The 57671-nt window shown below is 68.0% G+C and carries 49 protein-coding genes (2 of these 49 cut by a window edge); 31 read left to right on the top strand and 18 right to left on the bottom strand.

Annotation, left to right across the window (positions count from 1 at the left end; translation table 11 throughout):
- The 8 genes from DK368_RS12815 to DK368_RS12780 form a co-directional block, all read left to right on the top strand.
- Nucleotides 1–192: the 3' portion of a Na+/H+ antiporter subunit C gene (locus tag DK368_RS12815; protein ID WP_114394350.1), read on the top strand. 219 nt of this gene lie to the left of the window's left edge; the window shows 192 of its 411 coding nt (coding positions 220–411); the start codon falls outside the window, past its left edge; it ends in the stop codon at nucleotides 190–192.
- Nucleotides 189–1724: a Na+/H+ antiporter subunit D gene (locus DK368_RS12810; RefSeq protein WP_114394349.1), complete on the top strand. Its 1536-nt coding sequence runs from the start codon at nucleotides 189–191 to the stop codon at nucleotides 1722–1724. The genes DK368_RS12815 and DK368_RS12810 overlap by 4 nt, the downstream gene beginning before the upstream one ends.
- Entirely contained in the window at nucleotides 1721–2194 is a 474-nt protein-coding gene (locus tag DK368_RS12805) for a Na+/H+ antiporter subunit E (RefSeq protein ID WP_114394348.1), read from the top strand. Before DK368_RS12810 ends, DK368_RS12805 begins: the two co-directional genes overlap by 4 nt.
- Complete coding sequence (locus DK368_RS12800) at nucleotides 2191–2484, top strand: MrpF/PhaF family protein (protein WP_114394347.1); 294 nt, start codon at nucleotides 2191–2193, stop codon at nucleotides 2482–2484. The genes DK368_RS12805 and DK368_RS12800 overlap by 4 nt, the downstream gene beginning before the upstream one ends.
- Nucleotides 2477–2872 carry a monovalent cation/H(+) antiporter subunit G gene (gene mnhG / locus DK368_RS12795; protein ID WP_114394346.1) on the top strand — a complete coding sequence of 132 codons (396 nt, stop codon included), beginning with the start codon at nucleotides 2477–2479 and terminating at the stop codon, nucleotides 2870–2872. Before DK368_RS12800 ends, mnhG begins: the two co-directional genes overlap by 8 nt.
- Nucleotides 2873–3036: 164 nt before the next feature.
- Nucleotides 3037–4746, top strand: coding sequence for a long-chain-fatty-acid--CoA ligase (locus tag DK368_RS12790; RefSeq protein WP_114394345.1), 1710 nt, complete (start codon nucleotides 3037–3039; stop codon nucleotides 4744–4746).
- Nucleotides 4747–4892: 146 nt separating this feature from the next.
- Nucleotides 4893–5810: a ribokinase gene (locus tag DK368_RS12785; protein ID WP_114394344.1), complete on the top strand. Its 918-nt coding sequence runs from the start codon at nucleotides 4893–4895 to the stop codon at nucleotides 5808–5810.
- 186 nt (nucleotides 5811–5996) lie between these two features.
- The gene (locus DK368_RS12780; protein WP_114394343.1) at nucleotides 5997–7589 is read left to right on the top strand and encodes a peptide MFS transporter; all 1593 of its coding nucleotides are present in this window, start codon (nucleotides 5997–5999) and stop codon (nucleotides 7587–7589) included.
- Nucleotides 7590–7678: 89 nt separating this feature from the next.
- On the opposite strand, the gene DK368_RS12775 is transcribed toward DK368_RS12780, so the two are convergent.
- Nucleotides 7679–9292: a sensor histidine kinase gene (locus DK368_RS12775; protein WP_162306020.1), complete on the bottom strand. Its 1614-nt coding sequence runs from the start codon at nucleotides 9290–9292 to the stop codon at nucleotides 7679–7681.
- 283 nt (nucleotides 9293–9575) lie between these two features.
- Between DK368_RS12775 and DK368_RS12770 the strand changes: the two genes are divergently transcribed.
- The gene (locus tag DK368_RS12770) at nucleotides 9576–10421 is read left to right on the top strand and encodes a tetratricopeptide repeat protein (protein ID WP_114394341.1); all 846 of its coding nucleotides are present in this window, start codon (nucleotides 9576–9578) and stop codon (nucleotides 10419–10421) included.
- A gap of 53 nt (nucleotides 10422–10474) precedes the next feature.
- Here the strand turns inward: DK368_RS12770 and DK368_RS12765 are convergent, their stop codons facing one another.
- Nucleotides 10475–10831: a response regulator gene (locus DK368_RS12765; RefSeq protein WP_240002484.1), complete on the bottom strand. Its 357-nt coding sequence runs from the start codon at nucleotides 10829–10831 to the stop codon at nucleotides 10475–10477.
- A gap of 401 nt (nucleotides 10832–11232) precedes the next feature.
- On the opposite strand from DK368_RS12765, the gene DK368_RS12760 reads away from it, so the two are divergent.
- The 8 genes from DK368_RS12760 (at nucleotide 11233) to DK368_RS12725 (ending at nucleotide 19409) form a co-directional block, all read left to right on the top strand.
- Nucleotides 11233–11682 (top strand): MerR family transcriptional regulator, encoded by a 450-nt coding sequence (locus DK368_RS12760; protein WP_420818900.1) that lies wholly within the window; start codon nucleotides 11233–11235, stop codon nucleotides 11680–11682.
- 104 nt (nucleotides 11683–11786) lie between these two features.
- Nucleotides 11787–12926 carry a thiolase family protein gene (locus DK368_RS12755; protein ID WP_114394338.1) on the top strand — a complete coding sequence of 380 codons (1140 nt, stop codon included), beginning with the start codon at nucleotides 11787–11789 and terminating at the stop codon, nucleotides 12924–12926.
- Between the two features lie 30 nt (nucleotides 12927–12956).
- Nucleotides 12957–15302, top strand: coding sequence for a 3-hydroxyacyl-CoA dehydrogenase/enoyl-CoA hydratase family protein (locus DK368_RS12750; RefSeq protein WP_114394337.1), 2346 nt, complete (start codon nucleotides 12957–12959; stop codon nucleotides 15300–15302).
- Between the two features lie 142 nt (nucleotides 15303–15444).
- A complete protein-coding gene (locus DK368_RS12745; protein WP_114394336.1) occupies nucleotides 15445–15654 on the top strand; it encodes an addiction module protein in 210 nt (69 codons plus the stop codon).
- Entirely contained in the window at nucleotides 15651–15944 is a 294-nt protein-coding gene (locus DK368_RS12740; protein ID WP_114394335.1) for a type II toxin-antitoxin system RelE/ParE family toxin, read from the top strand. Before DK368_RS12745 ends, DK368_RS12740 begins: the two co-directional genes overlap by 4 nt.
- Before the next feature lie 197 nt (nucleotides 15945–16141).
- Nucleotides 16142–17935, top strand: coding sequence for an acyl-CoA dehydrogenase C-terminal domain-containing protein (locus DK368_RS12735; protein ID WP_114394334.1), 1794 nt, complete (start codon nucleotides 16142–16144; stop codon nucleotides 17933–17935).
- 270 nt (nucleotides 17936–18205) lie between these two features.
- Nucleotides 18206–18745 (top strand): thioesterase family protein, encoded by a 540-nt coding sequence (locus DK368_RS12730; protein WP_114394333.1) that lies wholly within the window; start codon nucleotides 18206–18208, stop codon nucleotides 18743–18745.
- 127 nt (nucleotides 18746–18872) lie between these two features.
- Entirely contained in the window at nucleotides 18873–19409 is a 537-nt protein-coding gene (locus DK368_RS12725) for a cell wall hydrolase (RefSeq protein ID WP_114394332.1), read from the top strand.
- 91 nt (nucleotides 19410–19500) lie between these two features.
- Here DK368_RS12725 and DK368_RS12720 read toward each other — a convergent pair whose 3' ends face one another.
- The 8 genes from DK368_RS12720 to DK368_RS12685 all read right to left on the bottom strand — a co-directional run bounded on the left by DK368_RS12720 (nucleotide 19501) and on the right by DK368_RS12685 (nucleotide 27936).
- Nucleotides 19501–20193 (bottom strand): glutathione binding-like protein, encoded by a 693-nt coding sequence (locus DK368_RS12720; RefSeq protein ID WP_114394331.1) that lies wholly within the window; start codon nucleotides 20191–20193, stop codon nucleotides 19501–19503.
- 104 nt (nucleotides 20194–20297) lie between these two features.
- Nucleotides 20298–21080 carry a ZIP family metal transporter gene (locus DK368_RS12715; RefSeq protein WP_240002479.1) on the bottom strand — a complete coding sequence of 261 codons (783 nt, stop codon included), beginning with the start codon at nucleotides 21078–21080 and terminating at the stop codon, nucleotides 20298–20300.
- A 79-nt stretch (nucleotides 21081–21159) separates the two neighbouring features.
- A complete protein-coding gene (locus DK368_RS12710; protein WP_114394330.1) occupies nucleotides 21160–21717 on the bottom strand; it encodes a universal stress protein in 558 nt (185 codons plus the stop codon).
- A 19-nt stretch (nucleotides 21718–21736) separates the two neighbouring features.
- The gene (locus DK368_RS12705) at nucleotides 21737–22171 is read right to left on the bottom strand and encodes a CBS domain-containing protein (protein WP_114394329.1); all 435 of its coding nucleotides are present in this window, start codon (nucleotides 22169–22171) and stop codon (nucleotides 21737–21739) included.
- Nucleotides 22172–22422: 251 nt separating this feature from the next.
- The gene (locus DK368_RS12700; protein ID WP_114394328.1) at nucleotides 22423–22932 is read right to left on the bottom strand and encodes a hypothetical protein; all 510 of its coding nucleotides are present in this window, start codon (nucleotides 22930–22932) and stop codon (nucleotides 22423–22425) included.
- Between the two features lie 165 nt (nucleotides 22933–23097).
- Nucleotides 23098–26619, bottom strand: coding sequence for a chromosome segregation protein SMC (gene smc, locus DK368_RS12695; protein WP_114394327.1), 3522 nt, complete (start codon nucleotides 26617–26619; stop codon nucleotides 23098–23100).
- A 121-nt stretch (nucleotides 26620–26740) separates the two neighbouring features.
- Nucleotides 26741–27415, bottom strand: a complete 675-nt coding sequence (locus DK368_RS12690) for a thioredoxin domain-containing protein (RefSeq protein ID WP_114394326.1) — start codon at nucleotides 27413–27415, stop codon at nucleotides 26741–26743.
- Between the two features lie 62 nt (nucleotides 27416–27477).
- Complete coding sequence (locus DK368_RS12685; RefSeq protein ID WP_114394325.1) at nucleotides 27478–27936, bottom strand: DUF721 domain-containing protein; 459 nt, start codon at nucleotides 27934–27936, stop codon at nucleotides 27478–27480.
- A gap of 97 nt (nucleotides 27937–28033) precedes the next feature.
- Here DK368_RS12685 and mutY point away from each other — a divergent pair, with 97 nt between their 5' ends.
- The 3 genes from mutY (at nucleotide 28034) to DK368_RS12670 (ending at nucleotide 30132) form a co-directional block, all read left to right on the top strand.
- Nucleotides 28034–29071, top strand: a complete 1038-nt coding sequence (mutY, locus tag DK368_RS12680) for an A/G-specific adenine glycosylase (protein ID WP_240002478.1) — start codon at nucleotides 28034–28036, stop codon at nucleotides 29069–29071.
- A gap of 66 nt (nucleotides 29072–29137) precedes the next feature.
- The gene (locus tag DK368_RS12675) at nucleotides 29138–29785 is read left to right on the top strand and encodes a DUF1194 domain-containing protein (protein WP_155524571.1); all 648 of its coding nucleotides are present in this window, start codon (nucleotides 29138–29140) and stop codon (nucleotides 29783–29785) included.
- 140 nt (nucleotides 29786–29925) lie between these two features.
- Nucleotides 29926–30132 (top strand): hypothetical protein, encoded by a 207-nt coding sequence (locus tag DK368_RS12670; RefSeq protein WP_114394322.1) that lies wholly within the window; start codon nucleotides 29926–29928, stop codon nucleotides 30130–30132.
- 19 nt (nucleotides 30133–30151) lie between these two features.
- On the opposite strand, the gene glgB is transcribed toward DK368_RS12670, so the two are convergent.
- Nucleotides 30152–32359 carry a 1,4-alpha-glucan branching protein GlgB gene (glgB, locus tag DK368_RS12665; RefSeq protein WP_114394321.1) on the bottom strand — a complete coding sequence of 736 codons (2208 nt, stop codon included), beginning with the start codon at nucleotides 32357–32359 and terminating at the stop codon, nucleotides 30152–30154.
- A 118-nt stretch (nucleotides 32360–32477) separates the two neighbouring features.
- Nucleotides 32478–35819 (bottom strand): maltose alpha-D-glucosyltransferase, encoded by a 3342-nt coding sequence (gene treS, locus DK368_RS12660; RefSeq protein ID WP_114394320.1) that lies wholly within the window; start codon nucleotides 35817–35819, stop codon nucleotides 32478–32480.
- A 161-nt stretch (nucleotides 35820–35980) separates the two neighbouring features.
- Here treS and DK368_RS12655 point away from each other — a divergent pair, with 161 nt between their 5' ends.
- Entirely contained in the window at nucleotides 35981–36985 is a 1005-nt protein-coding gene (locus DK368_RS12655; RefSeq protein WP_193552289.1) for a glycosyl transferase, read from the top strand.
- On the opposite strand, the gene DK368_RS12650 is transcribed toward DK368_RS12655, so the two are convergent.
- The 3 genes from DK368_RS12650 to DK368_RS12640 all read right to left on the bottom strand — a co-directional run bounded on the left by DK368_RS12650 (nucleotide 36908) and on the right by DK368_RS12640 (nucleotide 42688).
- Nucleotides 36908–37561, bottom strand: coding sequence for an outer membrane protein (locus tag DK368_RS12650; RefSeq protein WP_114394319.1), 654 nt, complete (start codon nucleotides 37559–37561; stop codon nucleotides 36908–36910). The genes DK368_RS12655 and DK368_RS12650 overlap by 78 nt on opposite strands.
- Before the next feature lie 265 nt (nucleotides 37562–37826).
- Nucleotides 37827–41210: a maltotransferase domain-containing protein gene (locus DK368_RS12645; RefSeq protein WP_114394318.1), complete on the bottom strand. Its 3384-nt coding sequence runs from the start codon at nucleotides 41208–41210 to the stop codon at nucleotides 37827–37829.
- 149 nt (nucleotides 41211–41359) lie between these two features.
- Nucleotides 41360–42688 carry a hypothetical protein gene (locus DK368_RS12640; protein WP_155524570.1) on the bottom strand — a complete coding sequence of 443 codons (1329 nt, stop codon included), beginning with the start codon at nucleotides 42686–42688 and terminating at the stop codon, nucleotides 41360–41362.
- A 543-nt stretch (nucleotides 42689–43231) separates the two neighbouring features.
- On the opposite strand from DK368_RS12640, the gene DK368_RS12635 reads away from it, so the two are divergent.
- Nucleotides 43232–43702: a hypothetical protein gene (locus tag DK368_RS12635; protein ID WP_114394316.1), complete on the top strand. Its 471-nt coding sequence runs from the start codon at nucleotides 43232–43234 to the stop codon at nucleotides 43700–43702.
- Between the two features lie 30 nt (nucleotides 43703–43732).
- Here DK368_RS12635 and DK368_RS12630 read toward each other — a convergent pair whose 3' ends face one another.
- On the bottom strand, nucleotides 43733–44875 hold the full coding sequence (locus tag DK368_RS12630; RefSeq protein WP_114394315.1) for a trans-sulfuration enzyme family protein: 1143 nt from the start codon (nucleotides 44873–44875) through the stop codon (nucleotides 43733–43735).
- A 380-nt stretch (nucleotides 44876–45255) separates the two neighbouring features.
- Here DK368_RS12630 and DK368_RS12625 point away from each other — a divergent pair, with 380 nt between their 5' ends.
- From DK368_RS12625 to DK368_RS12590, 9 genes are all read left to right on the top strand, one after another.
- Nucleotides 45256–46371, top strand: a complete 1116-nt coding sequence (locus tag DK368_RS12625; protein ID WP_114394314.1) for an NAD-dependent epimerase/dehydratase family protein — start codon at nucleotides 45256–45258, stop codon at nucleotides 46369–46371.
- Entirely contained in the window at nucleotides 46368–47486 is a 1119-nt protein-coding gene (locus DK368_RS12620; protein WP_114394313.1) for an NAD-dependent epimerase/dehydratase family protein, read from the top strand. Before DK368_RS12625 ends, DK368_RS12620 begins: the two co-directional genes overlap by 4 nt.
- Nucleotides 47487–47493: 7 nt before the next feature.
- Nucleotides 47494–48630, top strand: a complete 1137-nt coding sequence (locus DK368_RS12615; protein ID WP_205028208.1) for a glycosyltransferase family 4 protein — start codon at nucleotides 47494–47496, stop codon at nucleotides 48628–48630.
- Nucleotides 48631–48663: 33 nt separating this feature from the next.
- Nucleotides 48664–49788 (top strand): CgeB family protein, encoded by a 1125-nt coding sequence (locus tag DK368_RS12610; protein WP_114394312.1) that lies wholly within the window; start codon nucleotides 48664–48666, stop codon nucleotides 49786–49788.
- A gap of 2 nt (nucleotides 49789–49790) precedes the next feature.
- The gene (locus DK368_RS12605) at nucleotides 49791–50894 is read left to right on the top strand and encodes a glycosyltransferase family protein (protein WP_114394311.1); all 1104 of its coding nucleotides are present in this window, start codon (nucleotides 49791–49793) and stop codon (nucleotides 50892–50894) included.
- Entirely contained in the window at nucleotides 50891–52024 is a 1134-nt protein-coding gene (locus DK368_RS12600; RefSeq protein ID WP_114394310.1) for a CgeB family protein, read from the top strand. The genes DK368_RS12605 and DK368_RS12600 overlap by 4 nt, the downstream gene beginning before the upstream one ends.
- Before the next feature lie 95 nt (nucleotides 52025–52119).
- On the top strand, nucleotides 52120–52833 hold the full coding sequence (locus DK368_RS12595; RefSeq protein WP_114394309.1) for a protein tyrosine phosphatase family protein: 714 nt from the start codon (nucleotides 52120–52122) through the stop codon (nucleotides 52831–52833).
- Between the two features lie 282 nt (nucleotides 52834–53115).
- Nucleotides 53116–53244 (top strand): hypothetical protein, encoded by a 129-nt coding sequence (locus tag DK368_RS22300; protein WP_275668519.1) that lies wholly within the window; start codon nucleotides 53116–53118, stop codon nucleotides 53242–53244.
- Between the two features lie 46 nt (nucleotides 53245–53290).
- Nucleotides 53291–54043 carry a hypothetical protein gene (locus DK368_RS12590; RefSeq protein ID WP_155524569.1) on the top strand — a complete coding sequence of 251 codons (753 nt, stop codon included), beginning with the start codon at nucleotides 53291–53293 and terminating at the stop codon, nucleotides 54041–54043.
- 3 nt (nucleotides 54044–54046) lie between these two features.
- Here the strand turns inward: DK368_RS12590 and egtB are convergent, their stop codons facing one another.
- Both egtB and DK368_RS12580 read right to left on the bottom strand, forming a co-directional pair.
- Nucleotides 54047–55375: an ergothioneine biosynthesis protein EgtB gene (gene egtB, locus DK368_RS12585; protein ID WP_240002477.1), complete on the bottom strand. Its 1329-nt coding sequence runs from the start codon at nucleotides 55373–55375 to the stop codon at nucleotides 54047–54049.
- Nucleotides 55376–55645: 270 nt separating this feature from the next.
- Nucleotides 55646–57671: the 3' portion of a glycosyltransferase gene (locus tag DK368_RS12580; protein WP_193552288.1), read on the bottom strand. Its footprint extends 587 nt past the window's final position; only the last 2026 of its 2613 coding nucleotides appear in the window; its start codon lies off the right edge, out of view — the gene reads right to left on this strand; the stop codon is at nucleotides 55646–55648.

Raw genomic sequence — 57671 nt, 5'->3', positions numbered from 1 at the left:
CAGGCCCTGATCCTGACGGCCATCGTCATCGGCTTCGGGCTTTTGGCCTTTTCGCTGGTGCTGGTCTATCGCGGCCATCAGGAGATCGGCACGCTGGACGGTGACGCCCTGCGTCTGGCCGAGCCGCCGGAGACGCCGGCCGCCGGCGGCGGGGCGACGGCCATCCCGACGCAGGACAGGAGTGCCGCATGAACTGGCTGGTCGCCGCCCCCATCCTGATCCCCATGGCCACGGCGGCCCTGACCGGGCTGGCCTGGCGCAGCGTGCCGCTGCAACGTGCCCTGACCCTGGCCGGCATGACGGCGCTGCTGCTGGCCGCCATCGCCCTGCTGCTGCAGGTGCAGCACGGGCGCATCCTGGTCATGCAGATGGGCGGCTGGGCCGCCCCCTTCGGCATTACCCTGGTGGCCGACATGCTGACGGCCATCATGGTCCTGGTCTCGGCCCTGATGGCGCTGGCTGTCGCCGTCTACAGCCTGGGCGACATCGACCCGGTGCGCGCCCGCACCGGTTTCCATCCTGTGTTCTGCGCCCTGATGGTGGGGGTGGGCGGCGCCTTCGTCACCGGCGACCTGTTCAACATGTATGTGTGGTTCGAGGTCATGCTGATCGGCAGCTTCGTGCTGCTGGCCCTGGGCGGGCGCAAGGAGCAGCTGGACGGGGCCATCAAATATGCCTGCCTGAACCTGGTGGCCACGGCGGCGCTGCTGCTGGCCGTGGCCCTGCTCTATGGCGTCACCGGCACGCTGAACATGGCCGAGCTGGCGCTGCGGGTGCGGATGGTGCCGAACCAGGGCATCGTCACCACCATCGCCGTGCTGTTCATCGTGGCCTTCGGCATGAAGGCGGCGGTGTTCCCGCTGTTCTTCTGGCTGCCGGCCGCCTATCACACGCCGGCGGTGGCGGTGCAGGCCATCTTCGCCGGCCTGCTGACCAAGGTCGGCGTCTATGCGCTGCTGCGCACCTTCACCCTGATCTTCACCGGCGATACCGGCTGGACCCATGGCGGCATCCTGATGTGGATCGCCGGGCTGACCATGCTGGCGGGCGTGCTGGGATCGCTGGCGGTGCGCGACCTGCGCCGGGCCTGGTCCTGGCAGGTGGTGGCGCATATCGGCTACATGATCATGGGTCTGGCGCTCTATACGCCGCTGGCCGTGGCCGGCGTGGTCTTCTATCTGGTGCATGACATCGTGGTGAAGACCAACCTGTTCCTGGGCGCCGGCGTGGTCCGCCGCCTGGGCGGCAGCGCCGACTATGCCGGCCTGGGCGGGCTGTTCAAGGCGGCGCCGCTGCTGGCCGTGCTGCTGTTCGTGCCCATGGCCAGCCTGGCGGGCTTCCCGCCGCTGTCGGGCTTCTGGTCCAAGCTGGTGCTGGTCCAGGCCGGGCTGGAGCAGCAATCCTGGGCCATTGTCGCCGTGGCGCTGGTCACGGGCCTGCTGACCATGGCGCTGGTGGGCCGGGTCTGGGCCGAGGTGGTGTGGAAGCCCCATCCCGACGGCGATATCGCCGGCACCGCGGCCCTGCCCGCGGGCCAGCGTCTGGCGCTGGTGGCGCCGCTGGTGCTGCTGTCGGGCATCACCGTGGCCATCGGCCTCTATGCCCAGCCGGTCATGGATCTGTCGAGCCGGGCCGCCGCTGACCTGCTGTCGCCGGAGCCCTATATCCGCGCCATCCTGGGCGAGCCGCCGCCGCCGCCGGTGCTGGTGGGGGAACTGCCATGAGCCTGTTCGTCACCAACCTGCTGCTGGCCCTGGCCTGGGTCGCCGTGAACGGGGATTTCAGCCTGGGCGGCTTCGTGGCCGGTTTCATCCTGGCGCATCTGATCCTGTTCCTGGCCCGGCCGCTTTATCCCGGCCAGCGCTATTTCCACACGCTGTGGGGCGCGCTGGGCTTCCTGCTGTGGTTCCTGAAAGAGGTCTGGGTCAGCAGCGTGCGCGTGGCCAAGGGTGTGCTGGGCATCGGGCCGAAGCCCACGCCCGCTGTCGTCGCCATTCCGCTGGACGCACGCACCGACCTGGAGATCACGCTGCTGGCCTGCTGCATCACGCTGACGCCGGGCACGCTGAGCCTGGATGTCTCCCCCGACCGGCGCACGCTCTATATCCATTCCATGTTCACCGAGGATGTGGAGGCGCTGCGGCGGGAGACCAAGGAGACCATGGAACGGCGCATCCTGGAGTTCCTGCGATGATCCCCTTCCTGCAGATCTGCATCGAGATCGCCCTGGGCGTGCTGCTGCTGGCGCTGGTGCTGGCATCGGTGCGCATCCTGCGCGGCCCCAGCCTGCCGGACCGCATCATCGCCGTCGATCTGTTCGGCACGCTGTGCGTGGCCGCCATCGCCCTGCTGGCGCTCTATACCGACCAGCCCGTCTTCATCGACGCCGCCATCGCCCTGGCCCTGGTCGCCTTCTTCGGAACCGTGGCCTATGCCCGCTTCGTCGAGCGCCGCACCGTGGAGGAGACCAATGCCGATGACTGACCTGCTTCAGATCCTGGCGGGGCTGCTGGTGCTGGGCGGCGCCTGCTTCTGTTTCGTGGCCGCGCTGGGCATCGTGCGGCTGCCCGATCCGATCATGCGCATGCACGCCTCCAGCAAGGCAGGCACCGTGGGCTGCGGCCTGATTCTGCTGTCGGTCGCCCTGCATTTCCCCGAGGGCGGGGTGATGGCGCGGGCGCTGGCGGCCATCGCCTTCCTGCTGATCAGCACGCCGGTGGCGGCGCACATGATCGGCCGGGCCGCCTATGCGTGTGGCGTCGAACTGTGCGCCGGCACCATCGCCGACGAGTTGAAGGACACCAAGGACAATCCCCGCCGGCTTCTGCTGGGGCAGGCGGGGCCTGGGGTAGAGCGGACAGGCGGCCCCTGACCCGTGCCCGGTTCCGGCCTTTCGGGCGGCACACGGTTCCGTCTTGCGCGCAAAAAACCAGCACGCATCAAGAAACACTTGTGAACGCGCCTGTCCTGCCGATATAGGTCAAGGATAACGGGAGTCCGCTGGACGGCAACCCGACGACTTTGGGAGGAACGACCATGGCCGAAGCGGCGACGCTTTCGCAGCAGCAGAGCAGCGTCCAGATCTGGGAACGGAGCTATCCTGCCGGGGTCGACTGGCATGCGCCGATCCCGCAAAGCTCCATGGTCGAGTTCTTCGACACGGTCACGGCGAAGTTCGCCAGCCTTCCCTGCATCGATTTCCTGGACAAGGTCTACAGCTACCGCCAGACGGCGGATCTGGTGGACCGCTTCGCCCGCGGCCTGCAGGCCATGGGTCTGAAGAAGGGGCAGAAGGTCGGCCTGTTCCTGCCGAACACGCCCTATTCCATCATCTGCTATTTCGGCATCCTGAAGGCCGGCGGCACGGTGGTGAACTTCAACCCGCTCTATGCCGAGCGGGAGATCCAGCACATGATCAACGACGCCGAGGCGGAGATCATGGTGACGCTGGACCTGAAGGTCACCTATGACAAGCTGGCCAAGATGTTCGGGCAGAGCCGGCTGAAGACCATCATCGTCTGTCCGATGGCGGCCATCCTGCCCTTCCCGAAGAACCTGCTGTTCCCCTTCGTCAAGAAGGCCGATATCGCCGCCATCCCCGGTGACGACCGGCATGTCTGGTTCAAGAGCGTGACCGGCCATGGCAACCGTCCGGCCCCGGTCGCCATCGACCCGCAGCAGGACGTGGCCGTGCTGCAATATACCGGCGGCACCACGGGCGTGCCCAAGGGCGCCATGCTGACCCACGCCAACCTGACGGCCAATATGCGTCAGGCCGCGCTGTGGTTCCCCGAGCATCTGGAGGGCAAGGAGCGCATGCTGGGCGTGCTGCCCCTGTTCCATGTCTTCGCCATGACCTGCGTGATGAACCTGACCCTGCTGATGGGCGGGCTGATCATCCTGTTGCCGCGCTTCGACCTGGATCAGGTGCTGCAGACCATCGACAAGAAGAAGCCCAGCTTCTTTCCGGCGGTGCCGACCATCTACACCGCCATCAACAATCACAAGGACCGGAACAAGTACGACCTGTCCTCCATCAAGCTGTGCAATTCCGGCGGCGCCCCGCTGCCGGTCGAGGTCAAGGCCGAGTTCGAGAAGCTGACGGGCTGCAAGCTGGTGGAAGGCTACGGTCTGTCGGAAAGCGCACCGATCGCCACCATCAACCCGCCGCTCAACAGCCGGGCCGGCTCCATCGGCCTGCCGGTGCCGGGCACCGATATCCGCATCATCAGCCTGGAGGACCGCAAGACCCCGGTGCAGATGGGCGAGCGCGGCGAGCTGTGCATTGTCGGCCCGCAGGTGATGAAGGGCTATTGGAACAAGCCCGACGCCACGGCCGAGACCCTGGCCGACGGCATGCTGCACACCGGCGATGTGGGCTACATGGATGCGGACGGCTTCATCTATATCGTCGACCGCATCAAGGACATGATCCTGGCCGGCGGCTACAACGTCTATCCCCGCAATGTCGAGGAGGCGCTGTACCAGCATGAGGCCGTGGCCGAATGCATCGTGCTGGGCGTGCCCGACCCGTACCGCGGCCAGACGGTGAAGGCCTATATCAAGACCCGCGACGGGCAGCCGCTGACCACGGAGGAGCTGAAGGCATTCCTGGCCGACAAGCTGTCGCCGATCGAGCAGCCCAAGCTCTATGAGTTCCGCGACGAATTGCCCAAGACCATGATCGGCAAGCTGTCGCGCAAGGCCCTGCTGGACGAGATGGACGCCGGCAAGAAGTCGGCGTGAGCCGGCCTGGAACGCTCTGGCGGACGGGGATGGGGCCGGCGGCATGACCGCCGGCCCTTCGTCTGTCCGCCGGCCGGTCCCATTCGCCCCTTCCGTCGGCTTCCCCATTGCGTTAGGAAGCGCAAAAGCGTTTCCAGGGGGAGCCCATGGCCAAGGTCGTCATCGCCGGCAGCATCAATATCGATATCCTGTCCACCATGACGCGCGCGCCGCGCGCCGGTGAGACGGTCAATGGCGATACCGTCGCCTTCATGCCCGGCGGCAAGGGGCTGAACCAGGCGGTGGCGGCGGCGCAGCAGGGGCTGCCCGTGGCCTTTGTCGGCCGTGTCGGCCAGGATGCCTTCGGCGATCAGGTCATCGCCTTCTTCCGGGAGAAGGGCATCGACACCGGCGCCATCATTCGCACCGGCACGGCGCCCACGGCCAATGCCATCATCCTGGTCGACGGCACGGCGGAGAACTACATCGTGGTCATCCCGGCCGCCAACGCCGAGACCTGCCCGGCGGATGCCGAGCGGCTGGAGATCGCGGCCGGCGACGTGGTGGTCAGCCAGTTCGAGATCCCCCGCACCACCATTGCCGCCGTGTTCAGACGGGCCCGGCAGGCCGGTGCCCGCACCATCCTCAATGCCGCCCCGGCCCTGGACGATGCGCCGGAGTCGCTGTGGGCCGACACCGACATCCTGGTGGTCAACGAGACCGAACTCAGCCATTTCGCCGGAGTCCCCGTCAGCGGTGACGCGCCGGTGGCCGAGGTGGGCGATGTGGCCCGCCGGCTGATCCAGCGGCCGGGCCAGACGGTCATCGCCACGCTGGGCGTGCGCGGGGCCGTGGCGGTGACGGCCGAGGGCGAGATCCTGGTGCCCGGCCGCGCCGTCAAGGCGGTGGACACCACCGGGGCCGGCGACTGTTTCGTCGGCAGCCTGTCGGCGCGGCTGGCTGCCGGAGACGATCTGGCTGCGGCCATGCGCTATGCCAATGTCGCCGCCAGCATCAGCGTGACCCGCGTCGGCACCGGCACGGCCATGCCGACGGCGGACGAGGTGCGTGCCGTTCTCGGCTAAAGTTCGGTGCAATAATCGGGCGGAATGGCGGCTCGTCCCTTGCGTTTTATTGCGAGGGCCGGGCGTCGCGCCTGCGCTTCTTCCAGAAGCGCGCATAAAAATGTCGCATTCGTATCGGTCCGTGCTTTCGCGGTGTGGGTCCCCATGATATAGGCCCGGCTTTCGCCACCCCAACCGCAGGCGACAATGGCTCTGATCTCCTCCGATCCCGAGCGCGGTTTCTTTGGCCATCCGCGCGGCCTTGCCCCCCTCTTTTTCGCCGAGATGTGGGAGCGTTTCAGCTTCTACGGCATGCGGGCGCTGCTGACCCTCTATCTGGTCAAGCATTTCCTCTATTCCGACGAACAGGCCGGCTTCATCTATGCCAGCTATGCCTCGCTGAACTACGCCATGCCGGTCATCGGCGGCCTGATCGCCGACCGGTTCCTGGGCAACCGCAAGGCGGTGATGCTGGGCGCCATCCTTCTGGTGTGCGGCCATATCGGCATGGCCTTCGAAGGCAGCCCGGCCCAGATCGTCGACGGCGTCATCGTGCGCCAGTCGCCCTATGACCAGATCATGTTCCTGTCGCTGGCCTTCATCATCGTCGGCGTCGGCTTCCTGAAGTCGAACATCTCGACCATGGTCGGCAAGCTCTACAGCGACAAGAATGATCCGCGCCGCGATCCCGGTTACACCATTTTCTACATGGGCGTTAACCTGGGCTCGTTCTTCTCGACCATCGCCTGCGGCTATCTGGGCGAGACCTATGGCTGGGCCTATGGTTTCGGTCTGGCCGGCATCGGCATGATCGCCGGCCTGTTCGCGTTTTCGCGCGGAACCAAATGGTACCGCAATGCCGAGCCGCCCAATCCTGCGCTGCTGAAGCAGCGCACGGCCATCGGCCTGCCGCGCGAATGGCTGATCTATCTGGGCGCCGTGGCCGCCGTCGGCGTCAACTGGCAGCTGGTGCAGCTGCATGCCGTGGTCGGCAGCCTGCTGCTGGTCATCGTGGCGACGGCACTGGCCGGTGTGCTGTGGTTCAGCTTCACCCAGTGCAGCAAGATCGAGCGCGACCGCATGTTCGTCGTGCTGGTGCTGACGGCGTTGTCGGTGGTGTTCTGGACCCTGTTCGAGCAGGCCGGCACCTCGCTGACCCTGTTCGCCGACCGCAACTCCGACCGCTCGCTGTTCGGGCTGATCATCCCGGCGTCGGTGGTGCAGGTGTTCAACCCCATGTTCATCGTGCTGCTGGGGCCGGTGTTCTCCTGGGGGTGGGTCAAGCTGGCGCAGAAGGGGCTGGAGCCGCCGACGCCGCTGAAGTTCGCCCTGGCCATCCTCCAGGTGGGCCTGGGTTTCGGCGCGCTGGTGTTCGGTGCGTCGCTGGCGGGTGAGGATGCGCAGACCGGCCTGTTCTGGCTGGCGCTGGGCTATCTGCTGCACACCACCGGCGAGCTGTGCCTGTCCCCGGTGGGCCTGTCCATGATCTCCCGCCTGTCGGTGGCGCGGGTCACCGCGATGATGATGGGCGTGTGGTTCCTGGCCTCGGCCGGTGCCCACTTCCTGGCCGGCATCGTCGCCGCCATGGCCAGCACCAGTTCGGAGCCGGGCCGGGTCATGTCCGCCCAGGAAAGCCTGCCGGTCTATAGCGGCGTCTTCTACGACCTGTTCATCGCCGCCACCATCATCGCCGTGCTGGTGGCCGTGATCAGCCCGTTCCTGACCCGGAAGATGCATATGGGCAAGGAGGCCAATCTCGGCGCCGAGCCGGAACGCAAGGTCCAGGCGTCGGCCGAGTGAGCTGATCCCCCAGGGATGTCAGCAGGGCAGGGGCCGCCGGGTGATCCGGCGGCCCCTGTCGTTTGTATCGGGTTCGTTTGTATCGGCCGTCAGGCGCCGGGCGGCAGGGGGGACAGGGGCGGGATCTGCATATGGAAGCAGGTGCCGTGGCCCGCGGGCGGGGGGGTGAAGCCGGAATCGGCATAGAGCTGGCGGGTCAGGGCCTGGATCAGCTTCATGCCGATGCTGCCGTCGCGCTGGGTGTCGGCCGGCATCCCGCGGCCGTCATCGCAGATCTCGACCCGATGGCCGGTCCGATCCTGGCTGACGGCGATGGTCACGCTGCCACCGTCCCCCGGCCGGAAGGCATGTTTCATGGCGTTGCTCAGCACTTCGGTCACGATCAGGGCCACGGGCACCGCCCGCTCCAGATCGATGCTGCTGGGGTTGAGGCGGAACTGCAGCTTGATGCCCCGCTCCCCGGCAGCGTAGGTGTCCGCCAGTCCCTGGGCAAGCCGGGTCAGATAGCTGGGCAGATCGACCTCGGCGGCCTGATTGCTGCCGTAGAGCGTCTCATGCACCAGGCCGATGGCGCGCAGCCGCTCCGCCGTCTCCTCGAATGCGGCCCGCACCGCCGGGTCGGAGAATTTTGCCGATTGCAGCTGGACCAGGCTGGAGGTGACCTGGAGGTTGTTCTTGACCCGGTGATGCACCTCGCGGAACAGCACCTCCTTGTCGGCCAGGGCGCGGTTCAGCGCGTCACGCGTGCGCGCTTCGGTGGCGCTGGCCCGCAGCAGCAGGAAGACCAGCGGGACAAGGCTGCCGAAAGCCGGCAGGGCGATGGCGCCGCTCCACCACAGGCTGCCATACCAGCTGGCCAGGGCCGTGGTCACGGGCAGCGAGGTCACGGCCACCACAGGCCAGCGCTCCAGCCGGCGGAAGGAGGTGATCTCCTCGCGCCCGTCGAAGATCGACGCGGCGCGGAAGGTGCCCGTCGACTGTGTGGCGTAGGCGCTGAAGATGGGGGATGCGGCCATGGTCCGGTCCACGTCCGGCGGAGCCAGATTGGAGCGTGCGATGATGCCGCCCGCGGGCCCGAGCAGGGAAAACACCGTGTCGCGCCCCTGGTTGAGCCCGATGCCGGCGGTGGAGAAGAAACGCTGGCGGAAGGAGACCTGGACGGCCCCATCGAAACGGCCGTCGGGTGCGATCAGGCGCCGGCTGTAGGTATAGAGCACTTCGCCGGTGATGCGGCTGAACAGAGCCTCGCCCACATGCTGTTCCGCCCCGTGGAGATGGGCCTGGAACCAGGCCCGGTCGGCCAGCGATGTGGCCGGCACATCCCGGCGGTCGGAGATGGACACCGGCATGCCCGTGCGGTCCACCACCATCAGGTAGTCGCCCGCCATGTTGGCCGACAGCCGGGCCAGCAGCTGATGCAGGACCGGCGGGCGGATGCCGGAGACACCGCCCGCCGCCAGGATCTCGTCAGCGATGCGGGCGGCGACCTGGTCGCCATTCTCGAAGGTGCGGATGGCGAATTGCTCCAGCACCAGGGTCAGATCGCGGGTCGTCGCTTCGGCCCGGGCGATGGCGCGCCGGTATTCGAGGGACAGGAAGATCCCCAGCAGGCCGGCGATCAGCAGCAGGGTGGTCGCCAGCAGCAGCAGCAGCAGCAGCCTGATCCGGCGGGCGCCGGCGGTGGCAGGGGTCCGATCCGACACAGCAGGCCTCGTCTGGCGGGCGGCGGGACTGCCGCCGGTTGCAGGGCCGGTCCATTGATTAGCCGTCCCGGCGGTGTGGCGCCAGCCCGAATCCGGGCGGAGGGCGGATGATTCCGCGGCGGGCAGCTTTTTCCTCCCGGTCCCCGCGCGGCGGGCAGAATCTGCCAGCACATCCTCTGGGAAGCCGCGGCGTGCCGACCTCCGGCCTTTGGCACGGCGGTTGCTGAGGCAGAGCAGTGTGATCGGGAACCATCCGGGTTCCACCTGTCCAGGGAGTGTTGCCATGTCGCCGGGTCCGGACTGTCTCTACCTGTGCCGCCACCAGTTGGCGGCCGGATTGCTGGCCGATGCCGAGAGCGGTTGCCGGTCGGTGATGGCGGACGAGCCGGACAATGCCGAGGCGGTGCATCTGCTGTCGCTGGTGGCCTTGCGCTCGCACCGGCTGGACGAGGCGGCGGCGCTGGCGGCGCGCGCCGTGGCCCTGGACCGGGAGCGGGCCGAGTTCCATAACGCCCGCGGCATCATCCTGTATCACCGCCGACGGTTCCAGCCAGCCGTGGCGGCCTTCCGGCGCGCGCTGCGCCTGGATGCGACCGCGCCCGTCTGCCACAACAATCTGGGCAATGCCCTGCTGGCGCTGGGCCGTTCCGGCCCGGCGGAGGCCGCCTTCCGCCGGGCCGTGGCCCTGTGGCCGGGCTATGCCGAGGCCCATGCCAACCTTGCCGCGGTCCTGCGCGCGCGGGGCGAGGCGGAAGAGGCGGAGTTCTGCCTGCGCCATGCTCTGGCCCTGCGGCCGGACGGGTTGGACATCGCCTATGAACTGGCGGGCCTGCTGCTGCTGCGGGAGCATTTCGACGAGGCAGCGGCCCTGTTCGCCCGGGTTCTGGCCGGCGACCGCAGCCGGGCTGAGGCGGCCATCGGTCTGGCCCAGTCCTTCCTGGGGCAGGGACGTCACGAGGATGCCCGCCATCTGCTGCGGGGTGTGCTGGCGCGGATGCCGGGCCATGTGGCGGTGACCCTGGCGCTGATGCAGGTGACGGGCGAGGCAGAGCGGATATCCGTGCCATCGATGCTGCCCCCCGGCCCGGCGGCCCGCCTGCCCGGTGATCCGTTCCATGTCATGGGGTGAGCATGATGGGCCGGACGGCACGGGTGGAGGTCACGGGCTGAGCGACCGCCGGCTCAGGCCACCCGGCGATCCAGCATCTCGTCCAGCTTCTGGGCCAGGATGCGGGGGCTGATCGGCTTGGTGAAGAATCGGATCAGGGGGTCGCCCAGACCAACCGGCCCAGCATCCCCCTGATAGCCGGTGACCACCAGGATCGGCAGCGCCGCGTTCCGCTCCCGCAGCCGCGGAATCAGGGTGCGGCCGTCCATGCGCGGCATGCGCAGATCGGTGACGACGGCATCGGCAGGATCGAGGGCGTCAAGGGCCAGCGCTTCCACCCCGTCACGGGTCAGGGAGACCCGGTATCCCGCCTGACTGAGCGCCGCTTCGAACATCATGCCCACAAGCGCCTCATCCTCGACAATGATCACATGCAACGCGGGAGCTCCGGACTGCGGGGGGACGGTCCTTCGGCCGTCCGGACAGTGCGGCGGAGATGGCAACGGGTCCCGAACGGGCGAGGGTGCGGGGCCGGCAGTCCCGTCCGCCGCGGGAGTGCTGCCTTATCCTAGGGAAAGTCCCGGCGGCTTTCCATCTTGCCCGTTTAGGGTTTTGGTCAGGGGAGATGTCCCCGTCTCGTCCAATCGATCTAGACGGGGAAGGTGGCGCCGGTGGCGGGGTGGTCGATCAGGCCGATAGACAGCCGCGCCCTGGTGAAAAATCTCTTGACGTTTACGTAAGGGGAAGTCAGTGTCGGCTAACGTCAGCGCCGACCTCCGGTTCCTTGGCTCCGCCGTCCGGTACGGGCTGCATGCGGGAGGGAAGGGCGGCCGTGCGGGAGGATGATCGCGCCATGCTGGATGGGGGCGGTAAGGCACAGGCCGGTGGCGGCCGCACCTACGGCATCGGCGAACTGGCCGAGGAATTCGGCCTGACCCTGCGCACGCTGCGTTTCTATGAGGATGAGGGGCTGATCGCCCCGGCCCGGCTGGGCACGGTGCGCGTCTATTCCCACCGCGACCGGGCGCGGCTGAAGCTGATCTGCCGCGGCAAGCGGCTGGGCTTTTCCATCGGCGAGATCAAGGATTTCCTGGATCTGTACGACAGCGACGAGGCGCAGGTGGAGCAGATGCGCTTCCTGCATACCCGTGCCCGCGACCGCATCGTGCAGCTGGAACAGCAACTGCGCGATGTGCAGCAGACCTTGAAGGAACTGCGCGAGATCGACGACCTTATCCTGGCCCATCTGCGCCAACAGGGCGCCGAGGCCGGCCAGGGCTGAGCGGGTGGCGACACCCGCGCCGGACCCAAGATCATAAACATCCTGCCGAATGCACCGGGGTCCACCCGGACGGGCAGGCAACCTAGGCGAGGAGATCCCTGTCGATGAAGAACGTCGTCATTGCCGGCTATACCCGGTCCCCGTTCCACCTGGCCAACAAGGGCGAGCTGACCAGGGTCCGTCCGGACGATCTGGCCGCCGCCGTGGTGAAGAGCCTGCTTGAGAAGACGGGCGTCGACGGGGCCGAGATCGAGGACCTGATCGTCGGCTGCGCCTTCCCCGAGGGCGAGCAGGGCTTCAACGTGGCCAAGCTGATCGGCATGATCGCCGGCCTGCCGAAGTCCGTGGCCGGCACCACCGTCAACCGCTTCTGCGGCAGCTCGATGCAGGCCATCCACATGGCCGCCGGCGCCATCCGCATGAATGCCGGCGAAGCCTTCATCGCCGCCGGCATCGAGAGCATGACCCGCGTGCCGATGATGGGCTTCAACCCCATGCCGAACCCGGCGCTGGCCCAGGTCGAACCCGGCGCCTACATGTCCATGGGCATCACCGCCGAGAACCTGTCGAAGAAGTTCGGCATCTCCCGCGCCGAGCAGGAGGCCTATGCCGCCCTGTCCCACCGCAAGGCCGCCCAGGCCCAGGCCGAGGGCCGGTTCGAGGCCGAGATCACCCCGATCACCGTGCCGGGCGGCAAGGTCGTGTCCAAGGACGGCTGCATCCGCCCCGACACCACGGCCGAGACCCTGTCGACGCTGAAGCCGGCCTTCGATGCCACCGGCACCGTCACTGCCGGCACCTCCTCGCCGCTGACCGACGGCGCCTCCGCCACGCTGATCTGCTCCGAGGATTTCGCCCGCGCCCACGGGCTGAAGGTGCTGGCCAAGATCCGCGCCATCGCCGTGGCCGGCTGTGATGCCACCATCATGGGCTACGGCCCGGTGCCCGCCAGCAAGAAGGCGCTGGACCGCGCCGGCATCACCGTGAAGGACCTGGACATCATCGAGAGCAACGAGGCCTTCGCCGTCCAGTCCATGACCGTGGCGCGCGAGCTGGGCTTCGACCCGGAGAAGGTCAACATCGATGGCGGCGCCATCGCGCTGGGCCATCCGCTGGGGGCCACCGGCGCCCGCATCACCGGCAAGGCCGCCAGCCTGCTGCAGCGCGAGGGCAAGGCCCTGGCCCTGTCCACCCAGTGCATCGGCGGCGGCCAGGGCATCGCCACCATCCTGGAAGCGGTCTGATCCGCGGCGCCTGACGGGAGGAAGAAGCCCATGGAAATCAAATCCTGCGCCGTGATCGGCGCCGGCGTGATGGGCAGCGGCATCGCTGCCCACATCGCCAATGCCGGCATTCCCGTCTTCCTGCTCGACATCGTGCCCAACGCGGTGAAGGAGCAGGGGGGCGACCGGTCGGTGGTGGCCAAGACCGCCATCGAGAAGATGCTGAAGACCGACCCGGCCCCCTTCATGCACAAGAAGGCGGCCAGCCTGGTCACCCCCGGCAATATCGAGGACGACCTCGCCAAGCTGGCGGATGTGGACTGGATCATCGAGGCCGTCCTCGAAAATCCGCAGATCAAGCACGACCTGTACAAGAAGCTGGACGCCGTGCGGAAGCCCGGCTCGGTGGTGTCGTCCAACACCTCCACCATCCCGCTGAACATCCTGCTGCAGGGCCAGAGCGAGCAGTTCGCCCAGGATTTCTGCATCACCCATTTCTTCAACCCGCCGCGCTACATGCGGCTGCTGGAGATCGTGAAGGGGCCGCAGACCCGCGCCGAGGCGCTGGACACCGTGGCCCGCTTCTGCGACGTGGTGCTGGGCAAGGGCGTGGTCGCGTGCAAGGACACGCCGGGCTTCATCGCCAACCGCATCGGCACCTATTTCATGCAGGCGGCGGTCAATGAGGCCATCGACGGCGGCCTGACGGTGGAGGAGGCGGATGCCATCTCCGGCAAGCCCATGGGCCTGCCCAAGACCGGCACCTTCGGCCTGATCGATCTGGTCGGCCTCGATCTGATGCCGCTGATCTCGAAGTCGCTGCTGTCGACCCTGCCCCAGGACGACGATTACCGCCGCATCTTCCGCGAGAACCCCCTCGCCATGAAGATGATCGCGGAGGGCTATACCGGCCGCAAGGGCAAGGGCGGTTTCTACCGCCAGACCAAGCTGCCGGACGGCAAGCGCGTGCGCGAGGCCATCGATCTCAAGACCGGCGAGTACCGCAAGCAGCAGCGCGCGTCCCTGGACAGCGCCAATGCCCGCGGTCTGCGCGCCCTGGTGGAGAGCCCGGACAAGGGCGGCCAGTACGCCTGGCGCGTGCTGTCGCAGAGCCTGACCTATGCCGCCGATCTGGTGCCGCAGATCGCCGACACCGTGGCCGCCGTCGATGAGGCCATGCGCCTGGGCTACAACTGGAAGTTCGGCCCGTTCGAGATGATCGACCAGCTCGGCACCGGCTGGTTCGCCGAGAAGCTGAAGGCCGAGGGCAAGCCGGTCCCGCACATGGTGGAGGTCGCCGCCGGGCGCCCCTTCTACCGGGTGGAGGCCGGGACGCTGGAGTTCCTGGGCACCGACGGCGCCTATCGTCCGGTGGTCCGCCCCGAGGGCGTGCTGCTGCTGTCGGACATCAAGCGCGCCTCCAAGCCGGTGGCCAAGAACGGCTCCGCCAGCCTGTGGGACATTGGCGACGGCGTGCTGTGCCTGGAATTCACCTCGAAGATGAACGCCCTGGACCCGGACATCATGGCGATGCTCCGCAAGGCCATCGGCATCATCGGCGACGGCAAGTCCGGCCCGTTCAAGGCCCTGGTCATCCACAACGAGGCGCCGAATTTCTCCGTCGGCGCCAATCTGGGCCTGGCCCTGTTCGCCATCAACATCGGCATGTACCCGCAGGTGGAGCAGTCCATCGCCGAGGGGCAGGAGACCTACAAGGCGCTGAAGTTCGCGCCGTTCCCCAGCGTGGCCGCGCCCAGTGGCATGGCGCTGGGCGGCGGGTGCGAGATCCTGCTGCATTCCGCGGCCGTCCAGGCCCATGCCGAACTGTATGCCGGTCTGGTCGAGGTGGGCGTGGGTGTGCTGCCGGGCTGGGGTGGCTGCAAGGAGCTGGTCCTGCGCCACACCGCCAACAAGAAGCGTCCGGGCGGGCCGATGCCGCCGCTGGCCGCCGCCTTCGAGGCCATCTCCACCGCCAAGGTGGCGAAGTCGGCTTTCGAGGCGCGGGACATGCTGATCCTGCGCGGCCATGACGGCATCACCTTCAACAGGGACCGGCTGCTGGCCGACGCCAAGAAGAAGGCTCTGGACATGGTCGCCGCCGGCTATACCGCGCCGGAGCCGGTGGAGATCCGCCTGCCGGGTCCGGCGGCCAAGGCCGCGCTGGAACTGGCGGTGGAGGGCTTCGCCCTGCAGGGCAAGGCCACGCCCCACGATGTGGTGGTGTCGAAAGCGGTGGCGACGGTGCTGTCCGGTGGCGACACCGACATCACCCGCGTCATGACCGAGGACGACCTGTTCGCGCTGGAGCGGGAGCAGTTCCTGGCCCTGACCAAGACCACCGGCACCATCGAGCGCATCGAGCACATGCTGGAAACCGGCAAGCCGCTGCGGAATTGATAGGCTGGACCGGGAGGGTTGGGTTAGAGTCTGGCCCAACCCTCCTATCCCGGGGCATTTCGACGGCTCCCCTGCAGCTCGGGTATTCTTCCGGACCGTGGGGTGACGTCGGGCCATCATGCATCGAGGCGGAATATCCTCCATGTCGACCTTGGACTTTAGCCACCTTTCCACTCAGGAGCGGCTGATCCTGATCGAGGAACTGTGGGACAGCATCGACCGGGACAGACTTCCGTTGACGGAGGCGCAGGCCATCGAGGTCGACCGCAGGCTCGCCCAGCTCGACAAGCGTCCAGGGGAGGGGCGGGATGCCTTCGAAGCGTTGGCTGACCTTCGGAAGCGCTTTGGGTGATCCATGTCCGCCTGACGTCGGCAGCCGAGGCTGAACTCGCCGATGCTCTCCGCTGGTATGGGGAGATCCGCCGGGAATTGGCCGGCCGCCTGCTGGACGAATATGAGCGTCTCCTCCTCCGGCTCCGCGAGAATCCCCATCAGTTCCCAAGCGTGCGCAATGACATACGCAGAGCCGGCTTCCGCCACTTTCCCTACGGTTTACTTTTCCGCCTTTTTCCGGAGGAGGTGGAGATCATTGCCGTCTTCCACACGAGCCGCGACCCACGCCAATGGGAACGGCGCATGTAGCATCATCCGTCGGCTCCCGGCGTCGGTCGGATGCTGGAAATAACGTTTACGTCAAGGTAAGCTAGATCGGGTCATCAAGACCCGCAAGACTGTCGCCCACCCGCGCGTTCCGGTGCCTTCTTCCCCGAATTCGGGCAATGACGCCTGTTGCCGGGGTGGAGCCGTGCCGGCCGCCGATGAGAGGAAGGACCCCTCCCATGCCCGTCTACAAGGCTCCGCTTGAGGACATCAATTTCGTCCTCAACGACGTTCTGAACGCCCAGACCCTGGCCCAGTTGCCGGGGTACGAGGATGCCACGCCCGACCTGATCCAGTCCGTGCTGGAGGAGGCGGCCAAGCTCTGTGAGAACGAGCTGCAGCCGCTGAACCGCGTCGGCCACGAGGAAGGCTGCCACTACGAGAACGGTGTGGTGCGCACGCCCAAGGGCTTCAAGGAAGCCTATGACAAGTATGTCGAGGGCGGCTGGCAGGGCATGGCCTTCGATCCCGAATTCGGCGGGCAGGGGCTGCCGCACACGATCGGCTTCGTGCTGGAGGAGCTGATGTGCTCCGCCAACATGGCCTTCGCCATGTATCCGGGCCTGACCCACGGCGCCATGAGCGCCATCAAGGCCCATGCCAATGACGAGCTGAAGCAGCGCTACCTGCCGAAGATGGTGGCCGGCGAGTGGTCCGGCACCATGTGCCTGACCGAGCCGCACTGCGGCACCGATCTGGGCCTGCTGAAGACCAAGGCCGTCCCCAATGAGGATGGCAGCTACAAGATCACCGGCACCAAGATCTTCATCTCCGCCGGTGAGCACGACCTGACGAAGAACATCGTCCATCTGGTGCTGGCCAAGCTGCCCGACGCCCCGCCGGGCATCAAGGGCATCAGCCTGTTCCTGGTGCCGAAGTTCCTGCCCAACGATGACAACGAGCCCGGCGTGCGCAACGGCGTGATGTGCGGCTCCATCGAGCACAAGATGGGCATCAACGGCAACGCCACCTGCGTCATGAACTTCGACGACGCCACCGGCTGGCTGGTGGGCGAGGCCCACAAGGGCATGCGCGCCATGTTCACCATGATGAACGCGGCCCGTCTGGGCGTCGGCATGCAGGGCCTGGGCGTGGGCGCCGTCGCCTATCAGAACGCCGTCGTCTATGCCAAGGACCGCATCCAGGGCCGGTCGCTGTCCGGGGCCAAGGCGCTGGACAAGGCCGCCGATCCCATCATCGTGCATCCCGACGTGCGCAAGAACCTGCTGCAGGGCAAGGCCTTCATTGAGGGCGCCCGCGCGCTGGGCTATTGGGTCGGCATGATGATCGACACCTATGAGAAGCACCCGGACCCGAAGGTGCGGCAGGAGGCGGAGGATTTCGTCGCCCTGCTGACGCCGGTGGTGAAGGCCTACTTCACCGACATGGGCTACGAGGTCGCCACCAACAGCCAGCAGATGTATGGCGGCCACGGCTATATCCGGGAATGGGGCATGGAGCAGTTCGTGCGCGATGCCCGCATCGCCATGATCTATGAAGGCGCCAACGGCATCCAGGCGCTGGATCTGGTGGGCCGCAAGATGCCGCAGAACATGGGCCGCCTGCTGCGCCGCTTCTTCCACCCGATGCAGGCCGAGCTGGAGCAGAGCCAGGAGAACCCGGCGCTGCTGGAATTCGTGGTGCCGCTGGCCAAGGCCTTCGGCAAGCTGCAGCAGGCCACCGCCATCGTGGCCCAGAAGGGCATGGCCCGGCCGGATGAGGCCGGTGCCGCCAGCACCGATTATCTCCGCATGTTCGGTCTGGTCAGCCTGGGCTGGATGTGGCTGAAGATGGTGAAGGTCGCGCAGGCCAAGCTGGCGGATGGCAGCGACGGCAAGGCCGACTTCTACGACGCCAAGATCAAGACCGCCCGCTTCTTCGTCGAGAAGATGCTGCCGGAGGTGGAATTCCGCTTCCGCAGCCTGATGGCCGGCGGCAAGAGCATGATGGACTTGGCCGTCGAGCAGTTCTGACACTGAGGAAGGGCCCCGGCGCTGACGCCGCCGGGGCCTTTGCCCGCCGGCTGGCCCGTGGGGACGGGCCGGTTGATCGGCTCGCCCTGTCATTTCCGGGGCCTCCCGTTTTCCTGTCTTCGCGCCGTGCCTGCGCAGGCGGCCCCGGGGTCGTGTGTACGCCGATCGGGCCTGCTGATCCCTGGCTCCTTCATCTTCGTGGGGGATGAAGCGGGGACAGCCCGCCGAGGGCATCCGGCTTTCCCTGCACAACCATGAACATCCAGGGCCATGAATCTGTTTTTCCGCATGCTGTGGGTCATTGCCACGGCGCTGCTGTCCCGGCGGCGGCTGGAGCCGCTGGATGTGTCGGAGCTGACCTTCCGGGTCCTGCCCAATGACCTGGACGTCAATCTGCACATCAACAATGGCCGCTATCTGACCATTGCCGATCTGGGGCGCATCGACATGATGCTGCGCACCGGCATGGTACGCACGCTGGTGCGCCAGCGCTGGGCGCCGATCCTGGGCGGTGCAACCGTGCGCTTCCGCCGCTCGCTGCTGCCGTTCCAGCGCTATCGCCTGAAGACGCGATTGCTCTGCTGGGACGCCAAATGGGTCTATATGGAACATGTGTTCGAGACCATGGACGGGGAGCTGGCCGCCGTGGTCTGGGTCAAGGGCCTGTTCAAGGCCGGATCGCGCACGGTTCCCACCAGCGATGTGCTGGAGGCCATGGGCCGCCACTATGACAGCCCGCCCATGCCGCCCGAGGTCTTCGCCTGGCAGACGGCGGAGCAGGCCATGGCAGAGTCCGCCCGCGCGGCATGAAACCCCCGGCTCTCCTCTCCTCGGAAGGGGCAGGGAGCCGCAGGAAGCGGGGTAAGAGCCGTACCACCGAACCTCTGTCCGCATCGTCCCGTTGTCGGCCCGTCGGCAACAACGGGGCGAGGGACCCATGCGGAGCGATATCGGGAAGATGACGGCGGTGGCGCTTACTCTGGTCGTGGCGGATTGGGGCGTATCGCGGCTGGGCGGAACGCCGGACCGTGTGGTGGAGGAGATCGCGGGTGTTCCCGCGGCAGAAGCGCTGCCGGCCCTGGCGCTGGCGCCGGAACAGAAGCACTGTCTGGCCCAGGCGGTCTATTTCGAGGCGCGCGGCGAGCCGGAAACCGCCAAGCGGGCCGTGGCCGCGGTGGTGCTGAACCGGACCCGGCATCCGGACTTTCCCGACAGCATCTGCGGTGTCGTCCGCCAGGGCGGATCAAAGGGCCCCTGTCAGTTCTCCTGGTGGTGCGATGGCCGCAGCGATGCGGCGCAGGACGCCCGCTCCTGGCAGGAGGCGCTGCGCATCGCCGAGGAGATGGCCCGCGCGCCGGAGCGCGATCCGACCCGGGGCGCCCTCTATTTCCACCGCGATGACGTGCATCCCACCTGGAAGACCGCCTTCCGTCCGGTGGCGTCCATCGGTCGCCATATCTACTACGCAGAGTAATAGCAGCCGGCGGCCGTGGCCGGGCGCGCAGCATGGCGCGGATCTGGGTGCGGTCCGGCCCCGGGTGACGGACCCGGGGCCGTGTTCGCCGTCAGCGCTTCTTGCCGAACATGTTTTCCCGCTCGGCGTCGGTCAGGGACTGGCCGGCGGGGCGCACATTCTCCTTCAGCAGCTCCAGCCCGCGCTGCACGGCGGGGCGGGCGGCGATGGCGTCGATCCAGCGCTTCACATGCGGGAACTCGGCGGTTTCGATGCCATAGCGCTCATGCAGGCGCAGCCAGGGGAACGTGGCCATGTCGGCGATGCCGTATTCGTCGCCGCCCAGATAGGCCGATGCGGCCAGCCGCTCATTGGCGACCTTCATCAGCCGCTTGGCCTCGGCACCGTAGCGATCGATGCCGTACTGGATCTTCTCCGGCGCATAGAACATGAAATGGCCGGCCTGGCCGAACATGGGGCCGACGCCGCCCATCTGCCACATCAGCCACTGCAGGTGCGTGTACCAGGTGGCCGGGTCCTGCGGACGGAACTTGCCGGTCTTCTCCGCCAGATAGATCAGGATGGCGCCGGATTCGAACAGGCTCAGCGGCTTGCCGCCGGGCCCGTCGGAATCGACGATGGCGGGCATGCGGTTGTTTGGGCTGATCTTCAGGAAGTCCGGCTTGAACTGGTCACCGGCGCCGATATTGACGGCATGCACCGTGTAGGGCAGCCCCATCTCCTCCAGGGCGATGGAAACCTTGTAGCCGTTCGGCGTGGGCCAGACATAGAGATCGATGGCCATCGGTTCGCTTCCTCGGGAATTGCACAGAGGTCCGGACCCTAACAAACAGCCGGCGCCCGTGACTATGCGCGATTTCACACCCGGCGGCCGCTGCAAATCCGCCCTCAGCCCAGGGTCACGTCCAGATACATCATCACGGCCAGCCCGACCATGACCCCGCCGGTGGCCATAGTCTCATGCCCCTGTCGGTGGGTTTCCGGGATGATCTCGTTGCTGATGACGAACAGCATGGCGCCGGCGGCGAAGCCCAGACCCCAGGGCAGCAGCGGTTGCGACAGGCTGGTGGCGGCGGCCCCCAGCAGCCCGCCCAGCGGTTCCACCAGTCCGGTCAGCAGGGCCACACCCACGGCCACGCTCCGCCGATAGTTCAGCCCGATCAGGCTGGCGGCCACGGCCAGCCCTTCCGGCATGTTCTGCAGGCCGATGGCCAGGGCGATGGTCCGGCCCTGGGCCAGATCACCACCACCAAAGCCGACGCCGACGGCCAGCCCCTCCGGCACATTGTGCAGGGTGATGGCCAGCACGAACAGCCAGATCCGCCGCAGCTTAGCCGCATGGAGGGGGCTGTGCGCCTGGGGGATGAAATGCTCGTGCGGGACCGTCCGGTTGATCAGCCAGAGCACTGCGGCCCCCAGCAGCACCGCCGTCAGCACGGTCAGTGCCGCGCTGGAGCGGCTGTGGCCGCTGTGTTCGACGATGTCCAGCGCCGGGATGATCAGGCTGAAGAAACTGGCGGCCAGCATGACGCCGGCGGCGAAACCCAGCAGCGTGTCCTGCCAGCGGTCGGTCAGGCGGCGGATCAGCAGCATGGGGGCGGCGCCCAGACCGGTGGCGGCGCCGGCGATCAGGCTGGCCAAGGTGCCGGCCAGAAGGGGATTATCGGGCAAGATACGCAGGAACTCCGGACGGCCGGCCTCCAGGGACAACGGTTCCCCAGGCCCAAAGGTCCCGGCATGGTGCCGTCGCTCAGGCCAGACGGTCAATGCGTTCGGTTGTCAGGTTGCCCGGAACCACCAGCAGCGGAATGTCCAAGGTCCCGGCGAGTTCACCCGCCAGCCACGAGATCAGGCGGCCCTTGCGCACCGCCGGCGGGGCGGCGCCGACCACCAGGGCGTGAATGTCGCCATCCTCGGCGATAGCGGCCAGGATTTCCTCGCCGATCTGGCCCTGGCGGATATGCAGTTCCGGGATCAGGCCGGTCAGCCGCTGCACCTCGCCGGCCAGACCATGCAGCAGCAGCTCCGCCTCGGCGCGGCTCTCCTGCTCCATGGCGTCGGCGATGCTCATCCAGCCCAGATACTCGGCCGGTTCAATGACATGCAGCAGGGCCAGCAACCCGCCGACATTGCGGGCGCGCAGGGCTGCGAAGCGCAAGGCGGCACGGGATTGCGGGCTGCCATCGACACAGACCAGGAACTTGAACCGTTCCGGTGCCGTGGCCGGTGCTGGCGGCCAGGGGGCGGCAAGGGCGAGAGGGGGCGCTGGCGCCGGCGGTGCCGGCGCCTGTCGGACGGTCAGGAACATGCCGATGCCCTCCGCGGGGTCAGAGACTGCCGGCGACGTAGCTGCGCAGGCTCTCCACCTCGTGCGTGTATTCGTCGAGGCGGAACTTCACCACGTCGCCGATGCTGATGACGCCGACCAGCCGGCCGCGGTCGAGCACCGGCATATGGCGGAAGCGGCCGTCCGTCATGCGCGCCATGATGCTGGCCACGGTGTCGTCGGGGCTGCAGGTCATGACCCGGCGCGTCATCAGGTCGGACACCGGCATCTGCAGCACCGGGGCGCCATAGCTGGCCAGCGCCCGCACGATGTCGCGTTCCGACAGGATACCGGCAATGCCGCCGGCGGCATCGACCACCAGCACGGCGCCGATGCGGTTGATGCTGAGAAGCTGGGCCGTGGTGCCCACCATATCCTCGGGCCGCGCCGTGATGATGGTCGCGCCCTTGGTCTTCAGGATCGCCGAGACGTGCATGCCAGTGTCCCCCACCTGTCCGGGTGTGGGGCATCCGGCCCGCGGATCGCGGGGCAGGTGCCCTGTTGCATACAGGGAACGGGATGTTGCGGCGCACGCGCAAGAGGATTTGTGACCGAACAATACAGCCTATGACATATCGCCGGCAGATCGATCATCCCGCTATGACTTCCGGCCGAGCCCCTCAACAACGCAGAAGGCCCGCACCAGCGGTGCGGGCCTCGGGATCGGGATGAAAAGACGGAAGCCGATCAACGGGAGGTGCTGGCCGGCTGCACCTGCTGCTGCGGGATCAGGGCCAGACAGTTCTCGACGATCTGGTAGCACTGGCCCAGCCGGCGGGACTGGCTGTCGGTGGCGCCGCCATAGACCAGTTGCGTCACCGTGCCGTTGCGCAGGGTGAAGGTGGCCTGGCAGTCGCGGCTTTCGATCTCGACCTCGTCCGGCCAGCCCCAGGCGCCATAGCCGCCCCAGGGACCCCAGCCCGGCCCGTACCAGGGATGGTAGTAGCCGGCACCAAAGCGCGGCGACGGATAGCGGTCCGTGGTGATGCGCTGGCTGACATAAGTGAAATAGTCGACATTGTCGATGGTGGCCGACCGTGCCGGCACACCGGCGCAGGACAGCAGCGTCTGCTTCGGCATGCCGATGAAGGCCTGCTGCGCATACAGGGCCTGATCCGCCTGCGGATTGGCGCAGGCCGCAAGACCGCCCAGCATGGCCGCGGCGGCCAGTACTTTCAGGGCGCGACGAGACGTCATTTTGCTCGCTCCTCAAACCTGTCGGGCCCGGTTACCCGTGCCACGGCACCCCAGCAGCCCCCCAACAAGCCCATTGCATCATATTGGGGCAGCCTTGTGACGTTGCAGTGATCCAAATCACCGATCATCCAACAATTTCCGCGCCAAAGCGTGCCGTCGGCAGGATCATGCCGCCATGCTTTCCGCGGCGGCCAGATCGACCGAGACCAGCTGGCTGACGCCCCGCTCCATCATGGTGACGCCGAACAGCCGGTCCATGCGCGCCATGGTCAGGCGATGGTGGGTGACGATGAGGAAACGCGTCTGTCCACCGCGGGCCATCTGTTCGACCAGATCGCAGAAGCGGCCGACATTGGCCTCGTCCAGCGGCGCATCCACCTCGTCCAGCACGCAGATCGGCGCGGGATTGCACAGGAACACGGCGAACAGCAGCGACAGGGCCGTCAGCGCCTGTTCGCCGCCCGACAGCAGCGACAGCACCTGCAGCTTCTTGCCCGGCGGGCTGGCATAGATCTCCAACCCGGCCTCCAGCGGGTCCTCGGCCTCGGTCAGCTTCAGATGCGCCCGGCCGCCGCCGAACAGGCTGGTGAACATCTCCTGGAAATGGGCGTCGACCTTGCTGAAGGCGGCCAGCAGCCGTTCCCGCGCTTCGCGGTTCAGGCTGGCGATGCCCTGGCGCAGGCGGGAGATGGCGCTGACCAGATCCTCGCGCTCGCCGCGCATGACCCCGATCTGCTCCTCCAGCTCCCGCACCTCCTGTTCGGCGCGCAGATTGACCGGCCCCATATTCTCCCGTTCGGCCAGCAGCCGGTCGAGCCGGGACTCCACGGCGGCGGGATCGGGAAGGTCCTCGGCCGGGTCGATGCCGGCCACCGACAGCACCGTGTCCGGATCGCAGTCGATCCGCTCGGCGATGCGCTCGCGCACGGTCTGCTGCGCCTGCTGGGCGGCGGCCACGGCCGCCTCGGCGCGGGCGCGGGCCTCGCGCGCATCGGCAAGACCGTTCTCCGCATTCTTCAACTGGCGTTCGATCTCGGCCATGCGGGTTTCCAGCTCAGCCAGCGCATCGGCTGCGCGCTTGCGCACGCGCTCGGCCTCGGCGATGCGGCCGGCCAGATCCTCACGCTGAAGCTCGATCTCGGCCGGGCGTTCGGCCAGAAGATCCAGCTCGGCCCGCGCCTCCGCCGCGCGCTCCTCCAACTCGGCCAGACGGCCGTCGGTGCCGGCCATGCGGCCGGTCCAGGAGGCGTGCTCCTGGGCGATGGCGGCCAGACGGCGGCGGCGGGACTCGGCATCGCGCACCAGCCGGTCGGCGGCGTTCTGGCAGCCGGCCAGACGGGTCCGCTGCTCCGCCACCCGCGCCCGCAGCTCGGCGATGCGGTTGCGGCCCTCCGCCGGGTCGGGCAGCCCGGCCAGGGCCTCGCGGGCCTCGGTCCAGTGTTCCTCGGCGGCCAGCCGGTCGGCCTCGGACTGGGCGACGGCTTCGGCCAGGGCCTGCAGCCGCGACGCCGCGGCGGCGGCGGCCTGGGCCAGCCGGGCATGGGCGTCGCGGGCCTGGCTGCTGGCGCTGAACGCGGTGCGCACGGCATCGCGGGCGGTCCGGTCGCGGGCGGCGGCCTGATCCAGCCCGACGCGGGCCGCGGCAGCGGCGGCCTCCGCCCCGGCGCGCACCTGCTCGACCGTCTCCCGGGCCTCGGTGACCCGGTCCTCGGCCGCGGCCAGTTCCAGCTCCAGCTCGGCCAGCCGGTTGCGCTGGGTCAGGCGGATGGCGGCGGCGGTGGGGGCGCCCGGGGCCGTGGTCAGCCCGTCCCAGCGCCAAGCGCCGCCATCGCGGGTCACCAGCACCTGACCCGGCCGCAGGTCCGGGGCCAGCCGCGCCGCCGTGGCGGCATCGGGCACCAGGGCCACATGGGACAGGCAGCGGGCCAGCGCCGCCGGGGCCCGCACCTGCCGGGCCAGCGGATCGCTGCCGGCGGGCAGGGGGGCCGGATCGGGCAGGGCGGGCAGGGCACGCCAATGCACCGGCGCCGCCTCGTCCAGCGGTGCCGTCAGATCATCGCCCAGGGCGGCGGCCAGCGCCTGTTCATAGCCCGGCGTCACCGTCACGGCGTCGATCAGCGGCGGGAACAGGTCGGCCTTGTTGACCTTCAGCAAGGCCTGAAGACCGTCGCGCTCGGCCCGCAGCCGGCCGCGATGCTGGTCGGCCTGGGCCAGGGCATCGCGGGCGCGGGCCTGGGCCACCTGACCCTCGGCCCGCCGCTGCTCGGCGGCATGCTCGGCCTCGGCCTTGGCCCGCTCGGCCGCCTCGGCCTCGGCGCGGGCCAGGTCCAGCCGTTCCTCGGCCTCGGCGATGGCGGCTTCGGCCTCCTCCAGGTCGGCGCGGCCGCCGGTTTCGGCCTGCAACGCCGCCTGCTGCACCCGCTGCTCCTCCAGCCGGCGGCGGGTGGCGGTGACCCGGGTCTCCAGGTCCCGCAGCTGGCGCTCCAGGGCGCTGCGCTGTGCCTCGTCGGCGGCGGCCGCCTCCAGGGAACGGGCCAGATCACGGTCGGCGGCATCCACGGCATCGCGGGCCTCCAGCAGGGCGGCCTGCGCCTCCTCCTGCTCGATGGCTTCCTGCTCCTGCGCCTCCAGCAACGACAGGCGTTCCTCGGCCAGCCGCTCCAGGGCCTGGCGGGCGTCCTGGGCCAGGGATGTCTCGCGCGACAGGTCGCCATCGAGCTGGGCCAGCCGGCGCTGCACGGCGGCGAAGGCCTCCCTGGCCCGGCGCTCCTCCGTGTCCAGCTGTTCACGCGCCAGCAGCAGCCGTTGCAGGGCCGCGGCCGATGCCGCCTCGGCCTGACGCCGGGCCGGCAGCCCCTCGGCTTCCTCCAGCCGCCGCGCCGTGGCCTGGGTCACCGCCAGCATCAGGCCGCGCACCGCCTCCTCGGCGGTGGCGAATCCGGCACGGGCGCGCTGCACCTGTGCCTCGACCTCGGTCCATTTCAGATGCAGCAGGATGGCCTCGGCCCGGCGGATATGCTCCTGCAGGTTCCGGTAGCGGCTGGCCTGCCGCGCCTGCTTGCGCAAGCCCTGGAGCTGCTGATCCATGGTGGTCAGCACATCGTCCAGCCGGGTCAGATTGGTCTCGGCGGCGCGCAGCCGCAGCTCGGCCTCATGCTTGCGGGCATGCAGGCCGCTGATGCCGGCGGCTTCCTCCAGCAACTGGCGGCGGTCGCCGGGCCTGGCGTTGATCAGGGCGCCGACGCGCCCCTGGCTGACCAGGGCCGGGCTGTTGGCGCCCGAGGCATTGTCGGCGAACAGGATCTGCACGTCGCGGGCGCGCACCAGCTTGCCGTTGACGCGGTAATCCGACCCTTCGCCGCGGGTCAGCTTGCGGGTGATCTCCAGCTCGTCCAGGTCGTTGAACTGGGCCGGCGCCGTGCGGCTGGCATTGTCCAGGACCAGCGCCACCTCGCACAGATTGCGGGCGGGGCGGGTGGCGGTGCCGCCGAAGATGACGTCGTCCATATCGGCGCCGCGCATCTTCTTGGCCGAGGTCTCGCCCATGACCCAGCGCAGCGCTTCCAGCAGGTTGGATTTGCCGCAGCCGTTGGGGCCGACGACGCCGGTCATGCCCGGCTCGATCAGCAGTTCGGTCGGATCGACGAAGGATTTGAAGCCGGAAAGACGGAGCCTGGTGAACTGCACGGCGGTATCCCTGTCACGGCAGGGCCGGCCGCCCCACCCCGGCCCGCACTCCGCGGCCGGCGCAGCACGGGCGGCGGGCCGGACGGTCAGGGCGGCGGGGGAGGCGGCGCATGCGGATCACTCAGCCGGCGGGCTTGCCGCGCTTGGCGCCGGCCTTCACCAGCGCATCGATCAGTTCCTGCTCGTTGGCGCCATTGACACGGCCGGCGCCCTCATTGATCAGGAAGGTCGGGGTGCTGTCGATCTTGTACTTCTCGGCCGCCACCATCTGGCTCTGGATGATGGCATCCTCCAGCGGCTTGTTGGCCAGGCAGGCATCGATCTGGGGCTGGGACATGCCGGCCAGCTTGGCCGTCTGCGTCAGGTGCTGCAGGAAATCCTGGTTCAGCCACTTGGCCTGGGTCTTGAAATAGACCGACTTCAGCGCCTTGCCCTTTTCCGGTCCGCCGCAATGCACCAGCATGGCGGCGCGCAGGCCCGGCGCATTCAGCGGGTAGTCGCGGAAGATCAGCTTGACCTGACCGCTGTCGATGAACTCCGCCTTGATCTTCGGCAGGATCTCGGCATCGAAATGGCCGCAATGGGAACAGGCGATCGAGGCGTATTCGATCACGGTGATCGGGGCCTTGGGGTCGCCGATCATCACACCCTCGGTGGCGGCCTTCACCGGATCATAACCGGCATCCTGGGCCAGGGCCGGTGCCGCGGCCAGCGGCAGGGCCGCCAGCGACAGGGCGGCGGCCGTCAGGCCCATCAGGCCGCGACGGGTCAGGTGGGAGCGAACATGTCGGCGCAAAATTGCCTCCTGCACACAAGATGTTGGACTATAAACAGAGGGGTGAGGGCGGAGCAAGCCGGTCACCCGGCGCCCAGGGCACGGCCCAGCCGTTCCAGCGCTTCCCGCAGGTCGGGATCTTCCACCGTGGCGGCCGTGGCGGCGATGGATTTTTCCTGCTGCGGGGTGATGCGCTTGGGCGGCACCACATAGCTTTTGGACTTGAGCGCCGGCCCGCCATGCACCAGCTTCAGCCGCGCCACCGCGCGCCAGCCCATATAGGCGTTGATCCGTTCGATCAGCTGGGGTTCCTCATGCTGCAGCAGCAGTGCCGCCGGGCTGGAGACGCGGAGATGCATCACCGCCTCCTCCCGCTTGCCGGCGGGGAAGACCAGCTTCAGCGGCGATGTCTGTTCGGCCAGGCGCGAGCCGACGATGCTGGCCCAGTCCGTCAGCAGGGCGCCGAAGGCAAGCCCGTTCTTTCCCAGCGCCTTGCCCGCAACGGCGGTCAGGGTGCGACCCAACCTCTGTGGTCCTGTCATGGCGAAACGCTCCAGCCCGATGCCGTCCGTTAAAGCAGAAGCCCGCCCGGCTGACCAGCCTGTTGCCCGCCCTGCCGCGGAGGAAAGGGCGCGTGCCATGGCCGCACGGCTGCTGGACTGGTACGACCGGCACCGTCGCATCCTGCCCTGGCGCTTCGCTCCCGGCGAGACGGCGGATCCGTACCGGGTCTGGCTGTCGGAGATCATGCTGCAACAGACCACGGTGGCGGCCGTGGTTCCCTATTTCCAGGACTTCACCCGCCGCTGGCCGACCGTCTCCGCCCTGGCCGGTTCGGACCTGGACGATGTGCTGCGGGCCTGGGCCGGGCTGGGCTATTACGCCCGCGCCCGCAACCTGCATCGCTGCGCCCAGACCGTGGCCGACCGGCACGGCGGTGTCTTCCCCGACGATGAGGAGCAATTGCGGCAGCTTCCAGGCGTGGGCGCCTATACTGCCGCCGCCGTGGCCGCCATCGCCTTCGACCTCCCCGCGGTGGCGGTGGACGGCAATGTTGAGCGGGTCATGGCCCGGATCTTCGCGGTGACCGAGCCGCTGCCGGGGTCCAAGGGCCGGCTGCGGGATCTGGCCGCCGGACTGGTGCCGGCCACGCGGCCCGGCGACTATACCCAGGCCCTGTTCGACCTGGGGGCCACGATCTGCACGCCGAAGAAGCCCCGCTGCATGCTCTGCCCCTGGGAAGCCGGCTGTGCCGCCCGTGCCGCCGGGATCCAGGACGGCCTGCCGGCCAAGGCGGAGAAGGCGGCCAAGCCGGTCCGCCGCGGCATCGCCTTCTTCGTCAGCGCGCCCGACGGGTCGGTGCTGCTGCGGCGCCGGGCGGAGCAGGGGCTGCTGGGCGGCATGATGGAGGTGCCGTCCACCGCCTGGACCGCGGCGATGCCCACGGACGGGGAGGCGGCGGGACAGGCGCCGCTGCCGGCCGACTGGCGCGTTCTGCCGGGTCTGGTGCGTCATACTTTCACCCATTTCGAACTGGAGATTGTGGTCTGGAGCGGACGGGCGGCAGCGGCCCCGGCCCTGGCGGGATGCCGATGGGTGGCGCCCGACCGGCTGGGCGACGAGGCGCTGCCCACGGTCATGCGCAAGATGGTCCGCCATGCCCTGAACCAGGGATGATGGATCCAGGCCAGACGAGGCGGTGCTGCGGTGCGGGTGAATCGGCGTGCGGTTCTGACGGGGTTGGTGGCGGCACCGGCAGCCATGGCGCTGCCGGCCCATGCGGCGGCGGAGCCGGTGGATCTGGCCCTGGTGCTGGCGGTCGACGCCTCCGCCAGCATTAGCAGGGGGACGTTGGATTTCCAGCTGCGCGGCCATGCCGCTGCCTTCCGCCACCCGGCGGTGCCGCAGGCCATCGCCAACGGCGCCCGCCGCCGCATCGCTGTCATGCTGGCGCAGTTCGCCGGGCCGGATGCCGTCACCACGCTGGTGCCCTGGCGCGTGCTGGCCAGTGCCGATGAGTGCCAGGCCATGGCGGCCACCATCGATGCGGCGCCGGGGGTGGCCATGGGCGGCAGCACGGCCCTGGGCGGGGCCGTGGCCGCGCTGGTGCGGCAGGTGGACGCCGCCCCCTTCGCCACCGACCGCCGCACCATCGATGTGGTGTCCAACGGCTTCAGCAATGCCGGCCTGGACCCGATCTCCGCCCGGGCCTATGCGGCGGCGGCGGGCGTGACGGTCAACGCCCTGGCCATCCTGGACGAGTATGACTGGCTGGAACGCTATTACGCCGACAATGTCATCGTCGGCGACGGGGCCTTCGTGCGCACGGTCGACAGCCCGGAGAGCTTCGCCGACGCCTTCCTGGCCAAGCTGGTCAGCGAGATCGTCTGATCCGGCCCGATTGTGGCTTCCCGGCCAACGCCCACCCTATGCGGAGGTGCGCTGGCCCCGGACCGGCACTGGGATCATTGTTGGACCACCCGGCACCAGGAGACGAGTCCGGCTGTTGCTCCTGGCAGGAGGACCCGATCATGCGGCATTACGGGGTTATCGCGGAGGAGGACCGGCGTGGCCTGGGCGCTGTACTGGGCCTGCTGACCGGCATCATCGGCGGGACCGCCATGGCTGTCTGGACCGCTCCGCTGTCGGGGCCGTTGCTGGCCCGGCAGGACCCCGCGGCCCTGTATGCGGCCGCGGATGCCTTTCCGCCGCCGCCCGGTCTTTCCCGGCAGGCGTGAGGCGGCCGGCGGGGGCGGTCTATCCTTCCCGCTGCAACACCAGGGTCCCCAGGGGCGGCAGCGTCAGCGACAGGCTGTTGGGCCGGCCGTGGGAGGGGATATCCTCGCTGTCCAGCCCGCCGCCATTGCCCACATTGGAGCCGCCATAGATCTCGGCATCGGTGTTGAGACGCTCCACATAATGCCCGGCCTCCGGCACGCCCAGCCGGTAGCCCTGACGTGGGATCGGGGTGAAGTTGCAGACGACGGTGACGCTGTTGCCGTGCCCGTCCAGCCGGCGATAGGCCAGGACCGAGTTCTCGTTGTCGCCGCCTTCCAGCCAGTCGAAGCCGGCGGGGTCGCAGTCGAGCCGGTGCAGCGCCGGCAGGCTGCGGTAGAGATGGTTGAGATCGCGGACCAGGGTGCGCAGCCCCTGATGCTCCGGCAGGTCCAGCAGGAACCAGTCCAGGCCGCGGTCATGACTCCATTCCCGCTCCTGTGCGAACTCTCCGCCCATGAACAGCAGCTTCTTGCCGGGATGGGTCCACATGAAGCCGTAATAGGCGCGCAGATTGGCGAATTTCTGCCAGCGGTCGCCGGGCATCTTGTTCAGCAGCGAGCCCTTGCCGTGGACGACCTCGTCATGGGACAGCGGCAGGATGAAGTTCTCGGTGAAGGCGTAGAGCAGGCCGAAGGTCAGATCGTGATGGTGCCAGCGCCGGTGGATGGGGTCCTGGGCCATGTATTGCAGCGTGTCATGCATCCAGCCCATGTTCCATTTGAAGCCGAAGCCCAACCCGCCGAGATAGACCGGCCGTGACACGCCGGGCCAGGCGGTGCTTTCCTCGGCCACGGTCATGCTGCCGGGATGGCGGCCATAGCTCAGCTCGTTCATGCGGCGCAGGACGTCGATGGCCTCCAGATTCTCCCGCCCGCCGAAGCGGTTGGGCACCCATTCCCCCGCCTTGCGGCTGTAATCCAGGTACAGCATGGAGGCGACCGCATCGACGCGCAGCCCGTCCAGATGGAAACGGTCGAGCCAGTAGAGCGCATTGCCCAGCAGGAAGTTGCGCACCTCCCGCCGGCCGTAATTATAGATCAGCGTGTTCCAGTCCTGGTGGAAGCCCTGGCGCGGGTCGGCATGTTCGTACAGGTGCGTTCCGTCGAACAGGCCCAGCCCGTGGGCATCGGTGGGGAAATGCCCCGGCACCCAGTCCAGCAGCAGGCCCATGCCTTCACGGTGGCAGGTCTCGACGAAATGCTTGAAATCCTCCGGGCTGCCGAAGCGGCTGGTGGGGGCGTAGAGGCCGATCGGCTGATAACCCCAGCTGCCGTCGAACGGATATTCGGTGATCGGCAGCATCTCGATATGGGTGAAGCCCATCTCCTTGATATAGGGCACCAGATCGTCGGCCAGTTCGCGGTAGGTCAGGTAGCGGTTGCCGTCACCCCGCTTCCACGAGCCCAGATGCACCTCGTAGATGCTGATCGGGCTTTCCCGGTCGTTGGCGCGGGCACGGGCATCCTGCCAGAGCTGGTCCTGCCAGTCCCAGCGCGGCAGCCCATGGACGACGCTGGCCGTGGCCGGCGGCTGTTCGGCCCGGAAGGCCAGCGGATCGGCCTTCCAGGGCAGCATTTCGCCCTGCGGCCCCTTGATCTCGAACTTGTAGCGGTCGCCGGCCCCCGCATGGGGCACGAAGACCTCCCACACGCCGATGCCGTGATGCAGGCGCATGGGCAGGCGCCGGCCGTCCCATGTGCAGAAGTCGCCGACCACGGCGACGCGGCGGGCGCTGGGGGCCCAGACGGCGAAAACGGTGCCGCGCACACCTTCATGCTCCACCACATGAGCGCCCAGCTTCTCCCAGATGCGCTCGTGCCTGCCCTCGCCCAGCAGATGGCGGTCCAACTCGCCCAGCCAGGGGCTGAAGCGATAGGCATCGTCAATCTCGACCGGGCCGGCGCCGAAATCGATGCGCAGACGATAGGGCCGCTGCCCGCCCCGCATCTCGGCCAGCCAGAAGCCGTCGTCATGCACCCGCACGGCCTCCCCCAGGATCTGGCCGTCGGCGGCAATAATCCACAGGCTGCGGGCGTCCGGGAACAGGGCGCGCACCTGCCAGGTGCCGTCCGGTCCGGGATGGGGGCCGAGGACGGAGAAGGGGTCGCCATGATCGGCGCGCAGCAGGGCCTCGATGGCGGCGTGGAAGGCACTGTCGATGCGGTCGGGCATGGGCAGGTCGGGCATGGTTCCCTCAACACGAAACTGTGGGCAATGCCCCTACAACAGACCGGCCTCCGCGATTTGCAGGGGCCGGTCCGGCGATGACAGCAATTTTCCGGCGCAAAAGGTTTAAGGCCCCGGGTCAGGTCTCCCCGGCAGGGGGTCCCGGCTGCAGACGGTCGAGAACGGCCAGGGCGCCCCGCACGGGAATCGGCAGCCACGCCGGGCGGTTCCCGGCCTCGTAGACGATCTCGTACAGGGCCTTCTCCAGTTCGAACAGGGCGATCAGCCGGTCTGCTTCGCCGGCGCCCGGCGGATGGGACGAGCAGTCGCCGATGCAGGTGCGGTAGCCGTCCAGGAAGGCGGCGCGGGTGAGCCGTTCCCAATCCTCGGTCAGCGGGCGCAACCGGTCCATGGCGTCGGCGTGGACCTGGGCGATCTGGCCCAGGGCTGACCAGGCGGCATAGTCGAAGCTGCGCAGCATGCCGGCCACGTCGCGCAACGGGGAGCCCTTGACCCTGCGTTGGGCCAGAGGCTTGGCGGGCTCGCCTTCGAAGTCGATGATGAACCAGTCGGTGGCCGAGCGCAGTACCTGTCCCAGATGGTAGTCGCCATGGATGCGGGTCTTGGTCACGTCCGGCCGGCCGCGGCACAGCTGGTCGATCCGCGCCAGCAGCTCTGGCTCGCGCTCCAGCAGCCGGCCCACCTCTGTCCGGGCCGCGTCGTCGAGCCGCTCACGACCCAGGCGCAGGGCCTGGATAGCCCGCTCACCCTGACGCCGTGCCCCCTCGCGCCACGCCGTCATGTCCGCATCGGTGACGGGTTCGGGATCGAAGGCGGGATCGCCGGTCACCGTGGCCAGGGCACAGTGCAGCTGTGCCGTCCGCTCGCCCAATGTGCGGGCCAGCGTGGTATAGAGGCCCCATTCCTCGCCGGCGCCCTCCGCTTCCACCGTTGGCGGAATGGTCTCCGCCGGCGTATCGGCCATCAGGCGCAGGCGGCGGTCGTCCAGCTCCCGGCTGAGATAGTCCAGGGTGAAGCGCCAGCCGTCACCCTGGTTGCGGACAAAACCCTGCAGCACGGCCAGGGCGGTGACACCGTGCTCCGATACATGCTCCACTGTGCCCAGCAGCGGCGGCGTATTGGCAAAGGGCACCTTCTCCGTCAGGAAACGGGCGATCTCCAGTTCGGGATGCACGCCCGGTTCCAGCCGGCGGTAGATCTTCAGGACCATGGCATCGCCCAACAGCACCGAGCTGTTGGACTGCTCCACGCCCAGCGTGCGCGTTTCCACCTCGCCCTCCGGCAGCGGCGTTGCGGCCAGCCGCTCGGTGGGACGGAACTGCATGGTGCCGGCGCTGGTGGGCATATCCAGGCCGCGGGCAATGCCGTCCACCATGGTGCGGGCGAAGGCCGGCGACTGCATGGCATCATAGGCGGCCCCCATGTGTGCGCCATGGCGCACCTTGGCCAGGGTATAGGGCAGCAGCGGCCAGCCTGGATTGCCGGCATTCTCCTCCCAGGACAGGGCCAGCGGCAGGAAATGGGGGACCGGCTCCGGTGCGTCGCTGTGGTGGACATCGATGCGGGCCAGCAGGAAGCCTTCGGCCGGGCCGGGGAGGATGGCGGATGCCACCATCTGCACGCCGGAGACCTGGGCGTTCTTGGCGGCGAACCAGCGCTGTTTCGGCACGAAGGCGGGCAGGGCCACCTCTGCCAGCTCACGTTGGCCGCGTGGGCCGATCACATCGCGCCAGCCGTCACGGGTGACCAGGGTGACCAGATCGGGCACAGGCTCCGGCGCCGGCTCGTGCCAGCTGGGCATGGCGCTCTCCCCGGTCAGCAGGAACCAGTAGAAGCCATAGGCCGGCAACGTCAGGAGATAGGGCAGGTCGCCGATAGGGGGGAAGGCGGAGCGGCCGATCATTTCCACCGGCACGCAGCCGCGATTGCCGCGCAGGTCCAGCTCGACAGCCTGCGCCGCCCGCGACAGGTTGGCGACGCAGAGGATGGTCTCTCCCTCATGCTCGCGCAGATAGGCCAGGACTTTGCGGTTGCCGGGATAGAGGAACTTCAGCGTGCCGCGGCCGAAGGCCTTGTGCTGCTGCCGCACGGCCACCAGACGGCGCATCCAGTTCAGCAGCGAGGTGGAACTGCGGGCCTGCGCCTCGACATTGACGGCCTGGAACCCGTAGATCGGGTCCATGATCGAAGGCAGATAGAGGCCTGCGGGGTCGGCCCGGCTGAATCCGCCATTACGGTCCGGCGACCATTGCATGGGTGTGCGCACACCGTCGCGGTCGCCCAGAAAGACATTGTCGCCCATGCCGATCTCGTCGCCGTAATAGATCACCGGCGTGCCGGGCATGGAAAACAGCATGCTGTTCAGAAGTTCGATCTTGCGCCGGTCATTGTCCATCAACGGGGCCAGCCGCCGCCGGATGCCCAGATTGATCCGGGCCCGGCGGTCGCCGGCGTAGAAGTTCCACATGTAGTCCCGTTCCTTGTCGGTCACCATTTCCAGCGTCAGCTCGTCATGGTTCCGCAGGAAGATGGCCCACTGGGCGTTGGCCGGGATCTCGGGCGTCTGCCGCATGATGTCGGTGACGGGATGCCGGTCCTCCATGGCCAATGCCATGTACATGCGCGGCATCAGCGGGAAGTGGAACGCCATGTGGCATTCGTCGCCCCCCACCTCGGGATTGCCGAAATAGGGCAGCACATCCTCCGGCCACTGGTTGGCCTCGGCCAGAAGCATGCGGTCGGTATAGCCGGCATCGACGTCGGCCCGGATCCTGCGCAGGATCTCGTGCGTCTCGGCCAGGTTCTCGCAGTTGGTGCCCTCGCGCTCGATCAGATAGGGCACGGCGTCCAGCCGCAGCCCGTCCACCCCCATATCCAGCCAGTAGCGCATGACGTTGGTCACTTCGCGCAGGACCTTGGGGTTGTCGAAATTCAGGTCAGGCTGGTGGCTGTAGAAACGATGCCAGAAATAGGCGTTGGCCTCGGCATCCCAGGTCCAGTTGGACTTCTCCGTGTCCAGGAAGATGATGCGGGTGCCCTGGTATTTCTGGTCTGTCCCCGACCAGACGTAATAGTTCCGGTGGGCATGGCCGGGCGGGGCGCGGCGTGCGCGCTGGAACCAGGGATGCTGATCGCTGGTATGGTTGACCACCAGTTCGGTGATGACGCGGATGCCGCGGGCATGGCATTCGCGGACGAAGGCGCGGAAATCCTTCAGCGAACCGTAGCGGGGATTGACGTCGCGGTAATCGGCGATGTCGTAGCCGTCGTCCCGCAACGGGCTGGGATAGAAAGGCAGCAGCCAGAGGGCCGAGACCCCCAGTTCCTGGATATAGTCCAGCTTTGCCGTCAGCCCGGCGAAATCGCCGATCCCGTCATTGTTGGCATCGAAGAAGGCTTTGACGTGCGTCTGATAGATGACGGCGTCCTTGTACCAGGTGCGGTCGTTCCGATCGATCATGATGGCCGTATGACATCCAGGGCGGGTCTCTTCTGAACACCGGTAACGCACTTTGGTTTCGGCGGGACCGGCTGTCGAGGCCGGGAGAGGGGATGGCCGGCTTGACCGGTCTCCATCCCGGCCATACAAGGTGCACGAACTCCCCCGTTGGATGTAGCCCGATGGCCCAAGAGCGCTTCATCATCGTCACCGGTGGCGACAGCCGGTACTATCCGCTGATGCGGGAGTTGGTGGAGTCCATCCGCACCTTTCCCCAGGGACGCCACTGTCCGATCGGCATCATCGATGCCGGCCTGACGGAGGAGCAGCGCGGTGTCTTGGCCGCCGAAGGCTGCCTGCTGGCCACGCCGGGCTGGGAATATGATCTCTCGACCATGCGGACCATGGGGCAGGATCATGTCCGGGCCGAGATCGCCAAGATCTTCCTGCCCCGCCATTTCCCCGGTTTCGGCTCGATCATCTGGATCGATGCCGACGCCTGGGTCCAGGACTGGGCAGCCATTGACCTGCTGTTGCAGGCGGCGGAGATGGGGCGGTTCGGCATCGTGGCCCAGACCGGACGGTTCCGGCCCACCGAAGTGACGGTGCGCTGGCTGTTCCATGATCTGGGACGCATCCGCTCGATCCTGGGCAAGGCGGCGCGCAAGACCAAGCTACCGGCCAAGGTCAAACAGGACCTGGCCCTGCGGCCGAACCTCAATGGCGGTGTGTTCTCGGCCCGCAGCGATGCGCCGCATTGGGCCGTGTTCCAGCGCCGCCATGCCGAGGTCATCCACCATTGCCGGCTGTTTTCCTCGGTCCAGCTGGCCTTCGCCCTCGGCATCTTCATCGACGGGATGCCGGTCGAACTGCTGCCGGAATGGTGCAATTACCTGGGGCCGTGGCGCTATGATCCCGCCGGGCCGAAGCCCTGGGTGGAGCATTACCTTCCGAACCGGCCCGTCGGCATCGTGCATATGGCGGGCGCCGATGCCATGCGCCGCGATCCGGATGTGCGCGAGCAATTCCTGGGCACGGACGGGAAGCTGCACTGGCTGACGCTGCGCTATCCCGTCTGGGCCAAGCGGCTGGCCGACGGTGCGCCGGACCTACTTGCCGCCGCCGCCGCCGAAGGTGAAGCGCAGCCCGGCCAGGGCGGACCAGGTCTGCAGGCTGTGGTCGACTGAGGTGCTGGGCAACAGGCTGAAATCGTCGGTGCGCTGATAGCGCCCGTCCGCGAAGAAGGACAGGCTGTCGCTGAACGGCACCGACAATCCGACGATGCCCTGATAGGCCACGGCATCGCCGCTGCGGGCGCTGAGCGAGGGGGCGCCGGTGGCGTCCGGCGCGATGCGGGCCATGCCCACGCCGAAGCCGACATAGGGGGTCAGCCAATCCGACACCCGCAGATCGATCATGGCGTTGGCCATCAGGCTGCGGGATGCCAGCGTGCCGTCGCTGCTGCCGAGATCCAGGGGCATCGAGCGGCTGCCATTGCGCTGCGCATATTCCAGCTCGACGCGCAGGCTCTCCAACGGCTGCCAGCCGACCGAACCCATGCTCGGTCCGCCACCGGTCAGGGCCATAGCCCCGGATACCGGCGGCAGGCCGATCCCGAACCCGTCGTCGATCGGACGGCCACTGAGACCCTGCACAGACACGTTCCCGGCCTTCCCGTCAGCCCCCCCCTCTTGCGCGAGGGCGGTGGCGGCAAGCATCAGCAGGGCGGCAAGGGCAAGGCCAGCGGTCGTAAACGTGTTCATCGCTCAAACTCCACGACCATACTCTAGCGAAGACCCCGCGCAGAGTCATGCGACCACGATTGGGAGGTAGCGACAGGGTCGCCGGGAACCAAGAAGGTGTGTCGCACAAGACACGTTTTCAGCCGGAAAAATGTAACATCCCTGGAGATGGCGGCCATTTGCATGGCCAGGACCCGTGACGAAAGCGGTAATCATAGTGCGGACGCAGTAAATATATCGTTTCGACCTTTTTCTCCTGCCGTTTTGTGCCGGCCACAGCGGTGATTCAGCCGGAACGCGGGGGCGTGATGCGCCAGAGGCCACAGGGATTCACCGCCGGGTCCAGCGTGATCTGCTGCCATTTGCCGTACCAGAACCAGCGGGCGCCGCTGAACAGATCCTCCACCTCGACCACACCGTCGTCGGGCAGGCCGAACTCCCAGACCGGCACTTCGATGGAGACCTGATGGACGGCCTGATCCGGGACCATGTTGACGGCGGTCAGGATCATCTCTCCCCCGGCCGGTGACATCTTGCCGTAATAGAGGACCTGGTCGTTGTAGGCGTTGTAGAAGCGGAGATTGGTCAGCTGCTGCAGGGCCGGGAAGCGCTGCCGGGCCAGGTTCAGCGTGCGGATGTAATCGCGGATATTCCGCGGAGTATTCCAGTCCAGCGCCCTGATCTCGTACTTCTCACTGTCGAGATATTCCTCCTTGCCGGGAACCGGCGTGCCATCGCACAGCTCGAACCCCGAATACATGCCCCAGACACTGGACAGGGTCGCCGCCAGGACGGCCCGCGCCTTGAACCAGGCGGGATTGCCGCTGTGGAGATAGGGCGGGTTGATGTCGGGCGTGTTCACGAAGAAATTGGGCCGGTAATACTCCCTGGCCGGCCCCTGGGTCAGTTCCACCAGATACTCCGTCATCTCCTGCTTGTGACGGCGCCAGGTGAAGTAGGTGTAGCTCTGGGTGAAGCCCGCCTTGGCCAGCCGCTTCATCATCTTGGGCCGGGTGAAGGCTTCGGCCAGGAAGATGGTATCGGGGTGCCGGTCCTGGACCTCGCGGATCATCCATTCCCAGAAGGGAAGGGGCTTGGTGTGGGGATTGTCCACGCGGAAGATCCGCACACCCTGCTCCACCCAGAACAGCACCACGTCCCGCAGGGTGAGCCACAAGGAAGGAAGGGCGTCGCGGTAGAAATGGACATTGACGATGTCCTCGTACTTTTTCGGCGGGTTCTCGGCATAGGCGATGGTGCCGTCCGGGCGCCAGTCGAACCAGTCCGGGTGCTGTCTGATCCAGGGGTGGTCGGGGCTGCACTGGATGGCGAAATCCAAGGCGATCTCCAGCCCGTGCCGGCGTGCCGCGGCCACCAGCCGCTGGAAATCCTCCAGCGTGCCGAGCTGGGGATGCACGGCATCGTGGCCGCCCTCATCCGATCCGATGGCATAGGGGCTGCCGGGATCGTCGGGGCCGGCAGTCAGGCTGTTGTTGCGGCCCTTGCGGTGGCTGCGGCCGATGGGATGGATGGGCGGGAAATACAGAACGTCGAACCCCATGTCCCGGACATAGGGCAGCTTGGCGATGACGTCGTCGAAGGTGCCATGGCGTCCGGGATCATCGCTCATGGAGCGGGGAAACAGCTCGTACCAGCTGCTGAAACGGGCGGCCGTCCGGTCCACCACCAGATCGAAGGTCCGCGACCAGGTGCGGTTGGTGCGCACGCCGAACCGGGCCATGTCCGCCGCCAGCGTTTCCGCCGTCAGCAGCGCATAGGCGCGGTCCTTGTCCCAGTCCGGTACGGCCCGCACATGGTCGAGATGGGCCGCCAGTGTGGTTCTGGCCCGTCCCTCGGCCTTGTCCACCGCCGTTTCCAGCAAGCGGCGGCCCTCCACCAGTTCCAGGGCGATGTCGCGACCGGCATCCCGCTTCTTGCCGATGCCGGAGCGCCAGCTGGCCCAGAGATCGCGCCACGCCTCGATCCGGTACTCCCACCGGGCATTGCGGTCCAGCGGCAGCCGGCCATGCCAGCGGTCATTGTCGATCAGCGCCATCGGCGCCTCGATCCAGCCCTCCTCCCCCTGGACCCGGGCCTGGACGCAGGCGGCGATCCGGTCATGACCGTCGCAGAAGATGTCGGCCCACACCTCCAGCAGGTCGCCGACCACCCGTTTGGCCGGGAAGCGTCCGGCATCGACAGCCGGGTAGACATCCTCGATGGCCACCCTGGACGCGGCCAGCGCGTGCAGGCGTTCCAGCGATTGCTCGTGGCTGGGCTCCCGCCGCGTCAGGCTGGTCTCTCCGCGCAGGACACGCAGTTCCAGCGGCTCCAGGGTCAGCGGCTGGCCGGGAACCAGGGCGGACGGGGTCTTGCCCGGCGTGACATCGCGGAAAGACAGTCCGCCTGCAGCAACGAGGAGGGGGGCGGGATCGACGGTCCGGCTGCGGGTTTCATCGGTGTTGACCAGCAGCAGTGCCGCGCCCCCGCCGGCCGGGTCGCGGCGCAGCAGGATGGTGATGCTGTTGCCGGGCGGGCTGAGCCGCGCCATCGGACCCTCGCCATTGAGGGCCGGGACCGCCGCCTTCATGGCGTTGACATCGGCGATGAAGCCGGACAGGTCCAGGCGGGGACGCGCGGCCTCGGCCTCCCAATCCTCCGGCCGGCTATCGACCACGTCCAGCTTGCGGGTGAAGCCGTACTCGAACCCGGCGGGGATCATCACCCCGCTGCTGATGGAGGCCGCCAGCAGGTAGCGCATCTTGGCGATGGCGGCCAGCCGGCGGGGATCGTCGCTCCCCACTTCCGCCGCCAGCCGCTCGGTATCATGACTTTCGGGGAAGGCGATGGAGGGGGCGATGGTGCGGAACAGGTTGTACTGGTCGATGAACCAGTCCTGCCTGAGGTCCCACCATTTCACGCTGTTGAAGATGTAGTCGAAGCCGGCATCGGCCAGATCCGTCACCTGATGCGGCGTGCAGCCCAGCGTTTCGGCGAAGAACTTCACCTCGGGATCGATGCTGCGCCCCGCCTCGATCAGGGCGCGCCAGACCCCCGCCGGCACCTGATAGGCCGCATCGCAGCGGAAGCCCTTGGCCCCCAGCTCGACCTGATGCCGGACCCAGTGGGCAAAGGTCCGGATCAGCCCCTCACGCGAGTCCGGACGATCATAGTCCAACTCGGCCAGGTCGCCCCAGACCGTGACATTGGCCGGATTGGTGGGATCGACGGCGCGGGGGCTGCGCAGTTCGCCGTCCGCCTCGCGCCGGAACCAGTCGGGATGCTCCTGCACCAGGACGGCATCCTTGGCGGTGTGGTTCACCACCAGATCCAGCATCACCGACAGGCCGTGTGCCGCGGCGTCGGCGTGGAACCGGCGCAGCAGCGAATCCGCATCCTCGTCCGTATCGCCCCGCACCCGGTCATGCAGGCGCCAATAATCCTTCACCGCATACAGGCTGCCGGAGAAGCCGGGATACTGGATCGGGTTCAGATAGATCCAGTCGAAGCCCATGCCGGCGATCCGCGGAAGATGCCGGGACCAGCCGCCGATGGGACCGAGCAGCAGGGGGAACAGGTTGTAGATGCGGGGACCCGGTCCCGGCGCCCCCTGCGGCGACGGCGCCGCGGCTTCGGGGGGGAAGGGGCGGGCGAGCGCGGCATCAGACATGGTCCGTCCCATGGACAGAAGGGGAAAGGAGCTTTGTCTCAACCCCTTGGACCGGCCCCCTGTTCCCCGCGCAGGCACGGAAAAGTCGCCCATTACGCAAACGGCCGGGCGTTGCCGCCCGGCCGTCGATCCTGCGATGGAACCGGCTGTTACTTGCCGGCGGGCTTGGCCGGCGCCTTGCCATCCTGGGCCTGACCCGGCTGGGCCAGAGGCTGCTTACCCTTTTCCTTCAGCACCTTGAGGATGCCCTGGCTGGCCGAGTCGGCCTTGGCCTTCTCCGCTTCCACCGTCTCATGCGTGAAGACGGTCAGCAGGCGGACTTCCTTGTCCTGGCCCGGCTGCTTGGGAATGGGGATGAACTGCAGGACCATGGAGACATAGATCTTGCCTTCCTTGGCCTCGCACTGGGCGGACACGTTGCGGACCTGATAGGCCGGCACCGTCTCGATCTGGCCCAGGGTCGGGGTGAAGGTGCCCTCGCAGCTGGCCTTCAGCTGATCCATGTATTTCTGGGTGACGGCGGCGAAATCGCCGGCCTCCTCGCCCACGGGGAAGCCGCGGACGGACCCCAGAACCTTGTCACCCAGCTGCCAGGCGTAATCACCCGGACGCTGCTGCGGCGGCAGCTTGTCGACGGGGATGGCCCGCGCATCCTGCAGACCGGCTTTGACCAGCATCTTGGCCAGATCCTCATCGATCACCGGGATCGGGGAGGGCGGCAGCTTCAGCGTGCCGGCCTTGGCCTGATCGACGCAGGTGGACAGATCGGACAGGGCCTTGGTGGTGCCCTTCAGCTGGAAGCTGGCGGTGTCGCCGGGCACTTCCACGATCAGCGCGCTGCCGTTGGACAGCGCCTTCAGCAGCTCGGCGTCATTGCCCAGGCCGATGGTGATGGCCTCGGGCTGGCTGACCACAGCCGGCTGTTCCCGTGTGATTTTGTTCTTGCCATCGACGGTCAGCTTGACCTTCAGCTGCCGGCCGGGTGGCATGCGGGCGCCAGGGACGCCCAGCACCATGTTGGTGTGCTTTTCCGGATTCTGCAGCAGCAGCAGGTGCAGGTTGTTGTCGAATTCGACACCGGCGGCACAGAGCTTGAAGCTGCCGTCGGTGAAGACCTGCGGACCCACCTGCCAGGCGCCCTTCGGTGCCGCGGGCTTGCCCGGCGCCTTCGGTGCGGCGGCCGGCTGGGCCGACGGCTGCTGCTGCGGCGCTGCCTGGGCCGGCTGCTGCGGAGCAGGTGCCGCGGTCGGGGCCTGCTGGGGCCGCGGGGCGATGGTGCCGGCGGCCGGCGATCCGGCCGGTCCGGTCTGCACCTGACCCGGCAGGATCAGCCCGCCACCCGCAGGGGCGGACGGCTGCTGCACGGTTCCGGCGGCACCGGTGTTGCTGGATGACTGGGCGGCGGCTTGCCCCGCCAGAGTGAACGCGGCACCGGCAAGCAGCAGGCGCACGAGCGGACGCGAAACGGACCGAACCACGGAAGTAGAATCCCCCTCTACACTGGCGAGGGGACCCTAGGCCCTTGCCGGGCGCCTTGCAAGGTCGATCCAAGGGACGGCTCAGGGAAACCTCATTTCCGCCGGCGGTTGCCGTCGAAAATTCACGAAACCGGACCCTGCAACCGGACAAGGGCGGGCCGGTGGCGGACAATGACAGGGGCGGCAACGAGGCTTCCGGGCGACCTCCCGCACGGGCGGGCGGCGAACCGGTATGGTCGCCGTCGATCCCGGTCAGGCCCGTGACTCCGTCCCGTCGATTCGCCGTTTGCACGGCCCGGACTCATCCTCTGGCCGGTGGAACCGGGGCTATGGCCGGCTGTTCAGCGCTGCTGCCATCCCCTTGTAATCCCCTGCATTTGGCCTGTCCGTGTGTCCATACCGGGAAAGGGAGCGGAGAATATTAAAATTTCTTTGAAAATCGGCGACGAAACGCTGAATCCACCGGAACGGCGCCGTTAGAACGGTAGTAACCCTTCGGGGGATAGAGTACAAAACTGTGCCCTCATGCTCCCCGGTTCGAAGATGCGCACGGCGATCCTGTTGTCGTTGTTTGTCATCCTGTCCGCCCCTGATTTCGCCCGCGATCCGTTGCCGGCGCAGGAGGTGGCGCGCTTCATCGCCGCGGCGGAGGAGATGGCGGCCCGGCCGGATCTGCCATCGATCCATGCTCCGGGACAGTTGCCGGCCCTGGCGGCGGCGGCGCCCGATGTTCTCGATCATCATGGTTTCAATGCCCAGCGCTGGCGTGTCATCGGACAGCGCATCCTGGCCGCGTATCAGATGGAACGGCGCGGCGGTGCGCCCCTGGATGCCGCCAAGGCGGCCACGAGGCTGGCCGCCGACCGCAGCCTGACACCGGAACAGCGCTCGGAGATGATGGCGCTGGTCCGGCTGCAACGGACCGATCTGGCCGTCCTGGCCGCGGAAACCGAGAAAGACCGCGCCGCGGTGGTGCCCTTCATGACCAAGCTGGACCTGCTGATGCAGCCGTGACGGCGCAGGCGATGCGCTCCGCGCGTGTTGCTAAGGCGCCAGGGCCTGTTCCAGATCGGCGATGAGGTCGGCGGCAGATTCGATGCCGCAGGACAGGCGCAGCAGGTCCGGTGGGCACGGGCTGTCCGGCCCCTCCACCGAGGCCCGGTGTTCCACCAGACTTTCAACCCCGCCCAGCGATGTGGCCCGGGTCCAGAGCTGCAATCGCGCCGCCGCCCGGACGGCGGCCGCTTCACCGCCGGCCACCCGCAGCGACAGCATGCCGCCGAAGCCGCCCCGCATCTGCCGGGCGGCGATGCCGTGGCCCGGATGATCCGGCAGACCGGGGTAGAGGATGCCGGCGCTGCGGGGATGGCCGTGGAAATGCTCGGCCACGGCCTGGGCGTTGGCACAGGCCTTGTCCACCCGCAGGGCCAGGGTCCGCATGCCGCGCAGCAGCAGCCAGGCTTCGAACGGGCCGGGAATGCCGCCCAGATCGCCGCGCACGCCGCGGATGCGCTGCCAGAACGCGTCCGGCGTCGCCACCGACAGCGTGCCCATCAACACGTCGCTGTGTCCGTTGAGATATTTGGTGGCGGCATGCATGACGATGTCGGCCCCGTGCTCGATGGGGCGGGTCAGCAGCGGCGTGGGCACCGTATTATCGACGACCAGCCGGGCGCCGGCCCGATGGGCGATGTCGGCGGCGGCGGCGAGGTCGGTGATGTCCCAGGTGGGATTGGCCGGCGTCTCCACCCAGACGATGCGCGTCCGGCCCGGCCGCACCGCGGCGGCGATGGCGTCGCTGTCGGTCATGTCCACCAGATCGAGGCCCAGGCCCCAGTGGGCGCAGAACTGCTTCAGCCAGCGGCGCAACGCCCAGTACATGACCTTGGGCGCCACTACATGGTCGCCCGGCTGCAGGGCCTGGAACACCGCCGTGGCCGCCGCCATGCCGGACCCGAACAGCAACGATTCCGCCGCCCCCTCGAGTTTCGACAGCAAGGCTTCGGGCGTGGCGAAGGTGGGGTTGGCCGGGCGGGCATAGACCAGCCCGGGATAGGTCAGGTCACCGCCGCGCAGGAACGTGGTCGCGGGATGGATGCCGGGCACCACCCCGTGGGTTTCCGCATCATGGCTGCCCAGCGCCCGGGCGAGCCAGGTTTCGGGTGACTGCCCCTGTTCCACGGTCATTAGCGGGCTTTCCCTGCGTTGCATATGGGCCGTCGGGTGTTCCACGGCCAAGGGGATCAACAGCAGCGCAGGCGGCCGGGCCGGCGCAAGTGTTTATCCGTCGCGCCTGTTCCGCCGCCGCGGCCGGACTGGTCCGCTCCGGCCCGTTGGGGGGCTACCCCTCTCCAAAAGGCCGGTTGTGAATAGATGATGAAGCTGTCCCGGAACCATCAGGGAGAGCCGACGTTTACGGGCGTACATACCTTTCGAAACGAAACATTGCCCGCCACCACCCTGACCTTGCCGTTTGCCCGCCTCCGCCGCGGGCCGGGCGAGCCAGTTGATCCACCGATCATCACGGCTTTTCTTGAAAACGGCCACGTCGGAGATCCGAGGAATACATGGCGAAGACGATCCTTATCACAGGTGGCGCCGGTTTCATTGGGTCGCATCTGGCCGATGATTTGTTGGCCGCCGGCCACACGGTGCGTGTTCTCGATTGCCTGTTGCCGCAGGTTCATCCCGAAGGCGGCCGCCCCGCCTATCTTGATCTCCGGGTGGAGCTGCAGGTGGGCGATGTGCGCGACCCGGCTGCCGTGGCGCGGGCGCTGCAGGGCGCCGATGTCGTCTATCACTTCGCCGCCATGGTCGGTGTCGGCCAGAGCATGTACCAGGTGGCCGACTATACCGGGGTCAACGACCTGGGGACGGCCGTGCTGCTGGAGGCGCTGATCAAGCGCCCGGTGGAACGTCTGGTGGTCGCCTCCAGCATGAGCATCTATGGCGAGGGGCTGTATCACGGGCCGGCCGGGGACAGCGTGCCCGCCGGCGAGCGCCCGCGCGACCGGCTGGAGCGCGGCGACTGGGAGATCCGCGCTGCGGACGGGCAGGCGCTCACCCCGGTGCCGACGCCGGAGGGCAAGCAGCCGGCGCTGGCTTCCATCTACGCGCTGAACAAATATGTGCAGGAGCGGCAATGCCTGCTGGTGGGGGCGGCCTACGGCATCCCGACCACCGCGCTGCGCTTCTTCAATGTCTATGGCCCGCGCCAGGCCCTGTCGAACCCCTATACCGGGGTCCTGGCCATCTTCGGGTCGCGGCTGCTGAACGGCAAGCGCCCGCTGGTGTTCGAGGATGGCCGCCAGATGCGCGACTTCGTGCATGTGAAGGACGTGACGCGCGCCTGCATGCTGGCGCTGGACAAGCCGGCTGCGGCCGGTGCGGCCATCAATGTGGGCAGCGGCCAGGCCATCGCCATCCGGGATCTTGGTGAGCGCATCGCCGCCACGGTCGGGCGCCCCGATCTGGGGCCGGAGATCACCGGCCGTTTCCGCGTCGGCGACATCCGCCATTGCTTCGCCGATATCGGCAAGGCGCAGGCACTGCTGGGCTATGCGCCGCAGATGGATCTGGATCGGGGACTGGCCGACCTGGCCGACTGGCTGTCCGGCCAGATCGCCATCGACCGCGTCGAGGAAGCGGCCAGGGAACTGGCCATGCGGGGGCTGACGGTATGAGTGTGGATGCGCAAGGGCGCGACCGCCCCGTGTTGATCACCGGCGGCGCCGGGTTCATCGGGACCAATCTGGCCGACCGCATCCTGCGCGACGGCGGGCGGGTCATCGTCTATGACAATCTCAGCCGAGCCGGTGTCGAGCGGAACCTGGAATGGCTGCGGCAGACCCATGGCGGCCGCGTCGAGATCGAGGTGGCCGACATCCGCGACGCGGCCCGGCTGACGGCGTCGGTGGTACGGGCGGGCGCCGTGTTCCACTTCGCGGCCCAGGTGGCTGTCACCACCAGCCTGACCGAGCCGCGGCACGATTTCGAGGTCAACGCCCTGGGCACCTTGAACCTGCTGGAGGCGGTCCGGGCCCAGCCCGCGCCGCCGCCACTGCTGTTCAGCTCCACCAACAAGGTCTATGGCGCCCTGTCGGATCTGGCGCTGGTGGAGGAGGCGGAGCGCTACCGCCCGCGCGACGTTGCCGATGCGGCCGGTGTGCGCGAGGAGCAGCCGCTGGATTTCCACAGCCCCTACGGCTGTTCCAAGGGGGCCGCTGACCAGTATGTCATCGACTATGCCCGCAGCTACGGCCTGCCCATGGCCGTGTTCCGCATGAGCTGCATCTACGGGCCGCACCAGTTCGGCACCGAGGATCAGGGCTGGGTCGCCCATTTCCTGCTGGCGGCCATGCAGGGCCGGACCATCACCCTGTACGGCACCGGCAAGCAGGTGCGCGACGTGCTGCATGTCAATGATCTGGTCGAGGCCTTCCTGCTGGCAGGACAGCACATGGACCGCATGGCCGGGCAGGCCGTCAATATCGGCGGCGGGGCGGAGAACGCGGTCAGCCTGCGGCAGGTGCTCAAGATCATCGGCCAGCTGGAAGGACATCCGGTGCCGGTCGCCTCTGGCCCCTGGCGCGGCGGCGACCAGCCCTGGTACGTGGCCGACAGTGCCCGGATGCGGCGGCTGACGGGCTGGCACCCGCGCATCGGTGCCGCCGAGGGCATCGAGCAGCTGCATTACTGGCTGAAGGCCAATGGCGGGTTGCCGGCGCCGTCGACCAGCGCCGGGCCCCCGTCCATGCACGGGCGGCCGCCGGTCCGGCCGATGACGGCGGCGGGGTGAGGCGGCCATGCCCGACGGACACGGGTTCGGGGGCGGCGCTCCGCCCGTCACCAAGGTGCTGATGACGGCAGACGGCCTGGGCGGGGTCTGGGACTATGCGCTGACCCTGGCCCGCATGCTGGGCCGGCACGGCATCCGGGTGACGCTGGCGGCCCTGGGCGGTCCGTTGGCCGGGGACCAGCGCGCCGCCGCCGCCGGGATCTTCGGGCTGAGTCTGGCGGAAAGCGACTGGGCGCTGGAGTGGATGCCCGGAAGCGGCGACCAGGTGGAGCGGTCCGGCCGGTGGCTGCTGGACCTGGAGCGGCGCCTTGCCCCGGATCTGGTACAGGTGAACGGCTACGCCCATGCGACCCTGCCGTTCCGGGCGCCGGTGTTGTGCGTGGCCCACAGTTGCGTGCGCTCCTGGTTCGCCGATGTGCTGGGCCGGCCGGCACCGGACGGTTACGACGGGTATGGCGATGCCGTCGGCCGCGGGCTTGCGGCGGCCGGGCTGGTGGTGGCGCCGTCGCGGGCCATGGCCGCGGCCCTGCGCCGCCATTACGGCACCGGGCGCGAGATCCTGGTGATCCCCAACGGTGTCGAGGCGGCGGCGGACCCGGCCCCGGGGCGGAAGGACGATCTGATCCTGTCCGTGGGCCGGGTCTGGGACGAAGCCAAGAACATCGCGGCGCTGGACGCCGTCGCCGACGGTCTGGGCAGCCCGGTGGCCGTGGCCGGCAACTGCTGCCATCCCGACGGCAGCGAGCGCCGTCCCTCGCGGGTGGCCATGCTGGGCCGGCTGCCACGCCGGGACCTGGCGGACTGGTATGCACGGGCGGCCGTCTTCTGCCTGCCGGCCCGTTACGAACCCTTCGGTCTGGCCGTGCTGGAGGCGGCCCAGGCGGGCTGTGCCCTGGTGCTGGGCGATATCCCGTCTCTGCGCGAAAATTGGAACGGTGCTGCCCGCTTCGTCCATCCCGACGACCGGGCCGGATTGAAGCGCACCCTGAATGGGCTGATGTCGGACCCGGCCCGCCGGGCCGATCTGGCCGAAGCGGCCCGCATCCGTGCCCGCCGCTTCAGCGCCGGTGCCATGACCGACGCCTATCTCGACGCCTATGCCCGGCTGGTGGCCGCCGGTTCGCGCCGGCTGGCGGCCGAGTGATCCCGCTCCCCGTCTGATCCTGGATCCCGCCCCATGCGCTTCGTCCTGTTCGTCCACTCGCTTCTGTCCGACTGGAATCACGGCAATGCCCATTTCCTGCGCGGGATCGCCACCGAATTGCAGGAACGCGGGCATGAGGTGCGCGCCTTCGAGCCGGCGCAGGGCTGGAGCCGGCGCAACCTGCTGGAAATGCACGGTGCCGAGGCCTGGACCGGGATCCGGGCGGCCTTTCCCGGCCTGTGCTCCGACGAATACGACCTCGGCACCCTGGACTTGGCAGCGGCCCTGGACGGGGCTGATGTGGTCATCGTCCATGAATGGAACGAGCCCGATCTGATCCGCCGGCTGGGCAGGGTGCGGGCGGCCGGCGGCGGGTTCAAGCTGCTGTTCCACGATACCCATCACCGCAGCGTCACCCAGCCGGCGGAGATGGCCCGCTATGACCTGTCGGCCTTCGACGGCGTGCTGGCCTTCGGGGAGGCCGTGCGCCAGCGCTACCTTGAACAGGGATGGGCGCGGCAGGTCTGGACTTGGCACGAAGCGGCGGATACCCGCCTGTTCAAGCCCCTGCCGGCGGTGGAGAAGACCGGCGATCTGGTCTGGATCGGCAATTGGGGCGATGACGAACGGACGGCCGAACTGCACGAATTCCTGCTGGGGCCGGTCGGGCAGCTGCGCCTCCGCGCCGATGTGCACGGCGTTCGCTACCCCGAGGAGGGGCGGCTGGCCCTGGCCGCGGCCGGCATCCGCTACCGGGGCTGGCTGCCCAACCACCAGGCGCCGGAGGTGTTCGCCCGCCACCGGCTGACGGTGCATGTGCCGCGCCGCCCCTATGTGCGGGCGCTGCCGGGCATTCCCACCATCCGCGTGTTCGAGGCGCTGGCCTGCGGCATTCCGCTGGTATCCGCACCCTGGGACGATGCCGAGGGGCTGTTCCGGGTCGGGCGCGATCTGCGCATGGTCCGGGATGGGGCCGGTATGCGGGCGGCGCTGAAGGACCTGCTGAATGACCCGGCTGCCGCGGCCGAGCAGGCAAGGGTAGGGCTGGAGACGGTGCGCAGCCGGCATACCTGTGCGCACCGTGTCGATGAATTGCTGGGAATCTGTGCCGCGCTGGGCGTTCCCGGCTCCTTCCTGTCGCTGGCGGAGGTGTCCTGACCATGGGCCTGTCCATTTCCTTCTATGGGTCAAGTCTGGTCTCAGCCTACTGGAACGGCGCCGCCACCTATTACCGCGGCATCGTCAAGAACCTGGCGGCGCGCGGACACCGCGTGACCTTCTTCGAGCCGGATGCCTATGAGCGGCAGAAGCACCGGGACATGGCCGATCCGCCGTGGGCCAGGGTCGTGGTGTACGCGGCCACGCCCGACGGCATGGCCGCCGCCGTCGAGCAGGGGTGCGGCGCCGACGTGCTGATCAAGGCCAGCGGCGTCGGCGTGTTCGATGCCGAGCTGGAGGCGGCAGTGCTCCAGGCCCGCCGACCGGGCGGCCTGGCCTTGTTCTGGGACGTGGATGCACCGGCCACGCTGGACCGGATGGACAGGGACCCGGCCGACAGTTTCCGGCCCCTTGTTCCACTGTATGATGCGGTGCTGACCTATGGCGGCGGCCAGCCCGTGGTGGATGCCTATGCCCGGTTCGGGGCCCGCCTGTGCCTGCCGGTCTACAATGCCGTCGATCCCGACACGCATCATCCCGTGCCGCCCGATCCACGCTTCGCCGGCGATCTGGGCTTCGTCGGCAACCGATTGCCCGACCGCGAGGCGCGGGTGGACGAATTCTTCCTGAAGGCGGCGGCGCTGCTGCCGGGGCGCCGCTGCCTGCTGGGCGGGTCCGGCTGGGCCGACAAGCCCTTGCCGGAGACGGTCCGGTCTCTCGGCCATGTCTACACGGCCGACCACAATGCCTTCAACGTTTCGGCCATGGCCGTGCTGAACATCAACCGCGACAGCATGGCCCAGTATGGTTTTTCCCCGCCCACCCGCGTGTTCGAGGCGGCGGGGGCCGGCGCCTGCCTGATCACCGACCGCTGGCCCGGCATTGAGCTGTTCCTGGAGCCGGGGCGCGAGGTGCTGGTGGCCGAGGACGGGTACGCCGTGGCGGCGCATGTGCGGGGGCTGACGCCGCAGACGGCCCGGGCCATCGGTGCCGCGGCCCGCCGCCGGGTGCTGGCGGATCACACCTATGCCCATCGCGCCGCCCAGGTCGATGCGCTGCTGACCGGGCGGGAGCCGGGCCGTTTCGCCGAAAGGATGTCCGCATGACCGCACCGCTCGACATCACCGTCCTGGGGCTTTCCATAACCTCGAGCTGGGGCAACGGCCATGCCACCACCTATCGCGGTCTGCTGCGGGAAATGGCGGCGCGGGGGCACCGCATCACCTTCCTGGAGCGGGATGTGCCCTGGTATGCCGGGGCGCACAGGGATTGCCCGGCCCCGCTGGGCGTGGACACCATTCTCTACGGCTCGCTGGAGGAGCTGTATGACCGCCATGCCGAGCGGGTGCGCCGGGCCGATGCCGTCATCGTCGGGTCCTATGTGCCGGACGGGGTCGCGGTCGGCGATTGGGTCCAGGCCACGGCCCGCGGCCTGACGGCCTTCTACGACATCGATACGCCGGTGACCCTGGCGGGTCTGGCCGGCGGCGGCACGGCCTATCTGGCCGCCCGGCAGATCCCCGGCTACGGCCTCTACCTCTCCTTCACCGGGGGGCCGACGCTGACGCGGCTGGAACGCGCCTTCGGTTCTCCCATGGCGCGGCCGCTCCATTGTTCCGCCGATCCGGCCAGCCACCGGCCCCAGCCGGCGGCGGAGCGCTGGGCGCTGGGCTATCTCGGCACCTACAGCAACGACCGCCAGCCCGTGCTGGACCGGCTGCTGCTGGGGGCGGCCCAAGCGCTGCCGGAGCAGCGCTTCGTCGTCGCCGGGCCGCAATATCCCGCCGACATCGCCTGGCCCGCCAATGTGGAGCGTATCGAGCATCTGCCGCCGCCGGCCCATCCCGGTTTCTACAGCGCCCAGCGCTTCACCCTGAACGTGACGCGGGCGGATATGGTGCGGGCGGGCTGGTCGCCCTCGGTGCGGCTGTTCGAGGCGGCAGCCTGCGGCGCGCCCATCATCAGCGATGCCTGGGACGGGCTGGACAGCCTGTTCCGGCCGGGGCGTGAGATCATCATCGCCCGTGACACGGCGGCGGTTCTGGACGCGCTGACCCGCCTGTCGGAGGCCGAGGTCCAGGCCCTGGGTAAGCGCGCCCGTACCCGGGTGCTGGCAGCACACACGGCGGCACACCGGGCCGGGGAGCTGGAAGCTCACCTGCGGACGGCCTTGCGGCTGCGCGGTGCCGGCGTCATTCCGGTGCCGCGGGCGGCAGCCGCGGGAGCGCGGGCCTGACCTGTACGCTTTTCCCCTCGCCGTCGGCGCGCGTCTTGCCTAAATAGGGCGCGTGACGACAGGACCGGTCATCAGCACCGGCCAAGGATGAGGGTATGCAGCAGGACGGTTCCAGCACGGGTCCCACCGCGATCGTTCCCGATGCGGCGCCGGCAGCGCCGGCCGAACGGGGCAGCCTGCTCGGGCGCTATCTCAACATGCTGTTCAAGGACCATGCCTTCATCCGCATGGTCTACAAGAACATGTTCCAGATCTCGCCGCGCATGTACCGGTCGAGCCAGCCGACGCCGGCCCATGTGGCCCAGGCGGCCAGGCTGGGCATCAAGACCATCATCAATCTGCGCGGCCGGCGCGACGATTGCGGCAGCTATTTCTATGAAAAGCGCGCCTGTGAACGTCATGGCATCACCCTGGTCGATTTCCCCGTCAATTCCCGCGACGCCCCGAAGAAGGAAAAGCTGATCGAGGCGCGGGAGATCTGGAACCGCATCGAGTATCCCGCCCTGATGCACTGCAAGGCCGGGTCCGACCGTGTCGGCTTCATGAGTGCGCTCTACATGTTCGTGCATGAAGGTGCGCCGGTGGAGCAGGCCATGAAGCAGCTCCATTGGCGCTATGGCCATCTGCGCCACGCCAAGACCGGCATCCTGGACGCGTTCTGGGAGAGCTACCGCGACTACAACGCCAAGACGCCCACCGATTTCTACACCTGGCTCGATACGGTGTATGAACCTGTCAGCTTCAAGGCCTCCTTCATGGCCGGCTGGTGGGCCAGCCTGCTGATGGACCGGCTGCTGAAGCGGGAATAATCCGTCCCGACCCAGGCGGACAGGCGGTGTTCCGGACCGGCGGCATTGCGATGGCTGCCGCCGGTCTTCGGCCTATGCTGAGGGATAGGCGTATCGGCCGCGCCGGGTGGAGGGTGTCGGCCAAGCCGCTGATTCCGAAAGAAAAACTGGATCAGACCGGCGGACCGCCTCGCTGCGCCGGCGACAACGTGAACCTGTGGATATGTTCTCTCCCTGCCGTTGCCGGGCGTAGGCTTCCTCCCAAGGCAGTTGACTGCCGCATCCTGTCCCGGGGAGGACGCCATGTTCATCGAAATGGTTCTGCTGCTGATCTCGGGCCTGTTCCTGTCCATGTTCGCCGATCAGCTGAGCGACGCCTTCCGTCCCGTTGCCGTCGAGCGCCGGCGCCATTCGGCGCTGCCCAAGCGCTGAGACTGGGATCAGCCCAGGATCGCTTGCCTTTCGGGGGAGATGGCCCGTGTCGATCCGGATGACGGCGCTCTGCGCCGCACTGATGATGGCTGCGCTCTGTGGCGGCGCCCGTGCCGATGATTTCGCCATTGACAGCCCGTCGGTGGATGCGGGCGTGCTGCAATGGGAGATGCGGGCTGCCCAGTCCCGCGACGGCGATCCCGCCGCCGATGGCGACCGGGTGGTCACCACCTCCCTCAGCTACGGCGTCGGGCCGTGGCTGCAGCTGTCGCTGACCGGCCAGTGGGAACGCCCGCCAGCGGAAACCCCGTCGCTGGAGCAGGTCGCACCGGCCGCGCTGCTGCGGCTGACCCGGCCCGGCGAGGCCTGGGTCGATCTGGGGCTTTCCGTCGAATACGGGATTGCCGCCCACAAGGGCGACCCCGATACCGTCTCGGTCGGATTTCTGGCGGAGAAGGGCATCGGCCCCCTGACCACCACGCTCAATCTCTGCTTTTCCCGCGATGTCGGTGCCAACAGCGAGTCCGCCATCTTCGGCACCTATGCGCTGGATCTGCGCTATGACTGGGCCGAGGCGTTCAGCCCCGGCCTCCAGTTCTTCGGTGATCTGGGCAAGGCCGCGCGGCCCTTCCGTCACCTCGACCGGCACACCCATTATGCCGGGCCGGTGGCGACAGGCTCCGTGGCCCTGGGCGAGGGCCTGTCGCTGGAGTACGAGGCCGGCTACCTTTTCGGCCTCACCCGGCGCAGCCCCGACGGGGCCTGGAAGGCCATGCTCAGCGTCAGCATGGCTCTCTGAGCGTCAGACATCCTCCACCAGCCGGATACCCGTCATGTGCAGGCGGACATGGGGGGCCAAGGCGTGGCGGGTGGTGGCCCGGACCATGTCGGCCGGGGTGAGGGCGCTGCCGCCGCGCAGGGCGAAGCGGCCACCGATGGCCACATCCGCATATTCGCCGATGGCCATGTCGCCCGGCTGGTGCCGGGGATAGGGGGCGAAGGCGCTCTGGGTCCATTCCCAGGTGTCACCGAACAGCTGCCACGGACCGGTGTCGCGGGCCGCGGCCACCGCCGGATGGTAGCGGCCATGGTCGAGCAGATTGCCCGTCGGCATCCGCTCCGCCGCCACGATCTCCCACTCGGCCTCCGTCGGCAGGCGGCGGCCGTCCCAGCGGGCGAAGGCGTCGGCCTCGTACCAGCTGACATGGCAGACCGGTTCCTCCACATCCAGAAGACGCGTGCCTCCCAGGGTGAACTGGTGCCAGACGCCGCCGCGCTTGAACCAGTAGAGCGGCGCATTCCAGCCCTCGCGCTGGGCCAGGGTCCATCCATCGGGATGCCAGAGTTCGCGCCGCGTATAGCCGCGGTCCTCCATGAACTCCAGATATTCCCCGCCGGTGACCAGCCGCCCGGCGAAGCGGAACGGGGCGACGAAGACGGGATGCCGCGGTGTCTCGGCTTCGGGTGCCGGGGTGTCCTGGCCGATTTCCACCAGCCCGCCTCCATGCTGGAACCAGCCCTGTCCGGGGGCGGCCGGAACGGCGCCGGGGCCGGTGCCGTGATAGGCCGGGCGCAGCGGGTTCATCCAGAAGGCCTGTTTGATGTCGGCCAGGATCAGTTCCTGGTGCTTCTGTTCATGCAGCAGGGCCAGATCGAGGCGACGGGCCACGGCGGGCCACTGGGCCGAGGGGACATCGGCAATCAGGCGCAGGATCGCGGCGTTGACATGATCGCGGTAGAGCTGGACCTCATCCGCCGAGGGGCGGGACAGCAAGGCCCGCTGGGAGGCGGGATGACAGGTGTCCGCCGGTTCGGTCAGGGCGTTGAACAGATAGGTGAAACGGTCGTCGAACGCAGTATAGCCGGTGGCGAAGCGTTCCAGCACGAACCGCTCCAGGAACCAGGAGGTGTGGGCCAGATGCCATTTGGTCGGGCTGCAGTCCGGCCCCGCCTGCACCATCTGGTCTTCCGGGGTCAGCCGTGCCGCCAGCTGACTCGACAGGGTGCGGATGCGGCGGAAACGGCTGGTTATCAGCGGCCGGCTGTCGGTTTCCGGTCTTGGCGCAGCGCGTCCTGCCTCATCCGCGCGATCCCGGTGGTCGGAGGTCACACTTCGCAGCCCATTCATCATCCTTCGTTTCCCCCTCTGGTCAACCCAGGGTTTTACCCCGGTCCGTCCGCTCAAGGGTGGGTGCGCACCCCGGTGGAGACATTGAACGCCACCGGGGAGAGGGAGGGACAGCGCGCACATTAGTTAGGGATGAACTCCGTCGGGGGAGGGGGTTCCCCGGAGGGTCTATGTCGCTTATCCGCAGAAACGCGAGGTCCTGAAAAAAAGAACGCCTCCTGCCCGGGGGCGGGAGGCGTCCGCTGTCGAATGGAGGACGGTTGCCCGATGGGCCTATTCCGCCCCGGCGGCGGCTTCGGCATCCTTCTTCTTCGGGGCCGGCAGCCCGTTGACGGTGGCGACGGCCAGGGCGGCGATGTAGGGCAGCGACTGGACCACCAGCATCAGCGCCCAGATATAGGCGTCACGGTTGTCGCCGCCTTCCTTCCAGGCCACGGCCACGGCAGTGATCCACAGGCCCAGCATCAGCATCACCTCCTCCTTGGCGTAGAGGAAGCCCTGGATCAGGGCCGGCTGGTCCTCGCATTTCGGCGTGCGCACGAAGGGACGGCCCTTGGTGAACAGGCCCTGCCAGACGGCGCGGCCCACGGTATGGGTCAGGGCCATGCCGGCGATGGCGGCGCTGATCTTGTCGGCGAAGCTGCACTTCACCCGCGCCTCGTAGAGCCAGAGGCCGCACAGCACCTTGAAGAAGAAGACGCTGAGCGTGGGCAGGATGAAGACGGTCGGCGGGAACTCGAAATAGCGCGGCAGGAACAGCAGGCCCAGCGACCACAGGATGCCGCCGACGACGAAGCCCATATGGGCAGCGTCGGCGAACCAGGGCAGCCAGCCCGTGACGAAATGGTACTTCTGGCCGAAGGTCAGGGTCTTGCCGCTGGGCAGGAACTCGCGCCAATGCCGCTTGATGATCTGCACGGCGCCATAGGCCCAGCGGAAGCGCTGGGTCTTGTAGCCGGCGAAGCTGTCCGGCACCAGGCCCTGGCCGAAGCTGTCCGGCATATAGACGCTTTCCAGCCCCTTCTCGAACAGGCGCAGGCCCAGTTCGGCATCCTCGCAGATGCACCATTCGGCCCACCAGCCCACCTCTTTCAGGATGCTGGTGCGGATCTGGGTCATGGTGCCGTGCTGGATGATGGCGTTGCGCTCATTGCGCTGCACCATGCCGATATGGAAGAAGCCCTGATATTCCCAGTTGATCATGCGGTGGAATGGATGATCGTTCCACTCCCGGTAATCCTGCGGCGACTGCACGAAGGCCACCTTGGGATTCTGGAAATAGGGCACGGTGCTGGACAGCCAGTCCGGCGTGACCTGGTAGTCACTGTCGATGACCGCCACCACCTCGGCGTCCGGCGCCGTGACCGCCAGCGCGAAATTCAGGGCGCCGGCCTTGTAGCCCGGCCATTTCGGCAGATGGAAGAAGCGGAAATGGGGGCCGAGCTTGCGGCAATGCTCCTCCAGCGGCTTCCACACCTCCTCGTCCTTGGTGTTGTTGTCGATGACCAGGACTTCGAAGTTCGGATAGGTCATGGCGGCCAGCGCGTTAAGCGTCTCGATCACCATGTGCGCCGGTTCGTTGTAGCAGGGCACATGGATGGAGACCTTGGGCGCATAGCCGGAACTGTCGTCGCGGATCGGCGTGAATCTGCGCTTGAAGCGGCTGGTCCAGACCACCTCGGTCAGCTCAAGGCCATCGATCAGCATCACCGCCAGCAGGATGAGCTGCGCCAGCATCAGGATGCTGAAGGCCACGGTGGACATGGTGTTCATGCCCGTGGTCATGGCCGAGGTGGCGGTCCAGACCAGACCCGAGGCCACGGCCTGGATCAGGGCGCCATAGAACAGCTGCCCGGCCGGCTTCAGATCGTCGCGGCGCAGCACGAACCAGAACATGGGCAGGAAGGCCAGCACCGTGGCAATGGCGCAGAGCACCGGCCAGCCCGGCACCTCGAACACCTGGCCCTCCATGGGGAACTTCAGGTGGCGCTTGGCATCCCAGATGCCCCAGTTGGCCTCGGCGGCGCCGCCGATGGCCCGCTTCCAGGGCTGGTCGAACGCCTCCATGATGTAATAATCCCAGCGGTTCTCGCCGGCCAGATTCAGGAACTTGCGGATGAAGTCGGCCTGATTCTGGCGGCTGGCCTCGGCGCCGCCGCGATAGGGGCCGTCCGACGGCCAGCCGGCTTCGCCGATCAGGATGTGCTTGCCGGGAAAGCGCGTCTTGATGCGGTTGTATTCCTGCAGCACCTGCTGCATGGCCTGCTCGATCGGCACCTTCTCCCAATAGGGCAGCAGA

This window comes from Oleisolibacter albus (assembly GCF_003336875.1).
In the GTDB taxonomy this organism is placed as follows: Bacteria; Pseudomonadota; Alphaproteobacteria; order Azospirillales; family Azospirillaceae; genus Niveispirillum; species Niveispirillum album.
This window is presented reverse-complemented; position numbering and strand designations above follow the sequence as displayed.

Excerpts from the sequence above, each read along its gene's own strand:
- glgB (WP_114394321.1), bottom strand. The coding sequence starts at position 32,359 with ATGCCCGACCTGCCCATGCCCGACCGCATCGACAGTGCCTTCCACGCC.
- DK368_RS12650 (WP_114394319.1), bottom strand. The coding sequence starts at position 37,561 with ATGAACACGTTTACGACCGCTGGCCTTGCCCTTGCCGCCCTGCTGATG.
- DK368_RS12755 (WP_114394338.1), top strand. The coding sequence starts at position 11,787 with ATGAAGAACGTCGTCATTGCCGGCTATACCCGGTCCCCGTTCCACCTG.
- DK368_RS12730 (WP_114394333.1), top strand. The coding sequence starts at position 18,206 with ATGAATCTGTTTTTCCGCATGCTGTGGGTCATTGCCACGGCGCTGCTG.
- DK368_RS12805 (WP_114394348.1), top strand. The coding sequence starts at position 1,721 with ATGAGCCTGTTCGTCACCAACCTGCTGCTGGCCCTGGCCTGGGTCGCC.
- DK368_RS12725 (WP_114394332.1), top strand. The coding sequence starts at position 18,873 with ATGCGGAGCGATATCGGGAAGATGACGGCGGTGGCGCTTACTCTGGTC.
- DK368_RS12735 (WP_114394334.1), top strand. The coding sequence starts at position 16,142 with ATGCCCGTCTACAAGGCTCCGCTTGAGGACATCAATTTCGTCCTCAAC.
- DK368_RS12710 (WP_114394330.1), bottom strand. The coding sequence starts at position 21,717 with ATGTTCCTGACCGTCCGACAGGCGCCGGCACCGCCGGCGCCAGCGCCC.
- DK368_RS12595 (WP_114394309.1), top strand. The coding sequence starts at position 52,120 with ATGCAGCAGGACGGTTCCAGCACGGGTCCCACCGCGATCGTTCCCGAT.
- DK368_RS12785 (WP_114394344.1), top strand. The coding sequence starts at position 4,893 with ATGGCCAAGGTCGTCATCGCCGGCAGCATCAATATCGATATCCTGTCC.
- DK368_RS12615 (WP_205028208.1), top strand. The coding sequence starts at position 47,494 with ATGCCCGACGGACACGGGTTCGGGGGCGGCGCTCCGCCCGTCACCAAG.
- mutY (WP_240002478.1), top strand. The coding sequence starts at position 28,034 with ATGGCCGCACGGCTGCTGGACTGGTACGACCGGCACCGTCGCATCCTG.
- DK368_RS12745 (WP_114394336.1), top strand. The coding sequence starts at position 15,445 with ATGTCGACCTTGGACTTTAGCCACCTTTCCACTCAGGAGCGGCTGATC.
- DK368_RS12780 (WP_114394343.1), top strand. The coding sequence starts at position 5,997 with ATGGCTCTGATCTCCTCCGATCCCGAGCGCGGTTTCTTTGGCCATCCG.
- DK368_RS12685 (WP_114394325.1), bottom strand. The coding sequence starts at position 27,936 with ATGACAGGACCACAGAGGTTGGGTCGCACCCTGACCGCCGTTGCGGGC.
- mnhG (WP_114394346.1), top strand. The coding sequence starts at position 2,477 with ATGACTGACCTGCTTCAGATCCTGGCGGGGCTGCTGGTGCTGGGCGGC.
- DK368_RS12630 (WP_114394315.1), bottom strand. The coding sequence starts at position 44,875 with ATGACCGTGGAACAGGGGCAGTCACCCGAAACCTGGCTCGCCCGGGCG.
- treS (WP_114394320.1), bottom strand. The coding sequence starts at position 35,819 with ATGATCGATCGGAACGACCGCACCTGGTACAAGGACGCCGTCATCTAT.
- DK368_RS12620 (WP_114394313.1), top strand. The coding sequence starts at position 46,368 with ATGAGTGTGGATGCGCAAGGGCGCGACCGCCCCGTGTTGATCACCGGC.
- DK368_RS12720 (WP_114394331.1), bottom strand. The coding sequence starts at position 20,193 with ATGGCCATCGATCTCTATGTCTGGCCCACGCCGAACGGCTACAAGGTT.
- DK368_RS12800 (WP_114394347.1), top strand. The coding sequence starts at position 2,191 with ATGATCCCCTTCCTGCAGATCTGCATCGAGATCGCCCTGGGCGTGCTG.
- DK368_RS12750 (WP_114394337.1), top strand. The coding sequence starts at position 12,957 with ATGGAAATCAAATCCTGCGCCGTGATCGGCGCCGGCGTGATGGGCAGC.
- DK368_RS12625 (WP_114394314.1), top strand. The coding sequence starts at position 45,256 with ATGGCGAAGACGATCCTTATCACAGGTGGCGCCGGTTTCATTGGGTCG.
- egtB (WP_240002477.1), bottom strand. The coding sequence starts at position 55,375 with ATGATGAATGGGCTGCGAAGTGTGACCTCCGACCACCGGGATCGCGCG.
- DK368_RS12770 (WP_114394341.1), top strand. The coding sequence starts at position 9,576 with ATGTCGCCGGGTCCGGACTGTCTCTACCTGTGCCGCCACCAGTTGGCG.
- DK368_RS12810 (WP_114394349.1), top strand. The coding sequence starts at position 189 with ATGAACTGGCTGGTCGCCGCCCCCATCCTGATCCCCATGGCCACGGCG.
- DK368_RS12655 (WP_193552289.1), top strand. The coding sequence starts at position 35,981 with ATGGCCCAAGAGCGCTTCATCATCGTCACCGGTGGCGACAGCCGGTAC.
- DK368_RS12605 (WP_114394311.1), top strand. The coding sequence starts at position 49,791 with ATGGGCCTGTCCATTTCCTTCTATGGGTCAAGTCTGGTCTCAGCCTAC.
- DK368_RS12645 (WP_114394318.1), bottom strand. The coding sequence starts at position 41,210 with ATGTCTGATGCCGCGCTCGCCCGCCCCTTCCCCCCCGAAGCCGCGGCG.
- DK368_RS12670 (WP_114394322.1), top strand. The coding sequence starts at position 29,926 with ATGCGGCATTACGGGGTTATCGCGGAGGAGGACCGGCGTGGCCTGGGC.
- DK368_RS12610 (WP_114394312.1), top strand. The coding sequence starts at position 48,664 with ATGCGCTTCGTCCTGTTCGTCCACTCGCTTCTGTCCGACTGGAATCAC.
- DK368_RS12635 (WP_114394316.1), top strand. The coding sequence starts at position 43,232 with ATGCGCACGGCGATCCTGTTGTCGTTGTTTGTCATCCTGTCCGCCCCT.
- DK368_RS12790 (WP_114394345.1), top strand. The coding sequence starts at position 3,037 with ATGGCCGAAGCGGCGACGCTTTCGCAGCAGCAGAGCAGCGTCCAGATC.
- DK368_RS12705 (WP_114394329.1), bottom strand. The coding sequence starts at position 22,171 with ATGCACGTCTCGGCGATCCTGAAGACCAAGGGCGCGACCATCATCACG.
- DK368_RS12600 (WP_114394310.1), top strand. The coding sequence starts at position 50,891 with ATGACCGCACCGCTCGACATCACCGTCCTGGGGCTTTCCATAACCTCG.
- DK368_RS22300 (WP_275668519.1), top strand. The coding sequence starts at position 53,116 with ATGTTCATCGAAATGGTTCTGCTGCTGATCTCGGGCCTGTTCCTGTCC.
- DK368_RS12700 (WP_114394328.1), bottom strand. The coding sequence starts at position 22,932 with ATGACGTCTCGTCGCGCCCTGAAAGTACTGGCCGCCGCGGCCATGCTG.